This window comes from Pseudoalteromonas sp. SCSIO 43101 (assembly GCF_023650775.1).
GTDB classification, from domain to species: Bacteria; Pseudomonadota; Gammaproteobacteria; order Enterobacterales; family Alteromonadaceae; genus Pseudoalteromonas; species Pseudoalteromonas apostichopi.
The window spans coordinates 370,343-426,625 of sequence record NZ_CP072673.1; the positions used below are offsets into that span (position 1 = coordinate 370,343).

Here is a 56,283-nt window from a genome sequence, read left to right on the forward strand (position 1 = left end):
CTTATGATAGCCGCCGCTGCTATGCAGAAATAACTGAAAAAGGCGCGATACCTGTTATCCCGCCGAGAGAGAATGCACGGCTGTGGACTGATAAGCATCCACGCAATGAGGCTGTCATGTTGTGCAATAAGTTAGGAATCGCACAATGGAAAAAGCTCAGTGGATATCATGTGCGCTCATTAGCAGAAACAGCGATGTACCGTTTTAAACAGTTGATGGGGGCTAAGCTAAATGCGCGTGATTACAATCGCCAACTGGTTGAAGCGATGATCAAAGTGAAGGCGCTAAATAAGATCAACACCCTTGGTCTGCCTAAATATCAGTAAGTTAAGTGAGTTTATTAGAGAGCTGCATTTGATCAACAAGGCCATTTATCATTCGACTTTTCGACTTGAGCCGATGATTTATATTCATCACATATTGCTACTCCATTGTTTGATATTTCGTTTGCTAAATACCAAGAGGACTTTGTTACTTCATGCGCTGACTTTGAAATGACTACAGCCAGTATTGAAACGATACCTGTAATAAATATCGCATTAAAATGATCATTAAGTTTTAAAGTCACCCACCTGTTAGCTGCTATATGCTGTTGTGACTCTGCTTGTAGTAAGCCGAATACAATCAAGCCACCAACTAAAACACCAATAACTAGGTGGCTGATTAATCTACCTATTGAATTTGCATCCTCAAAAGATTTAGCCCCAATGTTTACCAAGTAAATGATTGCAGTAAGAGTAAATATTACGCCTAACACAATTTTTAAAGTCTTTGACATTTTCTTTATTCCTTCTATTGCAACATTAACCAATTAACTATTCCGTATGCACCAAGGCAAAAAGCGGCAATAGTAAATAATCTGGATAAAATATTTGGCTCTCCTGCATAACCACACTTAGGGCATCGTGTTGCTCTGGAAGAAATTTCAGCATTACATTCGGGGCAATAACCTAAACTCATTACATATCCTTTGATTGTATTTTTAATTAAGCTTCCCTTCACCCAAGTGAAAAGGAAACAACAATAAAGGTAAGTAAATTCAATCAATTGGAGGTGAACGAATCCGACAGATAGGTGAACATAGCCGACTTTTTTACAATATCAGCTATGTATTTTACTTAGGTGACTGAGTTATAAACTCTTTTGGCGACTGCCCGAAAGCCGTCTTAAAACTTCGGCTAAAATAACTGGAAGAATTAAAGCCCACTAAATCGGAAGTCAGTGAAATAGATTTACCTTCAATTAACAATTCCTTTGCTTTTAGCAATCGGTAATTTCGAATGTACTCGGCTGGCGTTTGGTTGAATAGTGCCTTTAGCTTTCGTTGTAACTGCCTTTCACTCATGGCAATTGAGTCAACTAGCTTTTCGACACTGAACTCATTGTCCGCATAGTTCTTCTCGACTAGTTGATTTAAACGCTCAATGAATTTTTGATCGCGTTCACTAACAATGCTTTCAATGGGGTCGCCTGGATTTTGCTGAGTTTTAAATCTTAGCTTTTGGCGCTCCAGTGTATTTTTAACTTTTAGGAGCAATTGCCGAGCTTCAAAAGGTTTTGCTATGTAGTCCACCGCCCCCAATTCGAGCCCTTTTAATTCGCTTTCTTCATCCGCTTTGGCTGTTAATATAATGGCAGGAATATGACTGGTATTATCATGCTCAGTAAGGGCTTTAACTAACGAGAAACCATCCTTTTCTGGCATCATGACATCTGAGATTATCAAATCTGGAATGTGTTCAATGGCGAGCTCTAACCCTTTTGAACCATTGGCTGCGTTGAATGTTTTATAATCGCTTGATAGTAAATCGACCAAGAAACCTCGTAATTCATCATTGTCTTCTACAATCAGCAGTGATTGTTGTTCTTGATTGCTAGATGGTGCCTTACTAGCACCAAGCTCTATTATTTGCCTTTGAGCAGGAGACTCTTGGTTGCTTTCTATGCAAAAATCATTAATGATTAAACTAAAAGCAACTGAACCAGTTTTACTTAAGCAGTTTATATTCCAACCATTTTGGCTACATATATCTCGTACCAGCGATAAACCCAAACCAAACCCTTGTTCAGAATCGGATTGACCTAATCGTTCGAATCGATCGAATATTTTGTTTGCTTGCTCATTTGCTAATCCTGAGTGTTGATTCTCAACAATGAGCTGATATTTACCATCGACCAACGTTGAATCGAGTTTTACCCAACCTTCAGCACTTGTGTATTTCAATGCGTTGGAAAGTAGGTTTTCAAGTATCGAAACCAGATCTTCTTTATCTGCTTCTATGATTGCGTTGCTATTAAGATGTTGATGTAATTCAATCTCTTTTTGCTGCATCAAAGGCTCAAAGGCAATCACATAACGTATAAGTAAGTCATCAATATTAATAGGCTCAACTTGCTTTTCTTTTTGTTCAACTTTACTAAGGTGCAATATCCGCTCAACCAAGCCAAACAATCGCTTGCCATTATTCTTAGCCAAATGAATAAGCTTTTGCTGCTGCTCAGTTAAATTAGGTTGTTGAGCTAATTGTTCAATTGGTGCATTGATTAAAGTAATAGGAGTTCTAAGCTCATGAGATATATTGGCAAACAGCTGATTTTTTTGCTCCAACGTAGATGCTAGCTCAGCCGTTTTTTCATCTACTGTTTTCTGCAGTTGTGCTTTTTGCCTTAATAGAAAGCTTGTTCGATACAGGTAATAACCATAGCCCGTGAATATCAATAATAAGAAATATAAGGTTAGTGCGATATCTGATTGGTAATAAGGTGGGCTTACCAAGATGTTTACGTCACTTTGTGCATTATTCCATTCTATTCCATCGTGTGAATATTGGAGTTCAATGCGATACAAGCCTTTTGCTAAACCACTGAGTTGAATACTGCTAGCATTACCATTATTAATCCACTTACCTTCATTTAAACGATACCTAAATTGGCGTTGTTTGGGTTGAAAGAAATCATCAACGAAGTACTCAAGTGCAATCGTGTCTGTTGACGCCATGAACTCTAAACTAAGGGGAGCGCTAACTAATGTTTTGCTATCGGGTGTAATCCATCTCAAACTAGCAGCAGAATCACCTTGTATTAATCTCTCGGGAATAATTTTTGAAACACCATCAATACCTGAAAAATAAAGGCTTCCATCGACGCCAGTTGCAACACCTTTGGTATTAAACTCACTACTTTGCAAGCCATCATGTTTAAAGAATGCTTTTAGTTGATTCGTTGATTTATTCCAACGATACAGACCATTAAACGTCGATAACCAAAAGATGTTTTGCGACTCCTTTGTTATAGCCTGAATGTAGTGACTTTTTAGCGGTAACGGATAGTGCTTAAACGTATCTGATGATGATTGATATTGATAAACTCCGTTGCTGGTGCCAAGGTATAGCTCTGCACCATCGACATACAGATAGTACACAGTAACTTGGGGTTGGTTATCGCTTAATTGTAGTGGGTAGTGGTGAATTACATCACTTTCAATATCATAACGATTTACTCCGTCCATCGTACCAATCCAAAGTTGGTTACTCTGGTATTCTGCAAGTGTATAAATATTGGAGTTTGCTTTGATACCCCGTGCATTGCCACTAACACCCACTTGCTTAAAATCACCCTGATATTCATCCACCAGCGTTGTTAATCCACCACGCCAATTCGCTACAAAGATCTGGCCTTGTGTAGTTTCAACTACATCTAAAACTGCACCTTCCCCTGCAATATCAGGTATTAATTTGGAATGGTCATTGTGTGAGATCGTATTCAATGCGGCATCAAGGTGATACAAGCCATTGTTTGTCGCCAACCAAAAACTGCCGTCTTTAGATGGTTCTATTTTTAGGGTAAAGGTATCAAGCACTAACTCTGCTTTACCCAACCTACCATCATCTGAAATTGGGTAGCGATATAAGCCACCAACAGCGCCAGTCCAGAGATAACCATTGTTGAGCGTTAATGAATTTATATCGTCGGATTTAAGGCTATTTGGAGCCTGTTCTGAATACTGATAGGTTTGAATTGCAAAGCCATTAGCAGGAATGGCTATCACACCTCCTTGAAAACTGCCTAGCCAAATGGTGCCATCTCGACTTATAAATACTGAGCGGACATCGCGGGTGATATTTCCAAGCTCATAAGGTTTAAGCATTGGGTAATTGCTGAAATTTTGAGTTTCAAATGAAAATTGACTCAGACCATTATTAGTTGCAATCCACAACGAATCTGCGTCTTCAACCAAGTTAGGTACAGTCAACTGCTGGTACTCTGGATTTGGGTTAAATCGTTCAAAGCACTCACAATCTGCTTTAAATCGGCTTAAGCCACCAAGTACAGTGCCAATCCAAATTTCGTTCTCAGTCGTATTAAACAATGTATAGACTGTATCAGAACTCAGGCTGCGATCATCATTCGAATCATGATGGAAGTAATCAAAGCGTTTTAACGTAAGGTCATAGCGATTTAAACCGCCACCCCAAGTCGCAATCCAAATATAATTACCTTGTCTTGCCAATGAACGAATTGATTTATGATTGGTTCCATTACCATTATCACTGACAGGAAAAGTCGATACCTCTTGCGTAGTTATGTTAACTACATTTAACCCATTATCTGTGCCTAACCATAGCTCATTACCTACTTTCAGTACTGATTGAATATTGTTGTGAGACAGACCTTTTGAACTATCATAGCTGGTAAAACTATCTGACTCTTTATGGTATTGGCTGATCCCATTATGGGTCGCTATCCATAGAGAATTGTCAGGTGCCAGATAAACTTGATTAATACTATTTCCCACCAAGCTATTTGCATCTGTCGGATCATAGCGGTATACCTTGAAATTCTGGCCATCAAAACGGTTCAGTCCATCCTCAGTCCCAAACCACATATAACCATCACCATCTTGAGCAATGGTGTATACCATACTATTTGATAAACCATCTTCAATGGTATAGCTGGTGTAGTTAGGGTTCGGTAAAAATTGCGCGGCTGATGATGCCGAATAGATGAATATAAAAAGTAAAACCGTCCGTAGTAACGCCATAATCAAGTTAAGTTTTTAGAATTATTATAATGATAAGCAAATCATACTTTATTTCTTGCTCGGTCTCATACACTTAACCGACACGCTCATGTCGGCATCCGACAAAACACCAGAATATCGTTGTCTCAAGATCGAAACCACAGGAAGGTTATATGGTATCAATAAGGAGACATCATGCTAACGAACAATCAGATCAACCAGATAGCCGAAATGTTGATTGAATCAGGTAATCTTAACGATGATACTAGTGAGCATATTGGTCTTATTTTGGAAAACATTGCTGGTATTGAGCTATTGGATGACGACCAACTCAATTCGCTGCATTCAAAAATTGAGCAAGCAGTAAAAAACCTCAAAAGCTCATAGAAAGCCCACCTGCATAGCCTGAACCCGAATAATTTGGTGCAGAGTTTATTTCACCTGAAAGGATATCCAGATCCGTTGATTTTTTTAACAAGACACAGTAAGTACCTAGTGTTCATATCAAAGAATATCCGCGTACGGATCCCACGGTAGTGCCCAGTAAAGAGAAGCCTTGAACCAACTGGTTCAGGTTTAATACCAGATATACTCAAGTGTTCTTTAGTTTTTAAAATACGGCTAGAAACAATCAGGTTTTTATCAAAAATCTAAATTTGATGGAGTATATCTGGTATATCCCTACATTGTATTAACGGGTTATTTTCATGGTAAATACTGACTTCTGTCCGTAATAAAAGTTTACCTTCAAATAACTCATTGCAGGCAAAATCCATTGCCGTCTGAATTTTCTCTATTACCTGCGATTGCTCCGTAACAGTTGCATTAACATAAATTGCATCATGCTGTGTGCAGATAAAGTCAATGTCATGGTACTTAGCTAACTCTATGATAGCTAAGCGCATTAATGCTGCGCCATTCGATTGCATTGGAAAATTAAGAAGTTGCGTATCTTTTATCTTATCGTCAACAAAGTAAGTCCAACCATCCTGTGATTGCATAAATTTTTGCTCTCGGGCTCGGTTGATGCCAGCGTTTATCCATTGCCAGTAGGCTGAGAATGTTTCCTTATGCCAATCGTGAATTTGCTGTGCTTTGTTATAAGCTTGTGCCATCGATAGGTTGCTTGAATTAGCTTTAATATCTTTTGGGCGTTGTTTCCTAAAAGTTTGAACTATCTTGCCAGCCTGTGATCAGATCATCTATATCCTACTAGCCCGTGCAACAACAATGAGCAAAATCACAAACTGGTCTCACTATAATCAAGCCCTCGTTAACCGCGGTAATATTCGCTTCTGGTTTGACGAAAAAGCAACGCGTCATTGGTATAACGAATGTACTCACGGTGGGCGTGGCCGCTCTAATCATTTCTCTGATCTTGCTATTGAAACTTGCTTAACACTCAAAGCTGTCTTTGGCTTGTCGTTCAGGGCACTACAAGGGTTCACACAATCGGTATTATCTTTGATGAAGCTTCCGCTTGAAGCCCCAACCTACAGTTGTCTGTGTAAGCGCAGTGCTGAGTTGAATATTAAATTTCGCAGTAAAGTCCGCACCACTGGATTTGTAGATATTGTAGTTGATAGCACAGGACTTAAGGTGTTTGGCGAAGGTGAATGGCATGCACAGAAGCACCACGTAAAGGCAAGAAAAAAGTGGCGAAAACTGCACCTTGCGGTGGATGCCAACACGCATGATATTGTGGGGGCGCAAATGACGCTCAGTAACGTCACCGACGGCGAGACCCTCCAAGATTTGATAAGACCATTACGCCGGCGTATAGATAGAGTGAGCGCTGATGGTGCTTATGATAGCCGCCGCTGCTATGCAGAAATTACTGAAAAAGGCGCGATACCTGCTATCCCGCCGAGAGAGAATGCACGGCTGTGGACTGATAAGCATCCACGCAATGAGGCTGTCATGTTGTGCAATAAGTTAGGAATCGCACAATGGAAAAAGCTCAGTGGATATCATGTGCGCTCATTAGCAGAAACAGCGATGTACCGTTTTAAACAGTTGATGGGGGCTAAGCTAAATGCGCGTGATTACAATCGCCAGCTGGTTGAAGCGATGATCAAAGTGAAGGCGCTAAATAAGATCAACACCCTTGGTCTGCCTAAATATCAGTAAGTTAAGTGAGTTTGTTAGAGAGCTGTATTTGATCAACAAGGCCTATCTTTTGCTAATGACCAGACTGTTTTGCCATACCCTAATCCGATTTGTACAGTTTTAAATATTTGTCGTACTTCAGGGTGAGTATATTTTGTAGCACTAGGTGGAGCAAAACCCGCTTGCTTTGCTAAAGCAATATACACATCGCCATCTACTGTGTTGTATGCCTGCATCAATTTCTGATCACCCGATAACACCGCAGCAATACCAATTTCTTGCTGGCACCAGTCAATTGCAATAACGCAGTGTTCAGGTTTTGGAGTGATAAGAGAGCGTATCCAAGCCCCTGCATTTAACAAGTATCCTTCCGATGGTTTAGGGCTGTTACGACCTGTTTTCTGACTCATCAAAAACAAGCTTGGTTTGATATATCCATCGTTGCTTAGATGTCTTAAATCGCTTGAATTAATAGCGTTGATGAAAGTAATCGAGTGATAAAACATGGTTAAACCTGGGTGGTGATTTGCCAATTCTTTTAAGTAGCTCTTATCTAAGTTTAAATAACTGCCATTACCCCACGTTTTCCATGGTATATTGTTAATATTAGCTAATAACTTTAGCCTCTCATGGCTCAGTTTTCGGCCTTTTTTGTCAGAGGTCGTTACATAAATCTCACCATATACATCATTTACTTTCTGCTGAATTCTATCAATGGTATCCGCTTGGTTTACGAACCAGTCATTGAGTTTATCTTGATCTATTGGAAAGCCAGCCCCTTGTTTATCCAGTTTAACGATGGCCTTTATATACTCACCTCGAATGACCATTTGTTGAATAATGGCATTAGTTCTTATTGAATCCTGTAGCCTTGCATTTAACAGATCTAAAACTCGCTTAAAGAGGATTGTTTGTCTATGGCTATGGCTTGTCTCTAATTTCACATTAAAAACGTAATACGCGTTTTCTATACTGAGGTCTGCTGATTGATACTTTGGATGCGTTAGCATCAACATTTTGGCTTCAGCGGTTAAGTCAATCAAAGGCACTTGGGTCAATTGAAAGCCTGTTTCTAATGCAGTTTTGACTAAAGCAGTTAAATCAGAAGTTAACCATATAGCTGTAGGGTGCTGTTGCTGTAATTTTGTAAGTCTTATCTCTAACTCACTACCTGATCGGCAATAGACACTTACCTGATTTACCATTGGTGATATACCGCAGCAATATTCTAACTGGTAGCCATTGCTGCTTATATCGCTTCGGATAGAAACGGAGAGGATATCCATATCACGACTCCATTGTCATTACTTCATCGAGGCTAAGCCGCCTACCTTCGGCTGGCGCAATGCCTGCGTAGAAAATACGGCCATTCTCTTCAGAGCGTTTTTTCCACCTTGCTCCTTTTCGATTAACCAACCAATCAACAAACTGATCATACTGAGGCTTACTTTGTAGTCCTTCTACTTTCAATTTTTCTTTAATAATTGAAGCTGCAACTTCTGATTGTTCGTCTACTTGCCAGTGTTTACTGAAAATAATATCAAAGTGTTCAAAGTACTGCTCTGTCAGTGCTTTTACATCATTATCTGTATCAGTTTGTATGCGGTAGTTGTCAGGACAACGTTCTTCGTAACATTGCTCTGCATAAGCTAAAAAGCCTGATAACTCCGCCTTCAACCTTTCCTTCACTGTTGGGTCAGGTTTTTCGTCCACCATAGGCGAAATGCTTATATACAATAGACGACTGGTCATGAAATTATCACTAGTGACTTCTGGTGAGAAATTTGAGCATATCCACATTCTGGCATTTAAGTAAGCAGTGTAAGCCTGCTTGCCTTTACGCTCTATCAGTACAGGATCAGATCCTGCACTTGCCAGTGTTTTAAATTCTTCGCTAGACAAGCACTTGCGGTTGCTAGCATCGGGATAAATCACTAACGCTGCATGTTCAAAATGACTATTTAGAAACCGCTTTTCATTCGAGTTTATCGATGCGTTGGATATGGCGTTGTGAGCAGGCCCATAGAGTTCTTGCCCAATAATACGGGCAATTGCCGATTTTCCTTCTTCGCCATTTTCGCCATGCATCCATAACATTTGTCGCCCTTGATAGTTGCCAGTGTAGACACCGTACTGCCATGCGGCAAAAGCAATTGGGTCGCTCATTCTGTCAAGTATTCGCTGCCATGTGGGGAATTCCACGTTTGGGTCTGGAAAGTATTTGCTGCGATGCAGACACCAATTATCATCACCAGGCAACCCCATGATAACTGGCTCGGCAACTAACTCGGTATGATTGAGCCAATACTTAACCAATTCATTAGCTTTGCGTGGTGGTAGTGGAACACCTAACTCCTGTAACCAACGAGTCGATATTTCACGCGCAAGTATTTTATCAATTTCCTTTTCTAAGATAGGTTGCAAGGTCTTATCTTGCTCTGAAATAACTTCATAAGTAACTAGTTGCCCATTGACTTCGCTTTGTTTGAAGTTGGATAGAAAATAGCTCGCCGCATAGTGCATCGAGATAGGGTTGTCGCTATTTAACTCGGGAGATATAACACTGGACTCGAGTCCCGACTCAGCTATTGCTAGCTGAGCGGGAGATAACGAATCATAAATCGCTTTAGGTATGCAATCGAGCGCCTCGTCCCAAGGAATGCCTTTTCTGGCACACTCTCGTTTTGCAATTAACAAGCTATCAGTGTCATCACGCTTTAATGTGTGTAGACGTTCCTGAGTATGCTTCGTTATCTGAGCCATTACGCAACCTCGTCGTACGCATCAATATGACAGAAGCTAATCCATTGGCTGAATTCCCTGCCATCATTGCCCTTCACCTTTTTACTACGGACTATGTAGGTGTCTTCTTCATTGATACCAAACTCTACAAGGTAGTCATGTACCAACTTGCCTTGACCATCAAAAATGACACCTTTTTTATCTCGCCACTCGGACGATTTAGTATCAAGGTACATACTCTGCCAACGTATTTTTACGTAGGGGTTGTTGTTTTTCGAAAGAGCTTCGAAGTACTCAACGTTGCGAATTTTTACAGGTCGCTCAGCGTCGTTGAAGCTGGTCATACGGTCTTTAACTTCCTCTAAGGTTAGCGGCCTTTCGTCGCTAGTTATGTCGGCAGTAGCGGCTTCAACCTCAACTTGGTTCGCGTCTTGGTTGATACCTGCTTCGATGGCGGCTACTAGTTTTGCTTTATTAAAAGTCATGGTGATTACCCTCTTGTTGACTTTGTGCCTAATTAACGTAATTAAGCGGTTAAGTTTGCCTAAATCGGCGGTTTCTAGGCGCAGCTGTCCCTTACTCGATTTCAGAGCAGCTGCGCGGTTTTTATTACGGATTAAGTTTGTTAAACGGTACGCTGGAGCGTTATTCGTCTGGATTGCCAATTAACGCTAGGTAGTGGTCTAAATGTTCAATCGTAAAGTCACGCTTCACCATGTCGGTAAAAAGCTTTTCGATTAACAGCACATCATTGGTTTGCGTCATGTCTTTATGCCAGTAGACACTGATTTCCAGATCGTTAGCACCTTCTATGCGCTCACCGTCTTCGTCGAGCTGATAACATAGGACAATGCTGGTTAACTCAGTAGAATCTAAGTGGCTTAAGTCATACAACTTCTGACCTTGAAAGTAAGTATCGATGACTTGAAGCCCTTCAAACTCGCCATTTAGCTGAGGCTCTAGGATTAATGCTATCCACTCCCAGAATGTCATTTCTAACGAAATGGGCGCGGAAGTTAACTTTAACCTTAGCTTATTGGTGTCAGGGTTAGCGGTTAACCAATACGGTTCAAGTATTTGACGTAGCGGTTCGCCAACAATTGACACCATAGCTTCATAAGCGGCTTCTGATTGCTCAAAGAAATTGCTTACGGCGTTAATGTTGGTAGGGTCAGTGTTTAGTGTAGATTGTGTCGTCATTTTGTATCTCCTTAGATAACGTTGTTTGCTTTCGACAGGGACACATCTTAGAGATTTGAAAAATGACAAGTAGTGTGACTGCCCATTGTTAGGTGGGCAGCTCGGATACTTATTTTTATGAAGAGTTAATCTAGAGGTACTAAGTTTTCTTTAACAAGCAGCGGAACGAAATCGATAAAATGTAATCCTTCATATTGTTTATGAGTTCGTTTGTTACTGGGAGGGCCTTTCAATATTGCAGTTGACGGTGTTTCGGGTTGGTTTTTAAAATACTGTTTAAGTTTGCTGTCATCCATTTTTAAATAACCTTTGTTAGCTGCGTCACTATTTACATAAACTTGATTGTTAATTTCTTCAGCCAAAGCCCCCACTGGAACATATGCTTCTATACTCCAAACCTTAAGTGCTATTTCATAGACTTTGTCTGCATATTTTTCTCTCTTTGCTAAATCTTTCTGTTGTTTTGCTCGGGCTTTAACTCGGTTACTTAAGCTAATGTTATGTTCTTTTTTAAGGCGATCGCGGTGTATTTCCACATAATGATCGCCACATAAGTCTAGATAGGCAGTAGCGTAACGAGCAATTGTGAGAGCTTCTATTGCTTGTTTGTATAAATTAAGTATCAGCGCGTTGTCGGTAGCTGATAGGTTTAGCACTTCAATGCATTGGATTAATACGTAGATGGCTAAATGAGTGCTTTCTATAACAGGTTGGTTGGTGTCAATATAAGCCTTTAATCCGCAACTTAAGCCACCAAGTTCCATAGCTTTCGTTTGGTAGTATTCGTCATTCATTCGGTCATCATCAAAACCAAGGTTCTTAATCCCTTCTAATTGCTCAAACAACATTTCCAAGGTTTCAGAATCCGGTTCTTCATCACCAAAAATAATAGATAACGCATCGTCAATTAACGGAATAAAGTGATCCCGTTGATTAGTTAATAAAGCTTGCTTGATTTGCTCTAAGGTGGTGGTTTTATCGATGATGTGTTGCAGTGAATACAAGTTTCAGCTCCTATAACTGGTGGTGTTGGAAATGCTTAGTTGATTGATCCGATTGATTAAATCTGCTTGCATTTAATACGGGATGAATAGCAGCTGCATGATCTTAAATCCATATACTGTATATACTCCAGTATTTTGTTTTTTTATTAATTAATTTTTTAGTAGTGAGGTTTTTTAGTTAAAACTCGCTTTGTGTGGAGTATATGAAGTATGCCCCAGAGGTCGCGGTGATGGGAGTTGGAACAACTCACGTACACCTGTTGGTTGGATACAACCAACATATTCTTAATAATTCCTGTGGGCTTGTTTCTTCTTGATCTTTTGGTAATACGTTGACGCACCTGCTGGGGTTAAACCACAGGTGCTTATAAATGCAGCAATAATATCTTTCCGCTTGATACCATCCTGAAGCTTCATTTTTAAGTAAACTTGAGTGGCTTTATCCATCTTGGTTTCAGGTAAGTCTTTCTTTGTTTTGACCATAACTATCTTCAATAAATTTTTATTTCAGTATCTACAAGGCACAGGAAATCAGACAACAGTTGAAAATTAACCAAGTCTTGCTGATGATAAATTTATCAATTTGCGAGGTGGAACTGATGATAGAAAAGCAAATACGGCTACCAAGTGGTCAACTGATTGGGCGAATTACTGATGTTGGCAATCGTATTGAAGCAAGAAGAACGGACGGTGTATTACTTGGCTGGTACTGTAAAGCTTCAGGTAATACTCGTTTGGCAAATGGACATTTATATTGTTGGGGTAATGGGGTTCAAATGTTACTTTGAACCCTTAGCCTTTTTGTCAGCTTTCACTTTGGGTTTACGAGTTAAAGTTGTTTGAATCGGCGATTGATTTGAGGCTTTAACACGATATTCCAAGTAAATAACATGTTCTCCCGATTTCTGATCGAACAATTGTTTAACCCGCTTCAGTTTAGAATTACCGTCAGATTCAAAACCAAACAATTTATCAAGTATATACAGCGCTTTATTCCACCAGCCAACGGATGATTCATGTAAAACATCGTTAAGCAACATGGTTACCTCCAATTGGTTGTAATCGTTCCAAAATATCACGTGCTTTGGCTGTAATATCTTTTCGTTCTAGGTGGGCGTAGATTTGCGTTGTCTTGATATCTGTGTGACCTAGCACTTCTTTTACCTCATACAAATTTAGACCGGCTTGAACCAAGCGACTTGCACAGGTGTGACGCAAATCGTGAATTTTAAAATTTTCAATGCCAGCACGTTTGATCGCAGCTCTAATACCCTTGGCTTGATAACCTCTTGGTTGACCTTTTGAGTTCGTAAATACAAATTCTTCAGACAACCGATTTTCGAATCGACGTTTAAAAATTTCTTTAACTCGGTTTGTCATGTAGATAATAGATTCGTTCCTGACCTTTGGTCGCCATAAGTTCAATGTACTTTCTTTAATATTTATTGAATCCCACTTAATAGCAGCAATTTCTGAGTATCGCGCTCCAGTATCAAGAAGGCAGACAACCAAATCGTAATTATCTTGATATCGACGGTTTTCTTCCGCAGTTCTGTACTCATAATCGGGGCGAAACGGGCGTTTACGCTTAGGATCTAATTCGGTAAGCAACCTTGCTTCTTCTTCGTGGGATAAGTAACGTAAGCGATGCTTAGGTAACTTAATTTTAGGGAACGATACTTCTTTCACACTGTAACCATGCTCTTTAGCCCAATTTACAGCACTTCTAATGGCCTGAAAATTATGTTTAATAGTTTGTGGTGCTATACCTTCCTTTTCACGCGACACCTTAAATTTAGTTAAATCTGAGTCACGAATCTGGTCTACATAAACATCAACATTAACTCGCTCGGTTACTGTTTTGACGTTGGTAAATGCATAGTTTTGGCTTCCAGTACCTTGTTTTTCATCAAGGTATCCATTCAGAGCTTCGCGCAATGTAATTCTTGGTCGCTCTCCTAATTCGTCAATCTTATGCAGTTCATCTCTCCATTCTCGCTCCATACGTTCCGCTGTTCGCTTATTTGAAGTTTTTGAACTTTTACAGTAGGTTTTTCCGTTAAAGTTAAACTGGATGTAGTAGTTACCAACACCGTTTCTTTTAAATACACTCATAATCATAAATCCTATTAAATTGACTCGTACCAAGTCATACAGCTTCATAGCTATTTATGTTTGAGTTCAACAGGCTTACCAGATCTCGGCGAAACTTTTATCCTTGTTCAGTGCCAAGTTAGGTTGTTAATTGTTATTGAGAATTTCAGCTGCTTGATTTGCTACAGCATTTTGCTCCAAGTGAGAATAGCGCTGTGACATTGAAATATTTGAGTGCCCTAAAAGTTTAGAAACTGCAAATAAACTCATGCCATTTTTTACTAATTTAGAAGCCGTTGTATGACGAATGGAGTGAGTGCAAAATCCATCCAAACGAAGTTCTTTATATACGTTTTGAATAGATTTAGGTGTAGTTCTGCGTAAGCCACCTATTTTTGATGGGAATACGAGTTCTTTTTGGGAGCTTGATTCATATCGGCGTTTTAAAATATTTAATGAGCGTTCTGTAAGTTTCAGAACAGATGCCGTATTTGTCTTAGTTCGCCACAAGTGAAGTTCAGCTGCTTCTAAATCAACAGATTCCCAGTGTAATTGTTGGATTTCATTTAATCTAGCCGCAGTATCCAGCAATAAAACGACCAGATCATAGTCATCTGGATTTTTGTTCAGTTTCAATCGTTCGAGTAGCTGAACTTCTTCCTGATTAGACAAGGTTCTAGTTCGTTGATTATTAACACGTAGTTTAGGTATTACGAGATTTTCTGGTTGCAAGTAACCGGCTGATTTTGACCAATTAACAACCCCTTTTAAAGTGGTAAGCATTAACCTGATAGTGCCTTCTGTAACCCCATCTTTGCGTCTAAGCGATACTAACCTCGTTAAGTGACCACCATTTAAGCCATGTAAATCAGCTTGGAGTGAATACACACGCGATAGTTGAGCATTCAGCGCTCTAATCTGTGTATCAAGGTTTTGTTTATTGACCGAGCCACTCTTGCTAGTTGCGTATTCCAGTATTGCTTCAGCTAAAGTGATAATCGGTCTATCACCTAATACGTGCTGCCTATACAGCGTTTCTCGTAGTTGACTCTCAAAGCGCAATGCTAGTGACTTTTTAGTAGTTTTAGTACTGCGAATTACCGTCTTGCCGTTGATATTGATTTCACAGTAGTAGAACCTTGAATTCTTACGTTTATAGATGGACATGCATTACACCCTGTTTAAACAATTATGTATACCGTCCAGCCTTTGAGGGTCGTTTACAACATCTACAACCATCTAATAATTGAAGGCTACTCAATAGGTTAAGCAGCAAATTTTTTAGTTGGCATCCTTTTGTTAGTTATAAATTTAGTTTTATTTGCGATCGCGAGATATAATGTCTCGGACGTGAAGGAGGAGAAGAAATGAGTTCAGTAGTACATTCGAAAATAGCAAACATAGCAGCATCTCTAGGCTTAGAAATGCAGCTTGACTTGGATTTTGACTCAATAATAAAGAATCTCAATGATCTAGATCTAAAAGCAGATTGCACTCTGTTTTGCGGTGACAATATAGACGTCTTGGCATCGCTGTATGAATCACAGCAAAATAACGTTGATTTTTGCTATATAGATCCCCCCTATAACACGACTAATTCATTCATCTACAATGATACTAGGGTGAGTCAGCAGAGCGGCTTATTTGGCTCTCATTCTTCATGGATGTCATTTATGTTGCCAAGGCTTGTTTGGGCGCGTGAACTTTTAAAAGACACAGGGATCATCACTGTTAGTATTGATGATTATGAACAGCCTTATCTAAGAATTCTTCTTGATACTATTTTTGGAGAAGATAATTTTATCGGTAATATAGTTGTTTGCAGAAGCGTGAATGGAAAAGGTAGTAAAAAAAATATAGCGGTGAACCATGAATATGTCCTTGTATACGGTAAATCTAGCAAAAGCAAAATACTTGGAATGGCTGATGACACTTCAAAATATGATAAAGAAGATGAATATGGGCGCTATAAAGTGGATGGTTTATTTAGGAAAAAAGGTGACGCTAGTAGACGAGAAGACCGGCCCAACATGTTTTACCCACTATATTACAATGATGAAGGAAAAGTATTTACAGAAAATACTACGGGCAATCTAAAAGAAGTATATCCTCTTGATAGCAAAGGGATAGAGCGTCGCTGGCTCTGGGGTAAAGATAAAGCGAAAAATGAGGCTTGGAAGCTATACGCTAGTCCAAATGGTGTCATATATGTTAAAAACTATAGTACAGCAGAAAAGAGAACCAAAATAAGAAGCTTGTGGAGTGATAACCGATATTTAACAGAAAGAGCCACCAAGCAAATAAAAGACATTTATGGAGATAAGGTCTTTGAAACCCCGAAGCCCATTGAGTTAATCGAAGACCTTCTGTTTTCACACACTTCTGATAGTTCGTTAATATTGGATTTTTTTGCTGGAACAGGCACCACAGCTCATGCAGCACATAATTTGAACTGTATCGACGGTGGTAAACGCAAAGTCATTTTAGTTGAGAAAGACGAATCTATAGCGCCATCCCATATCGCAGCAAAAATGGGATTTAATCTTATATCAGACATCACAGAAAAAAGGCTAAAACACATTTCTAATATTGATACAAATTACAAATTTTCTGTACATACTATTTTATAGATAAAGCCCTCCTTTCTCTGGCAAATCAAGCTCTGACATTTCAGAGCTTTTAAATTAGAACAAACCCCACTAAAAAGTAGCTCTTTACGCATCAATTGCAACGCGATAACATCCTGATATATTTTACTTTATCAAGGAATGAAATTTTGCAGTATAGCCGGTTAAACAGAGTTAATAAAAAATATACACAAGGTAGTATTAGAAAGCGTATTGAGCAGTTCTTCTTAGATAATTTGGGAGTAATTGTAACTAGAGAGCAAATTCAACAAGTAGCCACCAACCCAGATACAGGTCTTGTTCCTGAGAATTGGCACCAGCGACTTTCTGAATTGAGAACAGACTTAGGTTACACAGTATTGTCATGGAGAGATACAAAGGATCTAACTGTTAGTGAATATGTCATGCCAAACGCTGAAAAACGCGAAACGGCTAAAAGCAGAAAAGCAATCAATAAAAAAATAAAAGCAGATCTACTTAAGCTTAACCCCATTTGTTCTCATCCTGATTGCAACCTGAAAGAAGGTGATATAGACCCAATAGGCGGTGGTACTGTTAAACTACAAGTTGATCATAAGACTGCGCATGCTGATAATGATCAGGGTGAACACACATTAGAAAACTTTCAATTACTTTGTGGTAGACATAATGTAATTAAAAAGAACTTTTGGGATGATCAAACAGGTAAAATTAACACTATAGCTATTTTACAAGCTATTCCAGAAAAAGATAAAATGCTCGCCTTAACTTGGTTAAAGGGATACTTCAAAGAATAATATTTTCTAACTCAGTAAAATATTTTAGGAATCGCGATGGTTTATAAGTCCGAACAAAATACAATTGAAGATGCATTAGAGCAGGCTGAATTTGAAGAACGTGCAGATTATTTAGAGTTCGAAAAGCTTAACGATTGGACTGTAACTAGTAAGCACTTCGACAATATTCAAAAGAAGTTAATCCAAGTTGGTGCAAAATTAATTACAGGTCCAAGGGGAACTGGCAAAACACATCAAATGCGCTTTGCTCATTACTCTTGTGTAAATGACAAATCCAAACCTTTGTCAATTTACGTTACTTTCAACCACTATTTGCGACTAGAAACCTACCTTCATGAAAGCTCGAACGCTATAAGCATATTTCACTCATGGGTGCTGGCAAAAATAGTCATAGCTTGCTTCGAAGAATACAAAATATTACCCCACAATATAGAGTTCACCGAGTCGGATTTAAGAAGCTTTATTATTGATATTGAAAAGCAGAATTACTCTGAAGAATATAAAGAATTAGTTTCTTTTTTAAATGTCAGAACCGTTCAGGATTATATAGAAAGCGTTCTGTCTCACACAAATCGAAAACGAGCTATTTTATTATTAGATGACGCGGCACTTACTTTAACCAACGACTATTTAGTTGAGTTTTTTGATATTTTTAGAAGCTTAAAAAGTACAAAAATTTCACCAAAAGCAAGTGTTTACCCCGGTTCAACTAAATATGGCCCAAGATTTCACTTGGGGCAGGATGCTGAAAGAGTTCCGTTATGGCTAAATGTTTCTGACCCTGAATATATTGATTTCATGAAGGCCGTTATTACTGCAAGGTTTAGTGATAATCTAACAATAGAAGATGACATGAAACAACTTTTAATGTTCTGCTCTTTTGGAATACCAAGAGCTTACATTATGTTTATTAGGTCATTCATTGAATCTGATCGGAAAACTGCACAATCAAAGTTTAATTCAATACTTGAAGAAAAATGTAAAAATATCATTGAGGAATATAAATCTATATCCCAAAAGCTGAGTCAGTTTACTGGAATTATTAACGTTGGAGAGACGTTTATAAACTCAATTCTCAGTGAAGTAAAAGCTTTTAACTATGAGAAGACTCAGTCAGTGGAAAAGGTCATATCGATAGGTATATCGGATATCGATAACAAGGCCGAAAGAATGATTAAGTTTCTTATTGAAGCAGGGTTACTTTATGAGCAAGATGAAGTTTCCCATGGGCCTGGAAGAAAGCTTCGAAGGTTCATTCCACATATATCGTTGTTAGTTAATACAAAATCACTAATTAAGAGTCGGGGCTTTAAAGCTTCTGACATATTAGATGTTTTAAACAACAAAAAGCCACCGCAACCCGTAAGACGTAAGTTTAATAAATTACTTTCAAATGATGACATTTCCTCATTAGTTTTAAATTTACCTCCATGTCCTTCATGTCAATCGCAAAGAATTGCTGAAGGACAGAAATTCTGTCATATCTGTGGCAGTGAATTGGTTGATGGTTCTATTTTTAAAAAGTGTATGAGTCAAAAATTATTGGAAATTCCACTTACGCCTTTTCAAAAGAGAGTTATTACAGAAACTCCGTATGAAACTATCGAAGACGTAATATCTTCAAGTGATACTGCAGCCGAGCTTAGACGCATAAAGGGAGTTGGGAAGGTTCATTCAGAGAGAATCGTTAACAAAATAGTTTCATGGACCAATGAGTTTTTATATTAATGGCGAAAACAAAACAAACATTCAACCCATCAATATCTGGCACACGAAAGTCTTCAAGCATAAAGTCTATCAGTTTCTTCGATAATGAATATATTGAGGAAGATAAGTCTCCGATTGATCTGTTTAACGCTAAAAAGCAAAATAATTTAAGGTTATTAGGAGCTTCTCTATTAGACCCTACAACTGGTGCTTATACGTCACTAGCTGCAGAAAAAAGCGCTGAATGGCAACAACTTTCAAACTTACTAATTCTAGGTTTCGTATCCTCTGTAGAAAGTTATTTCCGCTGCGTAATTAGGCGCTTAATATCAATCGACGAACATAGCCGAAAGCTAAGCTATAAACACATGCTTCCTTATGGTGCAGCGATGTATCATCATACATCTTTATTGCCTGAAGCATTACTAGAAAGTACTTCATTTCATAACAGTAAAAATATTAAAGAAACTGTCAACAAATTTACCGGTATTAGCCTGAATGATAACAAGTATAAAGAACTCGCAGATATATTTGATGAATTCGATATTGTAGGACATCTCAGACATTGCGTTGTCCATCGTTCAGGACATTTAGGATCTACTAACGCTATGGCTCTCGGGTTGGATGAACATTACATATACCTAGAAAAACCAATACATGTAGATTTACCAGCTATACAAGAGATTGGGCTAGTTTGTGAAAACCTAATACGAGTTGTAAATGACGTGCTATTTGCTGAAGTTTTACTACGAAGTTCGAAGTATTTCGATTGGACTGGTGACCTTAGAAAAGACAAAAAGAATTTTGCATTATTTTTTAACTTATTTTCGCCAGAGTCTGCTGATAAAGATAAAAAGCTTAAGTCATGTTATATTGAGTTTATTAGCGTTACAAACGCGAAAGTAAAAACTCGATAGATATACTGATCACACCTTTACTTATAAAGTATAAGTATGCCTTGCTCAGAAAGCCCTGTAAATCCATATAGTTAGTTGGATTGAACTATGTGCTATTAGGGAATGTGTTAGCTGAAATTAGATTGATACTCTATATACTGGAGTATTTTGAACTATTTTTGAATTAACTTAAGATTTAAATAAATTAAAAAAACAAAAACGTTAGGTATGAAGTATCATCACTGCGTGTTTTGGATTGATGATATTTTATTAACTAAAACTAGCGTTATTACAGATAACTGTACGATATTATTTATGATAAACATCATCATTATCTTAAACGAAAGGTGCTGCCCTTGGCTTGTGAACGTTATTAAACTTGCTGCAAACGTTATAAAAAGACAAACAATTGATACTTTATAGAGGGAAAAAAACACTTCTGCATTTCCATCTTCAAGCCACCGTTTGAAGAACTTATACTTCTGTAATGAAAATAGAAAAGTAGCCATCGCCGCAAGGAAGCCAAGCATTGTGAAGCTAAAACCTGCAACAATAGTAGCCAATGTTCTTATGTCTGTGAAACCTAAGCTGATACTATATTTGGCTTTTATAAGAAAATAAATGAATCCAATAATCACACCAATTGCGGGAGAGAAATAAACCCACTTTTTAAGCTTTGTGATTTCCGTCTTTCTCATTGCCCCCCCCTAAGTCATCAAAAGTATTTTGATCATTAGCAGATACAAGGTTAGCATCAATATCTGTCTTTGCGTTCGTCAGGTTGCTTATAAAAGAGTTATATAAAGTCTGGAGTTGAGCATTTGAGTCAAACTTTTCACCTATCTGATCGGCAAGAGACTTACGTTTAGCGGAAGGCGACAATTTATCAGAAAGAGCGTTCTCATTATCCAGCCAATAGTCCATCAACTGACCTTTGAGTTCGCTGTGTTTCGCTTTAGCACCAATTCGAACGATCCCAGATTTATCTTTTTTATTTATAATTTTCTTTAAAGCTTCTTTGATATTTCCCTGCGTTGACTCTACAGTAATCTTAAACCCACCAATGCCAGAATTCGTATCTCCAAAGAGTTCAGAAAGTATAGCTTTACCAGAACCATTGTCAGCATCGACATCAACGAAGATGCTATTCACAACCTCCATTTCTAGTAAATCTTTTTTAGTCGCGTTGGAGGATAAAGCGGAGAATTCAATTTCGTAATCGTTTAACCCTAACTTCTTTATCAAGTGATTAAAGTAGTCTGCAAAAGTATCAATTCTTGGACAGCTAATCCCACTAGCGATTGCTAAGATAGAGCGATCAGATGAAAGGTGGATGTGGGAAGTAAAAGCAACTTTTTCGTTATTATGCAACTTGTCTTTGATGTCACCAACTGAAATACTGTTTTCATTTATCCGCTTTAACAAGTCATTATTATTGGTTTTCAAAAAATAATACGTATTTTTATAACCGTCTATTTTGGCTAGGTAAAGTTTTTCATCGCCATATTTAAAGCTACCTTTTAATGCATTATTGTTGGACTTACAATAAGCACTCAAAAGACCAGAGATGTTGTGAATTAGTTTCTCTTGCGTTGATATTTTCCTTATAAAATAAGAGAAGTAATACAGCTTCATTAGCAACATCCATATATAGTTTAATAGTGATTAAATCTGGTACGGAATAACTTACCATATCTCCAAAAAAATGTAAGCACCTGCTCTTTTGGAAGAAAAACTTTAAAAAGTACCGAACACATACAAACCTCGTTACGAATTCGGTACTACAAGTCTAAAGGCCACATCAAACTTCGCTATATCTGCACTGAGAGCATCTTGCCCGCTGGGCCTCATAATCGTTAGGTCCCCAGTTCAAGTCTGGGAGGGGCCACCATTTTCTTTATATTAAAACATGTAAATCAACGCTTTACACCAATCTTTAACAGTTTTGTTCCACCCATGTTTTTATCCTTAAAATTCAACCAAATAAAATTATTTTTAATTTTTTAAAAATATTTTGTCAGGTTTTTTGAGTTTGTCTCGTCTATAGCTGCAAATGACACGAAATTGTTCTATTCGGTGGTAGCGATAGGCAGTGTCTTATGTATCTATTTTTACAAAAAGGACAAGCTCATGACGACTACAACATCAACTGTGAATACGCTAAAACTTGATTCAACGAATGCACCATTTAGTGATGCTGCTCTTTGGTTAAAAGAAGGTTGGGGGCTATTTAAAAAGGCGCCGTTTAAACTTTTCTTACTAATGACACTGTTCGCTATTTTGCCTGGGCTAGTGCAACTATTGCCAGCACCTATAGGTTTAACAGTATCAAAGTGGTTAGCGCCTATGTTAATGGCAACCGTGTGGCCTTTATTGTTTAACCTAAATAGTAATCAAGGCTTTTCATTTCGACACAATACAACATGGGCGAAGTGGGGACGAGTTGCGGTTTGGTCAGTAGTGGGTATTTTACTCGCGCTGGTGCAACTTGCTTTAGGGAGTACTTTGATTGGAAGTGAGCAGTTATCGGCATTATTATCTGGTCAGTTTGTTGATGTTGAGCGTTGGCGCGTAGGAGTTATGTTTGTATCAATTGTTCCTATGAATATGCTGCTTATATTTGTGGTACCTCTGTTACTTTTAAGTAATTCTTCACTTAGTGCAGCTGTAAAAGAAAGCCTTGCAACAGCACTAAGAGTGATTAAACCGCTAAGCGTGCTTTGTTTGATTAATATGCTTGTTACCTTTGCTGCACCGTATAGCCTTTTACCTATGCTACTGATGGGGCCTGTATTAGCGTGTACTTTCTTTTGTGCCTATAATCGTCTGTTCAAATAATAATAAAAACATGGAAGTACAGTGAAAGCTGATGTTCAAATAAACACATTGCTGAATGAATACGCGCCGCTGTTGGCGCGTGTTGCTGCAACCTACGAGATCAATCAAGCGTTACAAGATGAGCTAATTCAAGAGATGTCATTGGCGCTTTGGCGCGCATTTGAAAGTAATGAATCATCACCAGATATTGCCTTTCGAGGCGATGCTAGCGTAAAAACCTATATCGCCCGAATAGCTCACAATAAAGCAGTTGATCATGTGATTAAAGAGCAAAACCGTAAAGAGGTTGCAAGCTCTGAGAGTGTTGATTACACCCAAGCTTTAAGTGCACACAAATCACAAGACGACAGTTTAGATTTAATGGCTGCCCTGCGTAAATTAACGCTGAAATATAGGCAGGTGCTTGCTCTACAGCTTGAAGGGTTTAATCAAAGTGAGATAGCCGAAACACTGGGTCTGTCTGAAGATGCTGTTGCGAAACGTGCAAGTAGAGCAAGGCAACAACTTGCAAGCCTAATGGAGTGAATGAAGTGGATAAATTCGAAGCAGATGATCAATTAGCTAAGTGGCAGCAGGCATTCGTGCAGGCAACGCCGAAAGTGGATAGCGCTGCATTAATTGCACAAACACAAAAGTCGCGAACTAAATTAAAGCTAAAAGGTTTAATAGACTCTTTATTAGGTGTTGTGGTAACCGTGTTTTGTATTTACGCCATGTTGTTTGAGGCAAAACATACTTATGAAACCTTCATGTTTGCACTATTAGTGCCTATTCCACTAGGTTTTGGCGTTTGGTCTTACCGTTTAAGACGAAAGCTTTGGCGGGCTGAAACGCTAGACGTAAACGCGATGCTCAACTTTAAAGAAAGCCAGCTGAAACACCAAGTTCATTACTGGTATGTGAGCTTTATTGGCTGTGTTGCTCTTTGGTCCGCTCTGCTAATTGTTGCCTTGTTTAACATGGTTATGTTTAAAACATACAGCCTATGGCTTATCCAGCTTGGTATCAATGGCATTATAGTGTTCGCTGTTTATATACGTCATAAAAAACTAAAATCACAGCTTGCTGCAGCGCTAGAGAGTATTCAAGCGATGCGCTGATATTGCTACTTGACGGGCTGTTCCTAAAACTTATATAACTTGTTATTCAAATAATAATAAAGGATATAAAGATGGAAGTTTTATACAGTATTTTGTTTTGGGGATCGCCAGTCGGCTTAGGGTTGTTCTTTTTCTTATCCTGCACTGGGGCTGGGGTACTTTTCTGGGGGATTGCGCAGCTTAAGAAAGCCTCATCAAATTAAAAAGCCGATGTGTGAACATCAGCTTTTTAATTTTAGACTTTAACTATTTGTAACCGTTAGGGTTATTACTTTGCCAGCGCCACGTATCTTGCATCATTTCATCGATGCCTCGTTCAGCTTGCCAGCCAAGCTCTTTTAACGCTTTTTCTGGTGCTGCATAGCAAGCTGCAATGTCGCCTGCTCTACGCGGTGAAATTTGATATGGGACAGCTTGACCGCTGGCTTTTTCAAAAGCGGTAACCATTTGCAGTACTGAGTAACCATTACCTGTGCCAAGGTTAAATACGTGTGCACCTGTATCAGTTGCAATACGGTTAAGTGCTTTTAAGTGACCTAATGCTAAATCGACGACATGGATATAATCACGAACACCTGTACCATCTACAGTATCGTAGTCATCCCCAAATACACCTAGCTTTGCTAGCTTACCCACTGCGACTTGCGAAATATAAGGTAATAAGTTGTTAGGTATACCATTCGGATCTTCACCAATCAGGCCGGATTCATGCGCGCCGACAGGGTTAAAGTAACGTAAGATAACAAAGGCAAAGCGTTCATCTGATTTTGCGATATCTTGTAGCATCATCTCAACCATAAGCTTTGATGTGCCATATGGGTTGGTCGTACCGCCAACCGGGAAGTCTTCACGAATTGGCAAACTTGCAGGGTCACCGTATACAGTTGCTGATGAGCTAAATACCAACTTAAATACGCCAGCGTCACGCATGGCATCAACCAAAGTCAGTGTACCTTGTACGTTGTTTTGGTAATACTCAATAGGCTTTACAACCGATTCACCAACCGCTTTTAAACCAGCAAAGTGAATAACACTATCAATTGCGTGTTCACGGAATATTTTGTCTAGGCAGGCTCTATCTAAAATATCACCTTGATAAAACGTGACGTCTTTGCCAGTGATTTGTTTTACGCGAGCCAATGACTCATTCGATGAATTACTTAAATTATCAAGAACAACAACGTCAGTGCCTTGTTGTAATAATTCTAAAACGGTGTGAGAACCGATGTATCCGGCTCCGCCGGTGACTAAAATGGTCATAAAATATCCATGAACTATACCTGGTTGAATTAGCCTTATTTCAGCACATTTTGCGTCAAATTACATAAATAAATTGTGATTCATAACAATAAAGCAAAAATATGAATCGCTTGTTTTTGATTACATTTTGCACCATATTGGTTACACCTAAGTGTTTAGATATTAAGCTATAGTTAATTGTCAGCAGCTAAAATTTAATCATTAGCTATACCTGATAAGTGGAGAAACAGATGAATACAGTAAAAAAAATTGCCTTAGCAATGGTCATTGCACTACCTGCTTTTGCTCATGCAGGAGAGGCAAAAGTTAAATGGCATGACTTTAACGATTACCGTGATGTAGAACCTGGCAACAATTCACCAAAAGGTTCATTTCATAAAAATGTGGCGAAAAATTTTGAAAAACACTTCAACAAGCTTGCCGAAAAGTTACCTGAAGGCTACACCTTTAACGTTGAAGTGACAGAGCTTGACCTAGCCGGTGATGTGCGTTTTGGTACCATGAATGAGTTACGTATCATCAAGCCAATTTACTTCCCACGTATCGACCTAAATTATTCGATTACCGATAAAAACGGTAAAGTGATAAGCGAAGCAAATGATATCAAGCTTAAAGATATGGGATTTATGGATCGCATGAAAATGGGGCGCGATGAAGCCTACTATTACGATAAGCGTTTAATCACTGATTGGTTTGAAGATGAGTTATTGCCGTCGTTAAATCTGGGTGAATGATAGCTGTCAGCTGTCAGCTGTCAGTTTAAAGTTGAGCTGTGTTGTTTGTGGGTCTTGTAAAAGACCTACAACTTGGGAGGCGTTTATCGCCGAAAGCTGCTCCCACATGTAGGCGTGAAATTTATTTCGCACGAAAATATTTGCACCAAGATAAGTGAATGAGGAAGTGATGATAATACTTTTTTGTTTCCCTCTAAAGCGCAGCGCCTCTTAGCCTCTTTGTGAATTAAAGATCTTTTTCCAACCACAGAGGACACAGAGAGCACAGAGGAAAAGAAGAGAGATTCAAATAGTGTTTATGTTCAGCGAAGCGTCTCTTACCTCTCTTTGTGAGATTAAATGTCGTTGGTGTAGGCGTGAAATTTATTTCGCGCGTAAGCCTCTATAAAAATAGAGGCTTCTACGTTACTTAAACGTCGCTAACAGTTGTAGTAACTGTTGCAGTTTAATAACGGTTTTTTTCAGTTTTTCTTCGTCCATACCGTCGTTGCTTAAGCTTTCTACATCAGCAGCAACATCGAGAACGTAAGGTTTAAAGCGTTTTGCTTCAAAATCAAAGCCAGCATCTTTTGCAAATAAGGCTTTGAATTTACCATGGCCTTGCTGCTGTAAGTCATCTAATTTTTTATCAGCATCAAGTGCCTGACGATAAACGATTTTTAGGTTAGCATTGAGTTGTTCAATAATTGAATCCATTTTTTTCCTAAAGCTTTAGACTGCAATGCCGATATAGTACGTGGATTGTCATAAAAAGTCAGGTAATGAACTATGAATATATCAGGATCAAGCCTACCAGCGATGAGTGGCGGTGGCGAAAGTGCAGAAGTTTACAGCGCATCGCTTGCTAAAAAACAGCAAAAGGCTGATGGTGCTGCGGCACTTGCACTTATCGAAGGCGCAGCAACATCGAGTGCTGCAGCGCAAACACCTGCTAAGTCGGTAACTGCGACACTAGGTAACAACGTAAACGTATACGTTTAGTTGTTAAATTAGATAGGGCGTGTTGACCCTTTATGATTGATTTTGCAGCAGTGTGTTTGGTATTTAGGCAAGGCAGAGCCTATGTAGTGTGGTTGTTCCACATAAATAGGCGATAACGCAGCATTAATGCCAAACACGCGCTGCCCTTCGGGTTCTTCCTAGGGGCGATTAACTCTTTGTTACTCGATTTTTACTTAGCCCACTAGGTTACAAATCTCGCGCCGCGATTAAATCGCCCCTAGAGTGAACAAATTTCAATCAATAAAGGTCAACACGCCCTTAGATCGATAGGCGTTTTACTTTTTTCGCCACCGATCTCGCGCACCAGCTTAGGAACCAAGAATCCCGGCAATGCTGCCAGCATAGCCGTCACGATTTCCCGTGCCTGACTCTCAGCTATATCAAAATGGCTGGCACCCTCAACTTTATCTAGTAGATGTAAGTAGTAAGGAAGTATATCTGCCTCAAATAGTGCTTCACTTAGTGCAACTTGTGAATCAACAGAATCATTCACATCTTTCAGTAATACCGCTTGATTTAATAACGTAACCCCCGCGACTTTTAATTTTTGCATAGCCGCTTTAAAGTCATCATCAATTTCGTTGGCGTGATTGATATGGTTTATAAACACCACTTTTAAAGGCGATGCAGCAAAGCGCGAACATAGCTCATCGGTAATTCTTGCTGGGATCACCACAGGCAAGCGGCTATGAATACGCATGCGTTTAATTTGCGGTAGCTGTTCGAGCTCATCCATAAACCAACTAACAGCATCGTCCTTGGCCATCAATGGATCACCACCACTCAAAATGACTTCGTTGATGTTGGCGTCGGCTTTTATATATGCCAGTGCCTCAATTAAACTGCGTTTGTTTAATTGGTTTTCTTGATAAGGAAAATGACGTCTAAAACAATAGCGGCAATTTACAGCACAACCGGTTTTAAACATTACTAAAACGCGAGAGCGATACTTGTGTAATAAGCCCGGTTGATTATTATCTTGTTCTTTTAGAGGGTCTTTATCGTAACCTGTTTTTGCTAAAAACTCTTGGTGTTTTGGCATCACTTGCAGCAAAAGAGGGTCGTTTATGTCGCCATAACGCATTTTTTTGATAAAAGGCAGTGGCACACGGACAGGAAAAAGACTGCGTGCTTTGAGGTCTTTTTCGTCTACTTTGCTTGATAATCCTAGCATTTCTAGCAAGCGTTCAGGACAAGTGACAACATTTGCCAATTCTTTTTGCCAGTTTTTATGCAAATTTACTTCATTTCTTTGTATCATTGACACGTAGATTACTCGAAATTATTTAGACAGAGGAAACGATGGCGAATTATAGCACCAATGAGTTCAAGGGCGGCCTAAAAATTATGTTAGACGGCGAACCTTGCAGCATCTTAGAAAATGAAATGGTAAAACCAGGTAAAGGCCAGGCGTTTAACCGTGTTCGTATTCGTAAACTTATCACAGGTAAAGTACTAGAAAAAACATTCAAGTCAGGTGAATCAGTTGAAGGTGCAGACGTAATGGATACAGATTTAGCGTATCTATACACTGACGGTGAGTTCTGGCACTTCATGAACAACGAAACATTTGAGCAAATCGCTGCTGACGAAAAAGCGCTTGGCGACAATGCAAAATGGTTAGTTGAAAATGACGTTTGTACAATCACGCTTTGGAACGGTAGCCCAATCGCTGTGACTCCACCAAACTTCGTTGAATTAGAAATCACTGAAACAGATCCAGGTCTAAAAGGTGATACAGCGGGTACTGGCGGTAAACCAGCAACATTAAGCACAGGTGCTGTTGTTCGTGTTCCTCTATTCGTACAAATCGGCGAAGTGATCAAAGTTGATACACGTAGCGGTGAATACGTGAGCCGTGTTAAGTAACAGGCTTTGTTAATACCAATTCGCAATAATACTTAATCATTTTGAGGGATTAAACCTGTCGCTAGCAAGGTTTTATTGCCTCAAAATAGACCACTTAATTAAGCGAGTTGGTATGAATTATTATAAAATCCCAGCTTCTGCTGGGATTTTTTTTGGGAAACACTATGTCTAATGTCCTTTGGCAACCAAGCGCCGATATTGAAACTTTACGCCACCGTGCCGCTATCATCCGCCGTATTCGCGAGTTCTTTTATGCACGTGATGTTATGGAGGTTGAAACGCCAAGCTTAAGTGCGGCCAGTGTAACCGATGTGCATTTAGCGACATTTAGTACCGAGTTTGTTGGTCCTGGTCATGCTGGTGGCTTACCACTTTATTTGCAAACGTCACCTGAGTTTGCCATGAAGCGTTTACTTGCTGCAGGCTCTGGGGCTATTTTCCAGCTATGCAAAGCCTTTCGTAATGAAGAGGCGGGTAGTCATCATAATCCTGAATTTACAATGCTTGAGTGGTATCGTCCGGGTTTTGATGAATTTGCCCTTATGGATGAAATGGATGAGCTTATGCAATTAGTGCTTGGCGTAGAAAGCGCAGAGCGACTAACTTATCAACAAGCTTTTATGAACGCCTTAGGTGTTGACCCTTTAACCGCTAATATCAGCACTTTGCAGCAACTAGCAACGGAGCAGGGCTTTGCCGATATTGCTGCGCATGAAACGCACCGAGATACCTTGTTGCAGCTATTATTTTGTATGAAGGTAGAGCCAACGATTGGCCAAAAAAAGCCTTGTTTTGTTTATCATTTTCCAGCTTCGCAAGCGGCTCTTGCCCAAATTTGCCAACATGATGAGCGAGTCGCAGGGCGCTTTGAGTTATATTTCAAGAATATGGAGCTGGCAAACGGCTTTAATGAACTAACAGATGGCAAAGAGCAAGCAGCTCGCTTTAGTGAAGACAATCAATACCGTGAAGCGAATGGTTTAAAGCAAGTGCCAATGGATGAGCGCTTAATCGCAGCGCTAGAGCATGGCTTACCACAATGTGCGGGTGTAGCGCTGGGTATTGATCGACTCATTATGCTGGCAACGAATAAGCAAAAGATTAAAGACGTACTCGCCTTTGATGTTGAAAGGGCTTAATTTATTAGGTTCTAGGAATTTGGGTGCTAAGTAAAAACTTAGCACCGAATTGCTTATAGCTCGTAAATAAATGTCACACCGGCAACCATTGGTTCGCCAAGCTGCGTGTAAGTGTGAGTGGTGTATCCATCTAATGGGTCGTTACCAAACTCAAAACCACGGGTTGGTACGTCTTCGTCAAATAAGTTACGTGCCCATGCATTAATGCTCCAATTATCACCTTCATAACCAAATGAAGCATTCACTAAATTCGTGCTTGGTGCTTTTGAGTTATGGCTATCAGAGAAGTAATAATCGTCTTTACCCTCTAAACCAATCGATGCATAAAGTGCAGGCGTAAAGTTATAACGCGCAGTGAATGCATATTGGTACTTAGGTGCTTGTGCTTGGTCGCGACCATCTTGATCAAGACCTGATTGAGCCACAAAGTCATTGATTTCTGTATGTAGATAACCTGCACTACCTGTTAGTAGTAAATTGTCAGTTGCTTGGAAGCTACCTTCAATTTCTAAACCGTAGTTTTCGCCAGAGCTGGCGTTATCGATATAGCCTGTGAACTTTTGACCTTCAACTTGCCACGATTTTAGCTGCATATCTTCTCGATACATATAAAAGGCGGCTAGACGTAACACAAATTTATCGTCTAGAGAGCTGCCTTTAACACCAAACTCACCGCTCCATAAGTACTCAGGGGCAAATGATGTGTGATTAGCAAAAAAGTCAGCATCGAGGTTTAAGCCTTCGTCTTTTGCTTTTGCTAAAGCTTCAGAGTTAATACCGCCAGCTTTATAGCCACGGGTGATGCTGGTGTAGATCATGGTGCGATCAATGACTTGATATTCAAGCGCAAGCTTACCACCGACCATGACATCATCAGTTTCTTCAATAAAACCGTTATTGTCGGTGTAGTCGCCTTGGTACTGTTCAACGCGCAGACCTGTAATTAAGGTTGTTTTTGGGCCAATAGGTGTAGCTAACTGCCCGTATGCAGCAATATTGCTGGTTTCATAATTTGATGCAAAAGGTTGTGCCAGCCAAGTGTATTGGCGCTCTAAATCGACTTCGCGGCCTTGGTAATAAATACCTGCCACCCAATCGCCCGCTTTGCCATTAAATTGTAGCTCGGCTGCTTGATCTTTTCGGTCGCGTAAATAGGTATCTGTTGAGCTATAACCCCACTCATGTAGGCCTGCAGCACATAGTTCAGGCTGAGCTTCATCGTTACATACCCAATCTTCGTCGAAGCTGTATAGCAGCTCGCTGTCGATCCCTGAAACATTTAGGCTTACATCAAACCAATCGAAGCCGGTGTAAATGTTTGCAAGGCCAACGGCGATACTTTCTTGATTATCCTCACCAGGCTCATCAGCAACGCTATTACGGCTATTATCGAGCGTGAAAGCATCATAACCGTTATTAATATCAATATAATGAACGTTAAGTTCTGTGCGTAAGTGGCTAGTTAATTGGCTGTGCAATTTAAAGCGAGAAACGAGCTCGTCTTGTTGTTGGGTATCTTCACCTAAATAACGGTTTTCTACATAACCATCAGACTCGCGTTGATAAACACTGGCACGTACTGCAGTATCATCAGTAATACCAGTACCTGCTGCAATACCTGCTTCGTAGCTATTGTAGTTGCCCGCACCCAGTTGCACTTTAACGCTTGGATCAAAGGTTGGCGCAGCTGATTCCATTTGAATCATGCCAGCTAAAGCATCAGCACCAAAGCGAGTTCCTTGTGGACCGCGATAGATTTCAACTTGGTCGATATCAAATAATAGCGAACTGCCACCTAAACCAGAGTAGTTAATGCCGTCAATAACTAAGCCAACCGACGGGTTAATAGGATCAACAAATTGCGAGCGTAATCCAACACCACGAATTTGCACGAAACGACCACGAGATGCGCCTGAGGTAAAGTTTACGTTGGCAGCGCTAGCTAGCATCTCATCTAAAAACTTTGCACCACGTTGATTGATTTCATGGTCTGAAAACAAGCTTGCACTGGCACTTAAAGTTTGAATGTTCTCTTTTTGGAAATCACCGGTAACTACAATTGTTTCCAGCTCACCGTCTTCAGCGTAAGCAATCGAAGATGCTGCGAATAAAGGCAGGATGGCAGCAGATAATAATGATAAACGTCGTTTCATGCGGGTTCTTAACTCCATTTTAGGGACTGCTATTCTAGCAACCTAGCTAGCCAAATGGCTATAAATACCAATTCGCAATAATACTTAAGCATTTTTGACGGGTTATATCTAGCATTACCTGCGAGGCTTGCTTGCCCAAAAATAGAACGCTCAATTAAGCGAAATGGTATAAATCAATTTTTATGGTATAAACGCAGGCAATTATACGTAAATTGATTAGGAATACGACTATGACCTTTAGAGTAGACTTTAAAGTGCGTGATTATGAGTGTGATTTACAAGGAATTGTAAATAACAGTGTTTATTTTAATTACTTAGAGCATGCTCGTCATGAGTTTTTACATGCCCAAGGTGTCGACTTTGCAAAGCTAGCAAGAGAAAAAGTAAACCTTGTGGTGCTTCGCAGCGAAATGGATTACAAGGCATCACTTGTGCCTGGTGATGAATTTTATGTTGCTGTTGAGCCTGAGCGAATTAGCCGCTTAAAGTTTGCGTTTAGACAAACGGTATACCGTAAACATGACGATAAAGTAATGCTTCAAGCTTTGGTCATTGGCACATCAGTTAACGAAAAAGGTCGTCCTTTTTTACCAGAAGAAGTCGATAACTTATTCAAATAGTCTGCGTTGTTCTTCGAAAAGCTAACTTAGAACAATTTTTTACAGATAAAACATGTTTTTTTAACGATCAATTGCGTTAAATGTTGTTATTATTACTACATTGAAATTTGAGTTGTAAAAAAATATGAAGTTAGTAGCCTTGCCTCTTCTTTTAGTACTATTTTGCATGGGTTGCTCATCGACCGGTACTGTATCGAGTGAGCAATTAAAATATACACAGTGGCAATTATCAAAAGTGAATGGTTTAGCAATTCCTGTATCCCAAACTGCCTCTATACGGTTTATTGAAGCGATGCAGGTTAATGGCTTCGCTGGTTGTAATAAATTTTTTGGTGAGGGTGCGCTAAACGAAGATATGCTAACAGTCAATAAGTTAGGTATGACACGTAAATCGTGTGGCGAGCAAATTGATGATCTTGAGCAGCAATTACTTTCAACGTTGAAGGAAGGTGCAGCCATTAATTTAAATGGTGAGCAACTAACCTTGCAAGGCGAGCATCACTTTACCTTCATTGCAAAAAACTAAAGTTGCTGAGCTTGCAGCAATTTTTTAACTGACGTACACTCAGGGCGTTTTATAAGAAACGAATTTATACTTGTCGGAGTGCCTTTAACAAGGCTGAGATCGCGAAAGCGGGATCCGTGAACCTGATCAGGCTAACACCTGCGTAGGGAACAAGCTGCCTCAATGGGCGCTTGTGCGCCAAATTTCTGGGGCATAAGCGGCGCAGGCTGCACTAGTAAGCATTAGCTTATTAACAACGATCCAATGGCGTTAGCCACTCTCTATTGCTTTTGCAATATCTGACAAGACAACCCTTAAAGTAATGAGGTAAGTCATGTCAAATACAACAACTAAACCATCTCGCCGCGAAGTGCGTGCGGCAGCATCTGATTATATTTATAACTTAACTGGGCAACCCTTTCCTAATTCTCATAAAGTGTATGTGGAAGGCACACAAGATAATGTGCGAGTAGGGATGCGCGAAATCACCCTTAGCGATACCTTTATCGGTGGCACTGAAGAGAACCCAGTGTTTGAACCTAATGCCCCAATTCGCGTTTACGATACATCAGGCCCTTACACTGACCCTGATTTTAAACTTGATGTGCGCAAGGGACTTGAGAAATATCGAGAAAAGTGGATTGAGAGTCGCGGCGACACTGAAGTCTTAGACTCAGTCACTTCACATTTTTCTCAGCAACGTATGGCGGATGAAGGCTTAGATCATATTCGCTTTGAGCACTTGCCAAAAATCCGCCGTGCTAAAGCGGGTAAAAATGTGACGCAAATGCATTATGCGCGACAAGGCATTGTGACTCCAGAAATGGAGTATGTGGCAATTCGCGAAAACATGGGACGCGCTAAAATTCGTGAAGAGTTACTTGCAGCGCAGCATAAAGGCGAATCGTTTGGGGCCAGCATTCCTGATTTCATTACCCCTGAATTTGTGCGTGATGAAATTGCACGTGGCCGTGCGGTGTTACCGAATAATATCAACCACCCGGAAACCGAGCCAATGATCATTGGCCGAAACTTTTTAGTTAAAGTGAACGCGAATATTGGTAACTCATCAGTCACCTCATCAATCGAAGAAGAAGTTGAGAAGATGGTGTGGTCAACGCGTTGGGGCGCCGATACGGTAATGGATTTATCAACAGGCCGCTATATTCATGAAACCCGTGAATGGGTGGTACGTAATTCACCAGTACCAATTGGTACTGTACCTATTTATCAAGCGCTTGAAAAAGTAAACGGTGTTGCCGAAGACCTTACGTGGGAGATTTTCCGCGATACCTTGATTGAACAAGCTGAACAAGGTGTTGATTACTTTACCATTCACGCTGGAGTATTACTTCGTTATGTACCTATGACGGCAAAACGTGTTACCGGTATTGTGTCGCGCGGCGGTTCAATCATGGCCAAATGGTGTTTAGCACACCATAAAGAAAACTTTTTATACACTCACTTTGAAGAGATCTGTGAAATTTTAAAACAGTACGATGTGTGTTTTTCACTGGGTGATGGCTTGCGTCCAGGTTCTATTGCAGATGCCAATGATGAAGCCCAGTTCAGTGAGTTACGTACTTTAGGTGAGCTGACAAAACTTGCTTGGAAACATGACGTACAAGTATTCATTGAAGGCCCTGGCCATGTGCCGATGCATATGATCAAAGAGAACATGGAAGAGCAGCTAAAACACTGTGAAGAAGCACCGTTTTACACCCTCGGCCCACTGACAACGGATATTGCACCGGGGTACGATCATTTCACATCGGGTATTGGGGCCGCGCAAATTGCCTGGTATGGCTGTGCCATGCTTTGTTATGTAACACCTAAAGAGCATTTAGGTTTACCAAATAAAGAAGACGTTAAAGAAGGCCTTATTACTTATAAAATTGCCGCCCATGCCGCTGATTTAGCAAAAGGCCACCCTGGGGCGCAAGAACGCGATAACGCATTATCAAAAGCACGCTTTGAGTTCCGTTGGCACGACCAATTTAATCTAGGTTTAGACCCTGAACGCGCTCGTGAGTATCACGACGAAACACTGCCACAAGAATCAGGAAAAATTGCACATTTTTGCTCTATGTGTGGCCCTAAATTTTGCTCGATGAAGATTACTCAAGAAGTACGTGATTATGCAAAAGATCTTGAGGCTAGAGGCATTGATCCGAATAACGTGGGCGATGCTATCGAAATCAAAATGGTCGATGTTGAAGCCGAAATGAAAGCAAAGTCAGACGAGTTCAAAAAAACAGGCTCTGAGATTTACCACAAAGCAGTTTAATTGATGGAGCTAGGCATAGCGATAGGTTCTGGGTTTTTACCTAGAGCCTAGCGCCTAGAAAGTTTATGTCTTTAAAGATAGCGATACTTGGTTTTGGCTTAACGGGTCGTTTGACTGCACTAGCACTTGCCAAAGAGCATCAGCTAAGTGTGTTTGAGCAGGATGATCAACATGCTAGCAATAGTGCTGGCAGTGTTGCCGCAGCGATGTTGGCACCACTCGCTGAATCAGTACTGTGCGAACAGGATCTAGCATTACAAGGGCTTAATAGTATTTCACGTTGGCAGCAAATCTTAAGCGAACTTGATGAGCCTGTATATTTTCAACAAGCAGGCAGCTTAGTGGTTGCTCACCAGCAAGATAAGGGCGATTTACAAAGTTTTGTGAGCCGTTTACAGCCCCTTGGTAGTAATCAAGCGAAATCTTTGTCGAGTATTCAAATAGCCGAACTTGAGCCTGAGCTTGCGGGGCGTTTCCATCAGGGGGTGTATTTACCCTGTGAAGGGCAGCTAGATAATCAGGCATTTTATAGCGCCAGTTTTAAAAAGCTTACATCGCAAGGAGTTCAATTTAAATTTGCTTGCAAAGTTGAGCTGAATGGTCATCAAGTGAATGGTCAAAGCTTTAATTATGTATTTGATTGCCGAGGCTTAGGTGCTAAACAGAATGAGCCTTTACTTCGCGGAGTACGAGGTGAGGTGGCGCGTTTATATGCACCAGAGGTGAATCTTACTCGACCTATACGACTGATGCATCCGCGCTACCCAATTTACATTGCACCAAAACCAAACCACCAATTTGTGATTGGTGCTACGGAGATTGAATCGCAAGACACAGGCAAAGTCACAGTGCGCTCTGCACTTGAGTTATTGTCTGCTGCTTATACGGTGCATAGCGGTTTTGCTGAAGGGCGTATCGAGAGCTTGCAATCGGGGCTTCGTCCTGCGTTTGCAGACAACCGCCCTAAAGTCAGTATACAAGATCGAGTTATCAGTATTAATGGCTTATACCGGCACGGTTATTTACTTGCGCCTCAGGTGGTTGATGAAGCTGTTAGCTTAATTGCTTAAGGATAAAAATGAATATTTTAATTAATGGTCAGTCAGTTACAGTGAGCGACGATACATCTCTCACTCAGGCCTTGAATCAATTTGGCGCTAGACCCCCATTTGCGGTTGCTGTTAATGGTGACTTTGTACCTCGCAGTCAGTGCGATGCTAAAATCCTCAACGAAGGCGACAGCATTGAGTTATTGTCGCCGATTCAAGGAGGTTAAGATGGATAGTTTTTCGGTTTATGGTGAGCAATTTAGCAGTCGTTTACTGATTGGCTCTGCACTCTATCCTTCGCCAAGTGTTATGCAGGATTCGATAGTGGCCTCACAGGCTGACATTGTCACCGTTTCATTGCGTCGTCAGCAAAGCGTTGCAGCGGGTGATGATTTCTGGCAATTGATAAAAAACACTGGCTTAAAGGTGCTGCCAAATACTGCGGGTTGCCACAGTGTGAAAGAAGCGGTGATGTTGGCGCAAATGTGCCGCGAAGTGTTTGCTACTGATTGGATCAAATTAGAACTAATAGGTGATGAATATAATTTACAGCCTGATCCAATTGCACTGCTCGAAGCCACTAAAATTTTATTGGCTGATGGCTTTAAAGTTTTACCTTATTGCACCGATGATTTAGTGCTGTGTCAGCGTCTAGCTGATTTAGGTTGTGAAGTATTAATGCCTTGGGGCGCACCGATTGGAACAGGTAAGGGTTTGCTGAATCCTTACAACTTAAAAATGATCCGTGAACGTTTACCTAACCATACTTTAATCGTTGATGCGGGTTTAGGTTTACCATCTCATGCCTGCCAAGCGCTTGAATTAGGGTATGATGCCGTATTATTAAATTCGGCAATTGCAGGTGCTGGTTGCCCTGTAACTATGAGTAAAGCGTTTAGGAATGCTGTTGAGGCGGGGCGATGTAGCTATTTGGCTAAAGCGATGCCTGAAAAAGACGTAGCAAGCCCGTCAACGCCAACTCTCGGTATGCCGTTTTGGCATCAAGAATAAAATGTGAGGAATAACATGAATCAGGTTGTATGGACCATAGCAGGCTCAGATTCGGGCGGCGGCGCAGGCATTCAGGCCGATATCAAGGCAATGCAAAGTTTTAATGTACATGGCTGTACGGTTATTACTGCTTTAACGGCACAAAACAGTTTAGGTGTAGAAGCACTAAACCCGATTTCAACAGCGGTTATTGAATCACAATTACTCGCGTTAGCCAGTGATATGCCTGCCAGCGTTATTAAGATTGGCATGCTTGCAAATGTGCAGCAGATACAGCTTATTAGTGAACATTTAAAACATTACAAAGCAACTTGGGCAGTGCCGCCTTTGGTTGTTTATGATCCGGTTGCTATTGCTTCAAGTGGTGATTTATTAACAGAAGAAGATACTGTTAGTGCCATCAAAGAGTGTTTATTGCCATTAGTCGATGTAGTAACACCGAACACGCACGAAACGCAGTTATTAACCGGTGTTTATTTGATTGGCCCAAGCGCAGTGAAAGAAGCCGCTGAAAAGTTAACAAGCTATGGTGCAAAAGCGGTGATCATTAAAGGTGGTCATTGGGATTACCCAAGTGGCTATTGCATTGATTACTGCGTGCAAGGCGAACAAGCATATTGGCTTGGCAACGAAAAAATTCAAACTCCGCATAGTCATGGCACTGGATGTAGTATGGCGTCGGTAGTTGCTGCTTGCTTAGCAAAACAGTACCCACTTAAAGATGCCTTCATTTTAGCAAAAGCCTATATAAACCAAGGTTTAAAAGCGGCTGTTCGCTATGGTGAAGGTATTGGTCCTGTTGCACATACTCGCTTTCCAACAACGCTGGCGGATTACCCACAAGTAATCGAAGCGGGGAGTTGGTTAGGTGATGAGCTCGACTTTGATTGCCCGGTTAATTTTACCATGGCAGCAGGCTTTGCAGAATGTGACTCGAAACAGCTTGGTTTATATGCCGTTGTAGATACCGTTGATTGGTTGGAGAAGTGTTTAGCCGAAGGGATTAAAACTGTTCAATTAAGAATGAAAAATGCAGACGATGCTGCACTCGAAGATGCGATTGCAAGTGCAGTTATGTTAGGGCAGAAATACGGTGCGCAGGTGTATATCAATGATTATTGGCAATTGGCGATTAAACATGGTGCTTATGGTGTGCATTTAGGGCAAGAAGATTTACAAACCGCTAATTTAATTGCCATAAAAGAGGCTGGGTTACGTTTAGGTGTTTCGACCCATGGTTTTTATGAGATGCTACGCGCGCATAATTACAGACCAAGTTATATGGCGTTTGGCGCTATTTACCCAACCACCACCAAAGACATGACAGGGCAAATTCAAGGCTTAGAAAAGCTCGAAAAATTTGTACCTTTAATGGCTGATTACCCAACAGTCGCAATTGGTGGGATTGATTTATCACGTGCAGAGCAAGTGGCGAGCACGGGTGTTGGTAGTGTTGCCGTAGTACGTGCGATTACTGAAGCCGAAGACTACCAAGCAGCCATTGCCAAGTTAAAACACGTGGTCGAAGGTCAGCCTTAATATGAGCGCGTTAAGCGACAAAGAGCAAATTCGTTATAGTCGCCATTTACTAATAAAAGAGGTGGGGCTTGCGGGTCAGAAAAAGTTAAAGTCTACACATATTGTGGTCGTCGGCGCTGGTGGGCTTGGCTCACCGGCATTGTTTTATTTAGCGGCTGCAGGTATCGGAACGCTCACTTTGATAGACGATGATAAGGTTGAGCTTTCAAACCTACAGCGACAAATACTGTATAAAGTAAACCACATGGGGCAGGCAAAAGCGCAGGCGGCTGCTAAGGTGATAAGCAGTTTAAATAATCAAATAAAGGTTAATCCATTATGCCAAAAACTTGATGAAACTAACTGTTCCGAGCTTCTTAAGGGTGCTGACATCATCCTAGATTGCAGTGATAACTTTACTACCCGCTATTTGGTTAATCGCTATTGTTTAGCTAGGTCTATTCCACTTGTTTCAGCTGCAGCTATCGCAACACAAGGGCAGGTGATGAGCTTTGATTTTCGTGATGAAAATAGCCCTTGTTATGGTTGTGTATTCCCGCAAACGGATGAGCAAACTGCACTTAATTGTGATAATGCTGGGGTATTGAGCCCGTTACTCGGGGTTATGGGGAGCATGCAAAGTTTATTGGCTATCAATATATTGCTTGGCCATAAAGCGGGCAGTGAGTTTATTCAATTCGATGGGCTAACACTACAACAGCAGCGCTTCAGTATACAAAAAGATAGCGAATGCTCAGAATGTAATAACAGTGTGTGGACACGTTGTTAGCAAACCACTTTTTAGCTAAAGTGGTTTGCTTGGGTATATTAGTCGTTAATTTTCGCAAATGGTGTGCCCATGCGCGTCACTGTTTCAGGGTGTTGATCTGATAAGAACTCAGCTTGATTTGCACCCCAAGCTAATATAACAGTAGAGCCTAATTTAAAGCGGCCCATTTCTTCACCCTTCTTAAGGGTAATTGCATTGTCACCTTCAGTTGGGTAATTCCAACTAAATACATCTTTACCCGCTGGTGGCGTTACTGTGCCTGCCCAGATAGTCTCAATGCTAGCAACAATTGTCGCACCAACAAGTACCATAGCTAGCGGACCAATTTCGGTCTCGAATATAGCCACGACACGCTCGTTACGAGCAAATAGGTTAGGAACATTTTGTGCTGTTAACGGGTTAACCGAAAATAAATCACCCGGTACGTAGATCATTTTGCTCAGCGTACCATCAACAGGCATATGAATACGGTGGTAATCTTTAGGTGCTAAGTAAATAGTCGCAAACTTACCGCCTAAAAACGGCGCAGTGTCTTCTTCATTGCCGCCAAGTAACGCTTGTAAGCTGTAGTCATGACCTTTGGCTTGAATGATTTGACCGTCTACTACATCGCCTAATTGGCTTATTGCACCATCAACTGGGTGAGCAACAATGTGGCTTTCCTCAGCAAGTGGACGAATACCTTCTTTTAATGGGCGAGTGAAAAACTCATTAAAAGTTTTGTAATGAGCTGGATCTGGGTATTTAGCCTCACTCATATCAATTTTGTATTGTTTGATAAACAATTTAATCAAGGCCGTTGTTAAGCCACCCGCTTTTGCTGCTGCTAACTTGCCAACCATGCGCGAAATGAAATGTTTTGGCATGGCATATTGCATAGCAATTTTGAATTTATCTAAACTCACTTGTTATTTCCTAAATAGTTATACGCGAGGAGCGCGTGCACCAGCACGGCCGTCGGCCATAGTTTCTAAAATTCGGTGGTAACTGTCAAAACGAAGTTCTGAAATTTCACCATCATCAACAGCTTGGCGAATTATACAGCCAGGATCGTTTAAGTGCTTACAATCACGAAAACGACAGCCACCAATAAAATCACGGAACTCTTTAAAGCACCAAGTAACGCGCTCAACATCTAAATGCCATAAGCCAAACTCACGAATTCCTGGTGAGTCGATAAGGTTACCGCCACTAGGTAAATGGTGTAATCGCGATACGGTGGTTGTATGCTGGCCAAGGCCGCTGTTTTCAGAGACTTCTTGAGTTAAAATTTCAGCGTCGGGTAGCACTGTATTGACTAAGGTTGATTTACCCACACCGCTTTGACCAACAAAAATACTGTTTTTATCTACCAGCTTTTGTTTTAGCTCATCTATGCCATGACCTGTTTTATTACTGACTAACAGTACTTGGTAACCAAGGTCGCGATAGATATCGAGAATTTCATCAATAAAAGCAAGGCCTTCATCGTCTATTAAATCTATTTTGTTAAGTACCAAAATAGGCTCAATACCCATGTCTTCACAGGCAACTAAATAACGGTCAATAATGTTTGGCGTAAACTCAGGAAGCACAGCTGAGACCATTAAAATTTGGTCGATATTGGCAGCGACGACTTTTACCCCGTCATAAAAATCAGGGCGCGTTAATTGTGAGCGACGTTCATGGGTTGCTTCAATAACGCCAGCTAAGTCGCCCTCGCTAACTTTTGCTCGGCGAAAAATAACTTCATCACCACATACAAGGCTCGATACGGTTCGCCGTATATTACAACGTAATACTTCACCTGACTCGGTTTCGATGTCGGCATGTTGACCAAATCTACTTATTACAACTGCATTTTCGGCAGGGCCTAAATTATCATTTTGCCATTGCACTGCAGCCCCTTTCTGTTGCTTTTTATCTGCATTAGAGAGGCGTTTTTGGTGATTGGCCTTAATTCGACGTGATTGGCCTTTACTTAATTTCTTTTGTTTTGCCACTTTTGGCCCATAACTTGATTAAATGTCGGGCTTTTTGAAAAAAAAGCTTTAGGTCGACTGATGATACTAATATGATATATCTAAATGCGTTGGATCTAAAGGAAAGCACCGCTAAGGTAACTATGTCTTTTCATAAATCAAATCTTATCTGGCTCGACCTGGAAATGACTGGCCTCGAACCAGCAACAGATAAAATACTCGAAATTGCCACTGTTGTCACCGACAGTGATTTAAACATCTTGGCTGAAGGCCCTGTTATTGCTATTCATCAAAGTGATGAACTGCTTGATGGCATGGACGAGTGGTGTACAACTCAGCACGGTCAATCTGGTTTAACAGCTCGCTGTAAAGCAAGTACTTTCACTGAACAAGATGCTATTGATCAAACATTGGCATTTTTAAAGCAATGGGTGCCAGCGGGTACATCGCCTATGTGTGGTAATTCTATCGGCCAAGACCGCCGCTTTATGAATAAGTACATGCCTGAATTGGAAAACTACTTCCACTACCGTAACCTTGATGTGAGCACAGTTAAAGAACTTGCGCGTCGCTGGAAACCTGACGTGTTAGCACAAGTGAACAAAAAAGGTTCACATCTAGCCCTCGACGATATCAAAGATTCGATCATGGAATTAAAGGTTTACCAAGAAAAATTCTTTAATTTGTAAAAAACATTTGCAAACACATCGGATTATTGTAGAATCCTGCCCCGCTTAAGACGTTAACCCCCGCGGGGTTGGTATGTCTTTAAGTAATTGAATGCGGCACTAGCTCAGTTGCCAGAACGTTTCACCGCAACCTTCAGGTTGTGCGACAACGGACAAATTACTGACTACTTAAAAGCGGCACTAGCTCAGTTGGTAGAGCGCAACCTTGCCAAGGTTGAGGTCACGAGTTCGAGCCTCGTGTGCCGCTCCAATTTCTCACCAAAAGAAATTGGCTTAAGTTTCAAGGGGAAAGTAACTAACTTGAAGCTTGTAACTTAAAACTAGTAACTTATTGTGCGGCACTAGCTCAGTTGCCAGAACGTTTCACCGCAACCTTCAGGTTGTGCGCCAACGGACAAATTACTGACTACTTTAAAGCGGCACTAGCTCAGTTGGTAGAGCGCAACCTTGCCAAGGTTGAGGTCACGAGTTCGAGCCTCGTGTGCCGCTCCAATTTCTCACCAAAAGAAATTGATATAAGTTTCGAGGGGAAAGTTGAAAGCACCAAGCTATTCCAACTTTTAACTTGAGTCTTATAACTAGTAACTTATTGTGCGGCACTAGCTCAGTTGGTAGAGCGCAACCTTGCCAAGGTTGAGGTCACGAGTTCGAGCCTCGTGTGCCGCTCCAATTTCTCACCAAAAGAAATTGATATAAGTTTCAAGGGGAAAGTTGAAAGCATTAGCTTGAAACTAGAAACTTGCAGCTTACAACTTATTTATGCGGCACTAGCTCAGTTGCCAGAACGTTTCACCGCAACCTTCAGGTTGTGCGACAACGGACAAATCACTGACTACTTAAAAGCGGCACTAGCTCAGTTGGTAGAGCGCAACCTTGCCAAGGTTGAGGTCACGAGTTCGAGCCTCGTGTGCCGCTCCAATCTCTAATAAATCCCCAAACACTTTTTAAAAAAATTAGAAGTTAAGATATGCTTGCAGCTTACAGCTAGTTTTAGATCTGACCTTGAATCGTGGCGACAATGCGTCTAGTACCACCATGGTCTCGGTGTTCACCTAAATAGATACCTTGCCAAGTGCCTAGCATTAAACGGCCTTGGTTAATTGGAATAGTGAGTTCTGCACCTAATGTGCTGCTTTTTATGTGGGCAGGCATATCATCATCACCTTCATAATCATGGCGATAATAACTTTGTCGTTCTGGCACAAAATGATTGAAGTGACTTTCCATATCCATTCGTACAGTAGGATCTGCATTTTCGTTAATAGTTAAGCTTGCAGAAGTATGCTGAATGAAAAGGTGTAATAAGCCTACTTTGTATTGCGTTATTTCAGGAAGTTGACGAAGTAGCTCGTCATCAATGATGTGAAAGCCTCGCGAACGAGGCTTCAATTGAATGATTTTTTGCTGCCAGCTCATAGTTTATCAAAGCTAACTTCAATATTGGCGTTACCATCAGCAGAAGTGAATGGAATTAACACCTTGGCACCTTCACATTTATGAGCGATTGTATGTCCTTTACCAGACACGACAACTGGCGTAGCCATATCAAACTCATAGCCTTTTTCGCCGAGTAAGTTTTTAGCGCCACCTGTCACCATGTTAGTAATTTCACCTACCATGTCGGTTACTTCTTCGTTCACCGTATCAGGGCGTTCACCTAGCATTCTTTCCATAATGGTTAGTGCCAGATTTTCATCAAAGGTGATTGAAAGCGAACCTTTAGTTTGTGGGCCAACCATACCAATCAAACCTGATACATCGCCACGGGCTAATTCATCTTTTTTTAAACTAGGTTTGCCCGGCTTTAATTCTGTTTGAGCCATGGTGCTCAATACATTTAATAATGATGATAAAAAAGGGTTGATGAACTCCACATTCATTATTTAATTTCCCTTAGGTTTCGAAATGCCATTAATCATACTTTAAGTGTAGTGGTTGTTTCAAACACCGCACTTATTCTTTGCACTTTTCGCACTTGCCATGTGCTTCGATAGTTTGTCCTGAGACAATAAATCCACTTTCTGCAGCTAAGTTATTAAGCTCATGAGATATTACTGTTGAATGTAATTCTTTTACATAACCACAGCTGTCACAAATTAATAATTGTACAGGGTGAATGTGATCAAAATGATGGCACAACATAAATGAGTTGGTGCTTTCAATTTTATGAATAAAGCCAAGTTCCGATAAGAAATCGAGCGCTCGATAAATAGTGGCTGGTTTTGCGCCTGACTCAGTTAATTTGAGTTGTTCTAATAAGTCATAAGCACCGACACCACCCTGCGCACTAGCTAATAGGCGGAATACTTTTTCACGGATAGGTGTGAAACGTGCACCACGATTATCGCATACTTGTTTTGCTTTACTGACGAGTGATTCTATATTCATCTTCTCTTATCCTTACGCTACCGTGATATACTAACATACTGTATTGTAGTTGCAGTGTTTTTATTCGCTAACACGTTTCAAGGGAGTTTTCTTAATGAATGAATTGTTAGCTGCGTTCATTTTCTTTTTTGCCGTTATTGATCCGATTGGCACTGTGCCCGTTTTTATTGCAGTTACACGTTGGGATGATGCTAAATTTAAGCGCAAAGTTGCGTTAAAAGCTGTTGGTGTTTCGGCACTGGTTTTATTGTTTTTCGTTGTGGCTGGTGAGTTACTTTTAGACGCGATAAATATTCCGCTTTCGGCGTTTCAGATTGCCGGAGGTATTGTTTTATTACTTTTTGCTTTATTGATGATATTCGGTGAAAGTAAACCAGAAACAGAGATCAAAAGCGTTCGAGATAGCACTGAAACCGCTATTTTCCCATTGGCGATACCTTCAATTGCCAGCCCAGGTGCCATGCTAGGTGCGGTATTGATGACCCGAAATACCGAATACACTTGGTATGAGCAACTTATAACCTCATCGATCATGCTTTCTGTATTAGTAATCGTGCTGGTTTTATTACTGCTTGCTACACATGTTCATAAGTTAATTGGTGATAGTGGCGCGAGTATCATTAGCCGGGTGATGGGCTTAATTTTATCGTCAGTGGCGGTTACTAATATTTTAGGCGGTATTGCTCACTACTTTGGTTTAAGTGTTGTCGGCTAGTTTTAATTTAAAGTGCATTTTCAGTGATTTAAACTTTGAATAATTGCCTTCTTTTATCTAACTTTAAAGAAGGCAATATAAAATTTAAGGAACAAAGAATGCTAATCAAAAATGTCGTCTTATCTGTTTTTCTGATTTTTAGTTTAGGTGCTTGCATGGAGCCGACCTATGATAGTGGTAAGCTAAAAGTCATCGAAGTAACAGATCATGATTTTAAAATTAATGGTGAAAGCGCAGTAACCGTGATTGTTGGTCATGCCAATGTGGCGGAATACAGCTTCTCACTTCGTAAAAGTGATTTAAAGAAAGGCACGCTTCTGCAGTCTGTGTCTGACAGTAATCCAAATGTACGTGCTGATGGTACCTTCTTTAGTGAATATTATGTGCAATCAAAAGATCATGATACGCGCGCATCAATTGAAATTGTAGAAATGGATCCTGTTGAGAAAGTAGCGCGAATTGCAGTGGGTGCTAAGCTCGTTAACCTGAAAAACGAAGACTACAAAGAGCTTGAAATCACGGTATTGGAGCTTACAGGACAAAACCTTGAGCATCTTCTAAATGAAGTGAAGATGTAACTTTTCCATTTTTGCTTATTCATCAAAGAAGTGAGTTTGCAGTACACTTCTTCACCTCTTTTCATCATCTGATCTTTGATTAAGCCATGCCGTGAGCTTGCTTCGGTGGTATAATGGCTGCAATTTTTCATTTCGGTGCATACCAATGGGGTATGTGTCATCGCTATTTTTAGCGTTCATCGTATTAGGTAATTTAAGTTGCAAGTAAATGCATTGATCTTAAAAGGGGCCATGTTATGAGCACAACGACATTAAACCGCCGTTTTTCCGTGGCACCCATGTTAGATTGGACTGATCGTCACTGTCGAACCTTTCACCGTAAAATGACTAAGCACGCTGTGCTTTACACTGAGATGGTGACAACAGGCGCTATTTTATTTGGTAAAGGCGATTACTTACACTTTAATGAGCATGAAGGGCCAGTCGCATTGCAACTTGGTGGATCAGATCCTGAAGCTTTGGCTAAGTGTGCAAAATTAGCGGCAGAGCGCGGCTATCATGAAGTTAATTTAAATGTGGGCTGTCCGTCTGATCGCGTGCAAAATGGTCGTTTTGGTGCTTGTTTAATGGCTGAGCCTAAACTGGTTGCTGACTGCGTTGCTGCAATGAAGGCCGAAGTGACTATTCCTGTTACGGTTAAAACTCGTATTGGTATTGATGAGCAAGATTCGTATGAGTTTTTATGTGCCTTAATAGAAGCAAGTCATGATGTTGGTTGTGATGACTTTATTATTCATGCGCGTAAAGCGTGGTTAAATGGCTTAAGCCCAAAAGAAAATCGTGAGATCCCACCTCTTGATTATCCTCGCGTTTATCAGCTGAAAAAAGATTACCCGCAACTACACCTAAGCTTGAATGGTGGCGTGAAAACGATTGCTGATAGTGTGGCGCACCTTGAGTATGTTGATGGCATCATGATTGGCCGTGAGGCGTATAGTAATCCGTTTATTTTGTCTGAAGTAGACGAAAATATTTATGGTGATGAAGCCTTTACACTGAGTCGCCATCAGGTTGTGCGTGCAATGTATGACTACATTGAAGATGAAATGAGTAAAGGCGCTAACTTTTGGCATATTGCTCGCCACATGTTGGGGATTTTCCAAGGCCAACCTGGGGCGCGTGGTTTTAGACGCCACCTTTCAGAAAAGGGTCATGGTAAAGCGGCTGATTTATCTGTTATGGATAAAGCCTTGAGTTTTGTCCCAGAAGCCTAATCACAAAGCCTATTAAAAAAGCCTATTAAAAAGCCACATTTCGTGGCTTTTTTTGATCCTAAAATTTAGTGAAAAAGTTAATTTTTTAGTCAAATTAGTTATTTTTCATTCAGTCACTAGTCAGCCAAAATCTCAATAAATCCACTTCAACTGATTGTATTTAAATAATAAATTTTGTTTATTCGTTAGTTGGCACAAGAATTGGAATCTCCTAGCTGTATTAACCCAATAATCAACAGGAGAGTCACATGGGTGTATTAAATCGCGTAAATGACATTATTCAGGCAAACCTTTCTGCAGCATTAGATAAAGCTGAAGATCCTGAAAAGTTACTTAATCTACTCGTGCAAGAAATGCAGGATGCACTGACTGAATGCCGTGCAACCGCTGCGACATTTTTAACGCAAGAAAAGCAAATGAAGCGCGAAATCGCAGCTAAACAAGCAAAAGTAGCTGACTGGCAAGCTAAAGCAGAAAAAGCACTAAGTAAAGATCGTGATGATCTTGCCAAAGCTGCGTTAGTTGAAAAGCAGCGTTTAACGACAGAAATCGAAGCGCAACAAGCTGAAATGGATAAAGTTGCTGAGTCACTCGCAAAATTGACAGAAGACTGCCAGCGTTTACAAAACAAGCTTGCGGATGCAAAAGCCAAACAGCTGACTTACATGCAAAAAGAACGCGTTGTTACAGCACGTTTAAAGGTTAAAGAGCAGCTGCATAGCAGTAAAGTTGAAGATGCATTAGCACGTTTTGACTACTTAGAGCAGCGCGTTGAAAACATTGAGTCACAAGTTGAAGCGTATGAACTTACGCAAAGTGATGCCGCAAATTCAACAGCAGCGCAAATTGCTGCCCTTGAGAAAGATGAAGCAATCGATAAACAGCTTGCTGATTTAAAAGCAACGATGAAGCAGTCGGCTTAGGAGGTTTATGATGAATACTTATCACACATCGACACGTTGGTACCGTGATCTGAGTAACAAAAAGATCTCGGGTGTGTGTAGCGGACTCGCTGCACGCTTAGGCTTCCCTGTGTGGTCAACCCGTTTGGTAATGATCATACTACTTATTCAAATGCCGCTGTTAATTGGCGTGGGTTACTTAGTGGCTCATTGCACTTTACCAGTAAAAGGCTACTAGGAGTCGATCATGAAAACGTTAGCTATCATCGTTCTAGCAATGTTACTACTATGCACTGATGTAGTTTCATTTGTATCGTTTGACTCATGGCAGTTGCCCTTATCAATTGCTGATATGAGTTGGGCTGGCCTTGAGGTCATCGGAGCAATTGTAGCTGTGATTGCTGTCGTTGCTGGTGTTGCGCTATTCACTATTGGTCTACTTGGCGCAGGTGTTGTTGCTCTGATTGGTGTTGTGCTTGCGTTTTTATTTGGCTCAGTAATGATTGCATGGCCTCTTTTATTGATCGCAGCATTGTGTTGGTTGATCGCCGATAACAAAAAATCACCAGCTTAAGGTACTATTAAACTGCCTTAATACATAAAATATGCTAAATTTAGCGGGTAAGTTAATGTCTTAACAAGGATTAAAACATAATGAAACTATGGCCCGCACTCTCTTTTCTTACCGCAAGTTTAATCACGAGTACCTTTTCATTTGCCCATAGTGGCCATGACCATAATGATGTTGCTGAAGTAACCGTAAGCAACGCGCAGGTACGTGAGTTTTTACCAGCCAGTAAAGCAAGTGTTGCTTATTTAACTATTACCAACCCAAGTGAGCATGCAACAGTACTAACTAAAGCGGAACTGGATGGTTTAGGACGTGTTGAAATCCATCAGCATACCCATGTTGATGGCATGATGAAAATGGAGCAGGTTTTATCATTAAAGATCGATGGTCATAGCAGTGTTGAGTTTAAACCAGGTGGTTATCACTTAATGGTGTTTGAACCTGAAGATCAACTAAAAGCAGGGCAAGAGCGTAAACTCACGCTATATTTTAATGATGGCAATCGAGTTTTCACCCAAGCCAAAGTTGTGTCTTTACAAGAAATGTCTGAACAGGCAGCACAAAAAAGTAAAGAGCACTCACATCACTAGGAGGTATTATGTCTGAGCATAAAGGAAAAATAGCCAGTGCATTACTTATTGTATTAATTATTTTTTACGCGATTGCTGTTTACTGGAGTAGTGAGCCGGATCGCATGGATGTTGTTAGCAAGGCAAAACAAGAAGCGCAACTGCGTGGCGAAAAGTTTGTCACTGGCTACACAACAACGTCAACACTGATTGATGTTGCAAGTACATTGTTAAATAAGCCTGGTGGTTATTTATCAAATGATATGATGCCACCTAGTGTGATGATGGATAATATGCCTGCCTGGGAATACGGCGCACTTGAGATGACCCGTGATTTAGTGTTGTCTATGCGTAAAGACTTCAGCCGTTCACAATCGCAATCTACTGAGCATGAAGCTCTAAAAAAAGCCCAGCCACAGTTTAACATTAGCTCTGTTGCATGGGCATGGCCGAGTGCTGAAACAGAGTATCAAAAGGGCATTGATTTATTGGTAGTGTACCGTACTCAAATAGCGGATCAGAACGATCGTGATAGCCAGTTTTATGCCCGTGCTGATAATTTACGCAGCTGGTTAAAAGAAGCTGAAAAGCGACTTGGCAGCTTAAGTCAGCGATTAAGCGCGAGTGTTGGTCAAGACCGTTTGAATACAGATTTAGCTGGCGACACTGCAGCTCATCAAGCAACTTATACACCTTTGCAAAACCAAGTGAAAACATCTTGGTGGCAAATTGATGATGTGTTTTATGAATCTCGTGGTGCAACGTGGGCATTACTGCACTTTTTACAAGCGGTTGAATATGATTTTGCTGATGTATTAGAAAAGAAAAATGCTCGTGTTAGTCTGCAACAAATTATTCGTGAATTAGAGGCCACACAAGAAACAGTGTGGAGCCCAATGATTTTAAATGGCAGTGGCTTTGGTTTTGTAGCTAACCACTCATTGGTCATGGCGAATTATATTTCTCGAGCCAATGCGGCTCTAATTGAACTTAGCGAACTTTTAGCGCAAGGATAAAATGATGAAAAAGTACTGTTTAGCAGCAGCCCTTTCAATGGCTTGTTTAGCCCCAACAGCGCAAGCTGATACATTATTAGGTTTATACTTAGGTGTTGATGGCTGGCAATCAGATAACAGCGGTAGCTTTGCTCAAGACGGAAACTTACAAAGCTTTAAATTTGATGATGAAACGTTTACGAGCTACTACGCAGCGCTTGAGCACCCAGTGCCGTTAGTACCAAACATTAAACTAAAATACACTGAGCTTGAGTTAAATGGTGATACCACCCTAGATGAAACCTTTAGCTTTGGTGGTTCAGATTACGTTGTAGGTACGCAAGTAGGCACTGTCAGCGATTTATCACACATCGACTATATTCTCTATTACGAAATCTTTGATAATGATTTAGTTTCTATTGATTTAGGTGTGAATGCGAAACAATTCGACGGTGAAATTACGGTAACGGGTACATCGCAAGATGGTGGCCAAAACACGACTGAGCGAGTTGATTTCTCTGGTTTCGTACCTTTAGTTTATGGCCGTGCTGAAGTTGGCTTACCATTAACGGGTTTAAGCGTATTCTTTGAAGGTAGTTTACTAGCTATTGACGATAGCAAAATTCAAGACTATCAGGCGGGCATTGCATACGCTTTACTTGATAACTTAGCAATTGATATGGATATTAAAGCGGGCTACCGCTCAATGACATTAGAGCTTGATGATATTGATGATATCTACACTGACTTAGATGCATCAGGCCCATTTGCGGGTATTCAAATCCACTTCTAATCGAGCCATTCGATTTATACTAAGCTGGCTGCTTTATTTTAAAGCTTGCCAGCTTACTTCAAATTCATCTTCTAATGCTGTTGATAATATTTGCTTATAAGCTTTGTTTATTGGCGATGCAATTAGCTTTCGTAACTCATCACCCGTTTGAGTAAACTTATAATAACTGAGTACCAAGTCATTACTTTTCGCTATTAGAACCAAGCGTTGATTCATAAAGCTCAGTACTAGTTCTTGGCCTGCTTTTAAAACGGCTGATTCGATTTCTTTTCGGTATAGTAAGTTAATATCCATTAAGGTAAGAATATCAGGAAAGCTAACGGGAGTTTTTCCTAAGTTAAATGACACTTTGTTACCCTTTCTGAGCAAATCAAACAGCGATGGTTTTTTATAAAAGCCGAGTAAAATTAAGTGGCTGTTGTCTTTTTCATTAAAGCCACACAGTGATGTACAGCGTTGAAGGGCATCAGCTTCTCGCTGAGTCATGTGTTTAAGTGTTTGCAGGCTTTTAATTGAAAAGGTACCCGGTGAGACTGTTTCACCAGCTAGTATTTTCGCCCACAGTTTCTGCATTGATGAGTTCGCTGTGTCTTCACATAAACTAATAAAACGCTCTATCCAATCAAAATCGGGCTGTTGTTGACCAGTAACATCCGGGCAAAAAGCCATGGCCATCGACATAATGGTTTCGATATTTTCTTGGCGCTTTATAAATTGAATTTCTTGGCGAGTTTGGGCGCGCTCTAAAAGGCTGGCTTGAGCTCTTATTTGATAGGCTAGCTGTTGCTGACCTTGTGCTGAGTAGCTGTCATTATCAGCATGGTTAATCCTAGCAGATGAGGCTTTATGAATTGGATAGCCGAGCTGATTTTCTATGATATTAGCAAGATTAACTCTCGCTTGAGCTGCTTTCACTGTCATCGGTAGCAATCGCCTTCTCTTTTGTTGCTAACTGCGCATGGGTTTTGATGTTATTGAGCGCCAGCTTTACTGTGTTATTGAGAATATACTGGCTTAATAAAGCAAGGTAGCCACCAATAATTGGGGTATTAACCTCACCATTTAGTGAACACTCAATATTAACGTTATCGCCTTCAGGTAAATAGCGGATAGTGCCTTGGGTAATGTGTTCTTTATTAAATAATATATTAAATGAAAGCTGAGTATTGTCGAGTTGGGTGATGGTCATTTCACCTTCGCCAAAGCGACTTTGCCAAAATTGATGTGCACCAACGCCCTGACTTGGCTCAGCAATGATAAATTTAATGCTCGGGTCCACTGCCTGCCATGGTTGCCACTTTGGCCATTGACTAAAGTCGCCAACAAGACTCGCAATCTCGGCGCCGCTTGCGTTCACTTTAATTGACTTGTGAACTGTATATTGCGGTGAAAGCATCAGTCCAATGACAAGTGAGATCAGAATGCCGATAAAAATCGCTTTTAGGGTAAAAATGAGTATTTTAATAGTCTCACCTCAGGCAATTGTTTTATAACTTTCATAACATTATACGTAACATAGACTATAATCTGTTTGATACTATATAAGCTATCACTAATGTATCATAGTTAAATAAGTGATAGAATTTTGAGCGTCGCTGTAAAATGGAGTGGAACCATGGTTACAGTATTATGGGCATCACTCTAAGGAATTATTAATGGCATCAGAGAGTAACGACTTTTTGTTTAGTGACCAAGATGACGAACAGTTAGTGGATGAAACTGTCTCTGATTTTTGGGACGTATTAATTGTCGATGATGATCCAGAAATACATTCAGTGACTAAGCTTGCTCTTTCAGGGGTTGAGTTCTGGGACAAAGGCTTGCGGTTCCACCATGCCTATTCAGGTGCAGAAGCACTCGAATTACTTAAAAATGATCATTCGATTTCGGTGATTTTACTTGATGTAGTCATGGAGTCAGATGATGCTGGCTTAAAAGTTGTAAAGCAAGTTAGAGAATGCCTCAAAAATCACAACGTGCGAATTATTTTACGAACCGGACAACCAGGTTATGCACCTGAAGAAAAGGTTATCCGCGAATACGATATAAACGACTATAAAACCAAAACAGAACTAACACGTAGTAAGCTTATTACTGCACTTGTTACTGCTATTCGCTCATATGAGCAAGTTTGTCAGCTAGAATTTCAAAGCCGCGCTTTAAATAATATTTTGTATGCATCAAAAGCCATTCTTGGTTTTACCGATATCAAAGCTTTTTCGATGGCGGTTATCAAACAGCTTTCAATTATTTTGGATTGTGAACCGCAAGGCTTACTGTGTGGTTCAATCGAAGATGATAATCAGGTTTATGTTTTAGGCGGTTGCGCTCAATACAATGAGTTTATAGGTCAAGGTGTTGAGCAACTTGATGATGGTCGTATCATCATGCAAGTGAATAATTGCTTGGCGCAAGGTGAACATCAACATACGGATATTGACAGTACATACTTACTCAAAAGTAAAAATCGCCAAGCAGCTATTTACTTAGAAACCGAGCACACGCCAAGTCCTTCGCAATTACAATTTGCCGAGATATTCCTGACTAATGTCAGTGTTGGCCTTGATAATGTTAGATTGTTCAACCGTTTACGCGATGCTGCATATAAAGATATTTTAACTGGCTTATCGAATCGTAATGATTTCATGAATAAAGTTGAGCGTTACTATCAACCGGGTAAAAGTGATTTTGTATTTTTATTAATTGATGTTGCGCAATTCTCTGATATTAATAACGGCTTAGGTCAAGAGATCGGTAACTTATTACTGAACGCAATTGTCGATAGGTTACAACAAGAGTACCCTAATGCTGAGTTGCTCTCACGTATTGGTGCAGATGTGTTCGGTCTATTGTTACCAGTTAATGAGTGTGATGTTGAGCTACTTCGCGAGCATTTAAGTTTGCCTTTTAATGCGGGCGAACACATTTTGCCAATCAATTTTAACATCGGTTTATGTTATCAAGGTGACTTTCAAAAAGCGGGAATTGAGACATTAAAACTGGGATACATTGCTCTTAACCAAGCTAAAAAACAATCTTCTGAAATGGTGGTGACTTATACCCCAGATATGGAAGAGAAAATGGCGTGGCGTTTAGGTATCATCAGACAACTTCGCCAAGATTTCGAACAACGTAAATTAGAGGTTTGGTTTCAGCCGCAACTTGATTTAAATACCCTTGAGATTATTGGCTGCGAAGCGCTGCTTCGTTGGCCTTCGGGTAATGGTCAGTATATTTCACCGGCGATTTTTGTTCCTATGGCTGAAGATGCAGGCTTAATTGTTGATATAGGCCAGTGGGTGCTAGAGCAAGCATGTTTGCAGCAAAAACGCTTAGAAGCATTAGGCTTTTCAATAAGTATTGCTGTGAATGTGTCGGTGCCACAATTTAAAGTTAAAGGCTATGCACAGCAAGTTAAAGACACTTTAACAAAATACAATGTAGAGCCGCAGTTTATCGAACTTGAAGTAACCGAAAGTGTGGTTATGGATGAACTAGCTAATGTGATCACGACATTAAAAGAGCTTAAAGAGTTTGGCATTGAGATTGCGATTGATGACTTTGGTACAGGGTTCTCGTCGTTGAGTTATTTGCAAAAATTGCCGCTTGATAGACTTAAAATTGATCGTGCTTTTATTAAAGATTTACCAGGTCAAGATTGTCAGGCGATTGCAGCGTTAATTATTTCTCTTGGTGCAAGGTTAGGCTTAAAAACTATTGCAGAAGGGGTCGAAACACAAGCGCAAGCAGATTATTTAGCCCAGCTTGGCTGTGATGAAGTGCAAGGCTTCATGTACGCTAAGCCTATGCCAGAAAAAGAGTTAATTACCTACCTGCAAGCTAGGCAATAGCCAGTTCCAGTAAGTGCATACTAATTAAACAGCGCCCTCCTATGTGAAGGGCGTTTTGTTTTCTATAATAATCCATAAGAGTGAGGTATAATTCGCCCCTTTTGTTAGCAGAGTACACTTTATGAGCGCATTAAAAGCCGAGCGAGGCCTGTTTTCTTACCCTAAGTATTGGGCTGAATGCTATGGCACGGCGCCATTCTTACCGACCACTCGTGCAGAAATGGACGCGTTAGGCTGGGATAGCTGTGACGTGATCATTGTCAGTGGTGATGCATATGTTGATCACCCAAGTTTCGGTATGGCTGTGATTGGCCGCATGCTTGAATCGCAGGGTTTTCGCGTTGGTATTATTGCGCAGCCTGACTGGAACTCGAAAGATGCCTTTATGGCGTTAGGCAAGCCTAACTTATTCTTTGGTGTTACGGCGGGTAATATGGACTCGATGATCAACCGTTATACCGCTGAAAAGCGTATGCGTCATGATGATGCATACACGCCAGGTAACATAGGTGGTAAACGCCCTGACCGTGCGGTGGTTGTATATAGCCAACGTTGTCGCGAAGCTTATAAAGATGTGCCGCTGATCATCGGTGGTATTGAGGCGAGTTTACGTCGTATTGCTCATTATGATTACTGGCAAGAAAAAGTACGCCGAAGTGTTCTGTTTGATGCCAAAGCCGACATTTTAATTTACGGTAATGCTGAGCGTCCACTTGTTGAAGTGGCTCACCGTATTGCCGCAGGTGAGTCGGTCGAGACAATTCAAGATATACGTGGTACCGCGGTAATTCGTAAGGAACCATTGCCGGGTTGGCGTGGTAGTGACTCTACAGCTATCGATAAAATCGGTAAGATTGATCCAATTCCAAACCCGTATGGCGCAGATGATGTGGGTTGTAGTAAATCTGAGTTTAAAAAAGCGGGTATTGATCTAAGTGCTGAAGCAGCCAAACCAATAACTGTTCAGCCTGCACGTCCTAAACCATGGGAAAAGACCTACGTTAAAC

61 protein-coding genes, 4 tRNA genes and 1 riboswitch (2 of these 66 only partly in view) are annotated in these 56,283 nt (G+C 40.5%); of the genes, 39 read left to right on the forward strand and 26 right to left on the reverse strand.

The features are described 5' to 3' along the window. A protein-coding gene (locus J8Z25_RS01750) for an IS5 family transposase (RefSeq protein WP_055022332.1) crosses the window boundary here: on the forward strand, positions 1–326 show its end. The gene continues 574 nt to the left of window position 1, outside the view; 326 of the gene's 900 nt are visible here — the last part of the coding sequence; its start codon lies off the left edge, out of view; the stop codon is at positions 324–326. A 32-nt stretch (positions 327–358) separates the two neighbouring features. Here the strand turns inward: J8Z25_RS01750 and J8Z25_RS01755 are convergent, their stop codons facing one another. The 3 genes from J8Z25_RS01755 to J8Z25_RS01760 form a co-directional block, all read right to left on the reverse strand. Next, entirely contained in the window at positions 359–778 is a 420-nt protein-coding gene (locus tag J8Z25_RS01755; RefSeq protein ID WP_250661572.1) for a hypothetical protein, read from the reverse strand. 14 nt (positions 779–792) lie between these two features. Then, positions 793–960 (reverse strand): zinc-ribbon domain-containing protein, encoded by a 168-nt coding sequence (locus J8Z25_RS20825; protein WP_350338350.1) that lies wholly within the window; start codon positions 958–960, stop codon positions 793–795. A gap of 154 nt (positions 961–1,114) precedes the next feature. After that, on the reverse strand, positions 1,115–5,041 hold the full coding sequence (locus J8Z25_RS01760; protein WP_250661573.1) for a hybrid sensor histidine kinase/response regulator transcription factor: 3,927 nt from the start codon (positions 5,039–5,041) through the stop codon (positions 1,115–1,117). Positions 5,042–5,215: 174 nt separating this feature from the next. On the opposite strand from J8Z25_RS01760, the gene J8Z25_RS01765 reads away from it, so the two are divergent. Beyond that, positions 5,216–5,407, forward strand: a complete 192-nt coding sequence (locus J8Z25_RS01765; RefSeq protein ID WP_250661574.1) for a hypothetical protein — start codon at positions 5,216–5,218, stop codon at positions 5,405–5,407. A 263-nt stretch (positions 5,408–5,670) separates the two neighbouring features. On the opposite strand, the gene J8Z25_RS01770 is transcribed toward J8Z25_RS01765, so the two are convergent. Beyond that, complete coding sequence (locus tag J8Z25_RS01770) at positions 5,671–6,135, reverse strand: hypothetical protein (RefSeq protein ID WP_250661575.1); 465 nt, start codon at positions 6,133–6,135, stop codon at positions 5,671–5,673. A 115-nt stretch (positions 6,136–6,250) separates the two neighbouring features. Between J8Z25_RS01770 and J8Z25_RS01775 the strand changes: the two genes are divergently transcribed. Next, complete coding sequence (locus J8Z25_RS01775; RefSeq protein ID WP_250661049.1) at positions 6,251–7,150, forward strand: IS5 family transposase; 900 nt, start codon at positions 6,251–6,253, stop codon at positions 7,148–7,150. Positions 7,151–7,182: 32 nt separating this feature from the next. On the opposite strand, the gene J8Z25_RS01780 is transcribed toward J8Z25_RS01775, so the two are convergent. The 6 genes from J8Z25_RS01780 to J8Z25_RS01805 form a co-directional block, all read right to left on the reverse strand. After that, positions 7,183–8,415 (reverse strand): DNA polymerase, encoded by a 1,233-nt coding sequence (locus tag J8Z25_RS01780; protein WP_250661576.1) that lies wholly within the window; start codon positions 8,413–8,415, stop codon positions 7,183–7,185. A gap of 1 nt (position 8,416) precedes the next feature. Further along, positions 8,417–9,892 carry a DUF5906 domain-containing protein gene (locus J8Z25_RS01785; RefSeq protein ID WP_250661577.1) on the reverse strand — a complete coding sequence of 492 codons (1,476 nt, stop codon included), beginning with the start codon at positions 9,890–9,892 and terminating at the stop codon, positions 8,417–8,419. Next, positions 9,892–10,356 carry a hypothetical protein gene (locus J8Z25_RS01790; protein WP_250661578.1) on the reverse strand — a complete coding sequence of 155 codons (465 nt, stop codon included), beginning with the start codon at positions 10,354–10,356 and terminating at the stop codon, positions 9,892–9,894. The genes J8Z25_RS01785 and J8Z25_RS01790 overlap by 1 nt, the downstream gene beginning before the upstream one ends. A 160-nt stretch (positions 10,357–10,516) precedes the next feature. After that, a complete protein-coding gene (locus J8Z25_RS01795) occupies positions 10,517–11,071 on the reverse strand; it encodes a hypothetical protein (RefSeq protein ID WP_250661579.1) in 555 nt (184 codons plus the stop codon). A 125-nt stretch (positions 11,072–11,196) separates the two neighbouring features. Then, entirely contained in the window at positions 11,197–12,075 is an 879-nt protein-coding gene (locus J8Z25_RS01800; RefSeq protein ID WP_250661580.1) for a hypothetical protein, read from the reverse strand. Between the two features lie 285 nt (positions 12,076–12,360). Beyond that, complete coding sequence (locus J8Z25_RS01805; protein ID WP_250661581.1) at positions 12,361–12,558, reverse strand: hypothetical protein; 198 nt, start codon at positions 12,556–12,558, stop codon at positions 12,361–12,363. A gap of 116 nt (positions 12,559–12,674) precedes the next feature. On the opposite strand from J8Z25_RS01805, the gene J8Z25_RS01810 reads away from it, so the two are divergent. Then, positions 12,675–12,863: a hypothetical protein gene (locus J8Z25_RS01810; protein WP_250661582.1), complete on the forward strand. Its 189-nt coding sequence runs from the start codon at positions 12,675–12,677 to the stop codon at positions 12,861–12,863. Here J8Z25_RS01810 and J8Z25_RS01815 read toward each other — a convergent pair. From J8Z25_RS01815 to J8Z25_RS01825, 3 genes are all read right to left on the reverse strand, one after another. Continuing rightward, positions 12,855–13,115: a hypothetical protein gene (locus J8Z25_RS01815; RefSeq protein WP_250661583.1), complete on the reverse strand. Its 261-nt coding sequence runs from the start codon at positions 13,113–13,115 to the stop codon at positions 12,855–12,857. The genes J8Z25_RS01810 and J8Z25_RS01815 overlap by 9 nt on opposite strands. Beyond that, on the reverse strand, positions 13,105–14,190 hold the full coding sequence (locus J8Z25_RS01820; RefSeq protein ID WP_250661584.1) for a tyrosine-type recombinase/integrase: 1,086 nt from the start codon (positions 14,188–14,190) through the stop codon (positions 13,105–13,107). Before J8Z25_RS01820 ends, J8Z25_RS01815 begins: the two co-directional genes overlap by 11 nt. Positions 14,191–14,316: 126 nt before the next feature. Further along, on the reverse strand, positions 14,317–15,336 hold the full coding sequence (locus J8Z25_RS01825; RefSeq protein WP_250661585.1) for a tyrosine-type recombinase/integrase: 1,020 nt from the start codon (positions 15,334–15,336) through the stop codon (positions 14,317–14,319). Positions 15,337–15,536: 200 nt separating this feature from the next. Between J8Z25_RS01825 and J8Z25_RS01830 the strand changes: the two genes are divergently transcribed. The 4 genes from J8Z25_RS01830 to J8Z25_RS01845 all read left to right on the forward strand — a co-directional run bounded on the left by J8Z25_RS01830 (position 15,537) and on the right by J8Z25_RS01845 (position 20,196). Then, positions 15,537–16,799 (forward strand): site-specific DNA-methyltransferase, encoded by a 1,263-nt coding sequence (locus tag J8Z25_RS01830; protein ID WP_250661586.1) that lies wholly within the window; start codon positions 15,537–15,539, stop codon positions 16,797–16,799. Between the two features lie 146 nt (positions 16,800–16,945). After that, the gene (locus J8Z25_RS01835) at positions 16,946–17,572 is read left to right on the forward strand and encodes a KpnI family restriction enzyme N-terminal domain-containing protein (protein ID WP_250661587.1); all 627 of its coding nucleotides are present in this window, start codon (positions 16,946–16,948) and stop codon (positions 17,570–17,572) included. Between the two features lie 36 nt (positions 17,573–17,608). Continuing rightward, a complete protein-coding gene (locus J8Z25_RS01840; RefSeq protein ID WP_250661588.1) occupies positions 17,609–19,300 on the forward strand; it encodes an ORC-CDC6 family AAA ATPase in 1,692 nt (563 codons plus the stop codon). Beyond that, positions 19,300–20,196 (forward strand): hypothetical protein, encoded by an 897-nt coding sequence (locus tag J8Z25_RS01845; protein WP_250661589.1) that lies wholly within the window; start codon positions 19,300–19,302, stop codon positions 20,194–20,196. Before J8Z25_RS01840 ends, J8Z25_RS01845 begins: the two co-directional genes overlap by 1 nt. Positions 20,197–20,414: 218 nt before the next feature. Here J8Z25_RS01845 and J8Z25_RS01850 read toward each other — a convergent pair whose 3' ends face one another. Further along, positions 20,415–20,873: a hypothetical protein gene (locus tag J8Z25_RS01850; RefSeq protein ID WP_250661590.1), complete on the reverse strand. Its 459-nt coding sequence runs from the start codon at positions 20,871–20,873 to the stop codon at positions 20,415–20,417. Further along, positions 20,845–21,810 (reverse strand): RexA family antiphage protein, encoded by a 966-nt coding sequence (locus J8Z25_RS01855; RefSeq protein WP_250661591.1) that lies wholly within the window; start codon positions 21,808–21,810, stop codon positions 20,845–20,847. Before J8Z25_RS01855 ends, J8Z25_RS01850 begins: the two co-directional genes overlap by 29 nt. 495 nt (positions 21,811–22,305) lie before the next feature. On the opposite strand from J8Z25_RS01855, the gene J8Z25_RS01860 reads away from it, so the two are divergent. Genes J8Z25_RS01860 through J8Z25_RS01870 form a run of 3 tightly spaced genes read left to right on the forward strand, consistent with a single transcriptional unit; the run spans position 22,306 to position 24,113 of the window. After that, on the forward strand, positions 22,306–23,013 hold the full coding sequence (locus J8Z25_RS01860) for a hypothetical protein (RefSeq protein ID WP_250661592.1): 708 nt from the start codon (positions 22,306–22,308) through the stop codon (positions 23,011–23,013). 21 nt (positions 23,014–23,034) lie between these two features. Next, positions 23,035–23,538, forward strand: a complete 504-nt coding sequence (locus J8Z25_RS01865) for an RNA polymerase sigma factor (RefSeq protein ID WP_178926535.1) — start codon at positions 23,035–23,037, stop codon at positions 23,536–23,538. Positions 23,539–23,543: 5 nt separating this feature from the next. Beyond that, entirely contained in the window at positions 23,544–24,113 is a 570-nt protein-coding gene (locus J8Z25_RS01870; protein ID WP_167659008.1) for a hypothetical protein, read from the forward strand. A 246-nt stretch (positions 24,114–24,359) separates the two neighbouring features. Here J8Z25_RS01870 and galE read toward each other — a convergent pair whose 3' ends face one another. Further along, entirely contained in the window at positions 24,360–25,373 is a 1,014-nt protein-coding gene (gene galE, locus J8Z25_RS01875) for a UDP-glucose 4-epimerase GalE (RefSeq protein WP_130049864.1), read from the reverse strand. A 230-nt stretch (positions 25,374–25,603) separates the two neighbouring features. Here galE and J8Z25_RS01880 point away from each other — a divergent pair, with 230 nt between their 5' ends. Further along, positions 25,604–26,107 (forward strand): DUF3016 domain-containing protein, encoded by a 504-nt coding sequence (locus J8Z25_RS01880; RefSeq protein ID WP_130049863.1) that lies wholly within the window; start codon positions 25,604–25,606, stop codon positions 26,105–26,107. Between the two features lie 405 nt (positions 26,108–26,512). On the opposite strand, the gene J8Z25_RS01885 is transcribed toward J8Z25_RS01880, so the two are convergent. After that, positions 26,513–26,803, reverse strand: a complete 291-nt coding sequence (locus tag J8Z25_RS01885; protein ID WP_054554123.1) for a hypothetical protein — start codon at positions 26,801–26,803, stop codon at positions 26,513–26,515. A gap of 72 nt (positions 26,804–26,875) precedes the next feature. Here J8Z25_RS01885 and J8Z25_RS01890 point away from each other — a divergent pair, with 72 nt between their 5' ends. Further along, positions 26,876–27,088 (forward strand): hypothetical protein, encoded by a 213-nt coding sequence (locus tag J8Z25_RS01890; RefSeq protein ID WP_130049862.1) that lies wholly within the window; start codon positions 26,876–26,878, stop codon positions 27,086–27,088. A 268-nt stretch (positions 27,089–27,356) separates the two neighbouring features. On the opposite strand, the gene epmB is transcribed toward J8Z25_RS01890, so the two are convergent. After that, a complete protein-coding gene (gene epmB, locus J8Z25_RS01895; RefSeq protein WP_250661593.1) occupies positions 27,357–28,370 on the reverse strand; it encodes an EF-P beta-lysylation protein EpmB in 1,014 nt (337 codons plus the stop codon). A 41-nt stretch (positions 28,371–28,411) separates the two neighbouring features. Here epmB and efp point away from each other — a divergent pair, with 41 nt between their 5' ends. Together efp and epmA are read left to right on the forward strand one after the other, a co-directional pair. Next, positions 28,412–28,978 carry an elongation factor P gene (gene efp, locus J8Z25_RS01900; protein ID WP_054554126.1) on the forward strand — a complete coding sequence of 189 codons (567 nt, stop codon included), beginning with the start codon at positions 28,412–28,414 and terminating at the stop codon, positions 28,976–28,978. A 164-nt stretch (positions 28,979–29,142) separates the two neighbouring features. After that, positions 29,143–30,117, forward strand: coding sequence for an elongation factor P--(R)-beta-lysine ligase (epmA, locus tag J8Z25_RS01905; RefSeq protein ID WP_178926537.1), 975 nt, complete (start codon positions 29,143–29,145; stop codon positions 30,115–30,117). A 53-nt stretch (positions 30,118–30,170) separates the two neighbouring features. Here the strand turns inward: epmA and J8Z25_RS01910 are convergent, their stop codons facing one another. Further along, the gene (locus J8Z25_RS01910; protein WP_250661594.1) at positions 30,171–32,270 is read right to left on the reverse strand and encodes a TonB-dependent receptor; all 2,100 of its coding nucleotides are present in this window, start codon (positions 32,268–32,270) and stop codon (positions 30,171–30,173) included. Positions 32,271–32,500: 230 nt separating this feature from the next. On the opposite strand from J8Z25_RS01910, the gene J8Z25_RS01915 reads away from it, so the two are divergent. The 8 genes from J8Z25_RS01915 (at position 32,501) to J8Z25_RS01950 (ending at position 40,050) form a co-directional block, all read left to right on the forward strand. Beyond that, positions 32,501–32,890, forward strand: coding sequence for an acyl-CoA thioesterase (locus J8Z25_RS01915; protein WP_130049858.1), 390 nt, complete (start codon positions 32,501–32,503; stop codon positions 32,888–32,890). Between the two features lie 124 nt (positions 32,891–33,014). Next, entirely contained in the window at positions 33,015–33,416 is a 402-nt protein-coding gene (locus J8Z25_RS01920; RefSeq protein ID WP_130049857.1) for an META domain-containing protein, read from the forward strand. A gap of 64 nt (positions 33,417–33,480) precedes the next feature. Further along, positions 33,481–33,582: riboswitch (TPP riboswitch) on the forward strand. Between the two features lie 147 nt (positions 33,583–33,729). Continuing rightward, the gene (thiC, locus tag J8Z25_RS01925) at positions 33,730–35,682 is read left to right on the forward strand and encodes a phosphomethylpyrimidine synthase ThiC (protein WP_250661595.1); all 1,953 of its coding nucleotides are present in this window, start codon (positions 33,730–33,732) and stop codon (positions 35,680–35,682) included. Positions 35,683–35,747: 65 nt separating this feature from the next. Further along, a complete protein-coding gene (locus J8Z25_RS01930; protein ID WP_250661596.1) occupies positions 35,748–36,752 on the forward strand; it encodes an FAD-dependent oxidoreductase in 1,005 nt (334 codons plus the stop codon). An 8-nt stretch (positions 36,753–36,760) separates the two neighbouring features. Continuing rightward, positions 36,761–36,958: a sulfur carrier protein ThiS gene (gene thiS / locus J8Z25_RS01935; RefSeq protein ID WP_130049854.1), complete on the forward strand. Its 198-nt coding sequence runs from the start codon at positions 36,761–36,763 to the stop codon at positions 36,956–36,958. Between the two features lies 1 nt (position 36,959). Next, positions 36,960–37,742: a thiazole synthase gene (locus J8Z25_RS01940; RefSeq protein ID WP_250661597.1), complete on the forward strand. Its 783-nt coding sequence runs from the start codon at positions 36,960–36,962 to the stop codon at positions 37,740–37,742. Between the two features lie 15 nt (positions 37,743–37,757). Continuing rightward, entirely contained in the window at positions 37,758–39,281 is a 1,524-nt protein-coding gene (gene thiE, locus J8Z25_RS01945; protein WP_239976588.1) for a thiamine phosphate synthase, read from the forward strand. Between the two features lies 1 nt (position 39,282). Next, on the forward strand, positions 39,283–40,050 hold the full coding sequence (locus J8Z25_RS01950) for a HesA/MoeB/ThiF family protein (RefSeq protein WP_130049851.1): 768 nt from the start codon (positions 39,283–39,285) through the stop codon (positions 40,048–40,050). Between the two features lie 38 nt (positions 40,051–40,088). On the opposite strand, the gene asd is transcribed toward J8Z25_RS01950, so the two are convergent. Continuing rightward, positions 40,089–40,955: an archaetidylserine decarboxylase gene (gene asd / locus J8Z25_RS01955; RefSeq protein WP_250661598.1), complete on the reverse strand. Its 867-nt coding sequence runs from the start codon at positions 40,953–40,955 to the stop codon at positions 40,089–40,091. 18 nt (positions 40,956–40,973) lie between these two features. Continuing rightward, positions 40,974–42,032, reverse strand: coding sequence for a small ribosomal subunit biogenesis GTPase RsgA (rsgA, locus tag J8Z25_RS01960; RefSeq protein ID WP_250661599.1), 1,059 nt, complete (start codon positions 42,030–42,032; stop codon positions 40,974–40,976). A gap of 122 nt (positions 42,033–42,154) precedes the next feature. On the opposite strand from rsgA, the gene orn reads away from it, so the two are divergent. The 5 genes from orn (at position 42,155) to J8Z25_RS01985 (ending at position 43,618) form a co-directional block, all read left to right on the forward strand. Then, positions 42,155–42,700 (forward strand): oligoribonuclease, encoded by a 546-nt coding sequence (gene orn / locus J8Z25_RS01965; RefSeq protein ID WP_063702754.1) that lies wholly within the window; start codon positions 42,155–42,157, stop codon positions 42,698–42,700. Between the two features lie 174 nt (positions 42,701–42,874). Further along, positions 42,875–42,950: transfer RNA gene (locus J8Z25_RS01970), tRNA-Gly, on the forward strand. A 166-nt stretch (positions 42,951–43,116) separates the two neighbouring features. After that, a tRNA-Gly gene (locus J8Z25_RS01975) sits at positions 43,117–43,192 on the forward strand. Positions 43,193–43,293: 101 nt separating this feature from the next. Continuing rightward, positions 43,294–43,369: transfer RNA gene (locus J8Z25_RS01980), tRNA-Gly, on the forward strand. A gap of 173 nt (positions 43,370–43,542) precedes the next feature. Continuing rightward, positions 43,543–43,618: transfer RNA gene (locus J8Z25_RS01985), tRNA-Gly, on the forward strand. Between the two features lie 72 nt (positions 43,619–43,690). On the opposite strand, the gene J8Z25_RS01990 is transcribed toward J8Z25_RS01985, so the two are convergent. From J8Z25_RS01990 to J8Z25_RS02000, 3 genes are all read right to left on the reverse strand, one after another. Beyond that, on the reverse strand, positions 43,691–44,116 hold the full coding sequence (locus J8Z25_RS01990) for a secondary thiamine-phosphate synthase enzyme YjbQ (protein ID WP_130049848.1): 426 nt from the start codon (positions 44,114–44,116) through the stop codon (positions 43,691–43,693). After that, a complete protein-coding gene (locus J8Z25_RS01995) occupies positions 44,113–44,580 on the reverse strand; it encodes a chemotaxis protein CheX (protein WP_054554140.1) in 468 nt (155 codons plus the stop codon). The genes J8Z25_RS01990 and J8Z25_RS01995 overlap by 4 nt, the downstream gene beginning before the upstream one ends. A gap of 73 nt (positions 44,581–44,653) precedes the next feature. Further along, the gene (locus J8Z25_RS02000) at positions 44,654–45,088 is read right to left on the reverse strand and encodes a transcriptional repressor (protein ID WP_054554141.1); all 435 of its coding nucleotides are present in this window, start codon (positions 45,086–45,088) and stop codon (positions 44,654–44,656) included. Between the two features lie 94 nt (positions 45,089–45,182). Between J8Z25_RS02000 and J8Z25_RS02005 the strand changes: the two genes are divergently transcribed. The 9 genes from J8Z25_RS02005 to J8Z25_RS02045 all read left to right on the forward strand — a co-directional run bounded on the left by J8Z25_RS02005 (position 45,183) and on the right by J8Z25_RS02045 (position 51,425). Further along, the gene (locus tag J8Z25_RS02005; protein ID WP_130049847.1) at positions 45,183–45,803 is read left to right on the forward strand and encodes a MarC family protein; all 621 of its coding nucleotides are present in this window, start codon (positions 45,183–45,185) and stop codon (positions 45,801–45,803) included. A gap of 98 nt (positions 45,804–45,901) precedes the next feature. Next, positions 45,902–46,381: a hypothetical protein gene (locus tag J8Z25_RS02010; protein WP_130049846.1), complete on the forward strand. Its 480-nt coding sequence runs from the start codon at positions 45,902–45,904 to the stop codon at positions 46,379–46,381. 236 nt (positions 46,382–46,617) lie between these two features. Further along, a complete protein-coding gene (dusA, locus tag J8Z25_RS02015; protein WP_130049845.1) occupies positions 46,618–47,595 on the forward strand; it encodes a tRNA dihydrouridine(20/20a) synthase DusA in 978 nt (325 codons plus the stop codon). A gap of 248 nt (positions 47,596–47,843) precedes the next feature. Continuing rightward, on the forward strand, positions 47,844–48,518 hold the full coding sequence (locus J8Z25_RS02020; RefSeq protein ID WP_167658741.1) for a PspA/IM30 family protein: 675 nt from the start codon (positions 47,844–47,846) through the stop codon (positions 48,516–48,518). Positions 48,519–48,528: 10 nt separating this feature from the next. Beyond that, positions 48,529–48,735, forward strand: coding sequence for a PspC domain-containing protein (locus J8Z25_RS02025; protein WP_054554145.1), 207 nt, complete (start codon positions 48,529–48,531; stop codon positions 48,733–48,735). Between the two features lie 9 nt (positions 48,736–48,744). Next, entirely contained in the window at positions 48,745–49,071 is a 327-nt protein-coding gene (locus J8Z25_RS02030) for a hypothetical protein (RefSeq protein WP_130049843.1), read from the forward strand. Between the two features lie 80 nt (positions 49,072–49,151). Then, the gene (locus J8Z25_RS02035; protein WP_130049842.1) at positions 49,152–49,658 is read left to right on the forward strand and encodes a copper chaperone PCu(A)C; all 507 of its coding nucleotides are present in this window, start codon (positions 49,152–49,154) and stop codon (positions 49,656–49,658) included. Positions 49,659–49,666: 8 nt separating this feature from the next. Next, the gene (locus J8Z25_RS02040; RefSeq protein ID WP_130049841.1) at positions 49,667–50,653 is read left to right on the forward strand and encodes a DUF2333 family protein; all 987 of its coding nucleotides are present in this window, start codon (positions 49,667–49,669) and stop codon (positions 50,651–50,653) included. 4 nt (positions 50,654–50,657) lie between these two features. Beyond that, complete coding sequence (locus J8Z25_RS02045; RefSeq protein ID WP_130052207.1) at positions 50,658–51,425, forward strand: TIGR04219 family outer membrane beta-barrel protein; 768 nt, start codon at positions 50,658–50,660, stop codon at positions 51,423–51,425. Positions 51,426–51,458: 33 nt separating this feature from the next. Here the strand turns inward: J8Z25_RS02045 and J8Z25_RS02050 are convergent, their stop codons facing one another. Further along, on the reverse strand, positions 51,459–52,346 hold the full coding sequence (locus J8Z25_RS02050) for a TIGR03899 family protein (protein WP_167658739.1): 888 nt from the start codon (positions 52,344–52,346) through the stop codon (positions 51,459–51,461). After that, positions 52,315–52,821, reverse strand: coding sequence for an SRPBCC family protein (locus J8Z25_RS02055; RefSeq protein WP_284693407.1), 507 nt, complete (start codon positions 52,819–52,821; stop codon positions 52,315–52,317). Before J8Z25_RS02055 ends, J8Z25_RS02050 begins: the two co-directional genes overlap by 32 nt. A gap of 259 nt (positions 52,822–53,080) precedes the next feature. Here J8Z25_RS02055 and J8Z25_RS02060 point away from each other — a divergent pair, with 259 nt between their 5' ends. Next, complete coding sequence (locus J8Z25_RS02060; protein WP_250661601.1) at positions 53,081–55,276, forward strand: bifunctional diguanylate cyclase/phosphodiesterase; 2,196 nt, start codon at positions 53,081–53,083, stop codon at positions 55,274–55,276. A gap of 121 nt (positions 55,277–55,397) precedes the next feature. Then, positions 55,398–56,283 carry the start of a YgiQ family radical SAM protein gene (locus J8Z25_RS02065; protein WP_167658736.1) on the forward strand. 1,295 nt of this gene lie beyond the right edge of the window, so the window shows 886 of its 2,181 coding nt (coding positions 1–886); the start codon lies at positions 55,398–55,400; its stop codon lies off the right edge, out of view.

What these genes read in the sequence shown, in the direction of transcription:
- J8Z25_RS01755 (WP_250661572.1), bottom strand. Translation starts at nt 778, where the DNA reads ATGTCAAAGACTTTAAAAATTGTGTTAGGCGTAATATTTACTCTTACT.
- J8Z25_RS20825 (WP_350338350.1), bottom strand. Translation starts at nt 960, where the DNA reads ATGAGTTTAGGTTATTGCCCCGAATGTAATGCTGAAATTTCTTCCAGA.
- J8Z25_RS01760 (WP_250661573.1), bottom strand. Translation starts at nt 5,041, where the DNA reads ATGGCGTTACTACGGACGGTTTTACTTTTTATATTCATCTATTCGGCA.
- J8Z25_RS01765 (WP_250661574.1), top strand. Translation starts at nt 5,216, where the DNA reads ATGCTAACGAACAATCAGATCAACCAGATAGCCGAAATGTTGATTGAA.
- J8Z25_RS01770 (WP_250661575.1), bottom strand. Translation starts at nt 6,135, where the DNA reads ATGGCACAAGCTTATAACAAAGCACAGCAAATTCACGATTGGCATAAG.
- J8Z25_RS01775 (WP_250661049.1), top strand. Translation starts at nt 6,251, where the DNA reads ATGAGCAAAATCACAAACTGGTCTCACTATAATCAAGCCCTCGTTAAC.
- J8Z25_RS01780 (WP_250661576.1), bottom strand. Translation starts at nt 8,415, where the DNA reads ATGGATATCCTCTCCGTTTCTATCCGAAGCGATATAAGCAGCAATGGC.
- J8Z25_RS01785 (WP_250661577.1), bottom strand. Translation starts at nt 9,892, where the DNA reads ATGGCTCAGATAACGAAGCATACTCAGGAACGTCTACACACATTAAAG.
- J8Z25_RS01790 (WP_250661578.1), bottom strand. Translation starts at nt 10,356, where the DNA reads ATGACTTTTAATAAAGCAAAACTAGTAGCCGCCATCGAAGCAGGTATC.
- J8Z25_RS01795 (WP_250661579.1), bottom strand. Translation starts at nt 11,071, where the DNA reads ATGACGACACAATCTACACTAAACACTGACCCTACCAACATTAACGCC.
- J8Z25_RS01805 (WP_250661581.1), bottom strand. Translation starts at nt 12,558, where the DNA reads ATGGTCAAAACAAAGAAAGACTTACCTGAAACCAAGATGGATAAAGCC.
- J8Z25_RS01810 (WP_250661582.1), top strand. Translation starts at nt 12,675, where the DNA reads ATGATAGAAAAGCAAATACGGCTACCAAGTGGTCAACTGATTGGGCGA.
- J8Z25_RS01815 (WP_250661583.1), bottom strand. Translation starts at nt 13,115, where the DNA reads ATGTTGCTTAACGATGTTTTACATGAATCATCCGTTGGCTGGTGGAAT.
- J8Z25_RS01820 (WP_250661584.1), bottom strand. Translation starts at nt 14,190, where the DNA reads ATGAGTGTATTTAAAAGAAACGGTGTTGGTAACTACTACATCCAGTTT.
- J8Z25_RS01825 (WP_250661585.1), bottom strand. Translation starts at nt 15,336, where the DNA reads ATGTCCATCTATAAACGTAAGAATTCAAGGTTCTACTACTGTGAAATC.
- J8Z25_RS01830 (WP_250661586.1), top strand. Translation starts at nt 15,537, where the DNA reads ATGAGTTCAGTAGTACATTCGAAAATAGCAAACATAGCAGCATCTCTA.
- J8Z25_RS01840 (WP_250661588.1), top strand. Translation starts at nt 17,609, where the DNA reads ATGGTTTATAAGTCCGAACAAAATACAATTGAAGATGCATTAGAGCAG.
- J8Z25_RS01845 (WP_250661589.1), top strand. Translation starts at nt 19,300, where the DNA reads ATGGCGAAAACAAAACAAACATTCAACCCATCAATATCTGGCACACGA.
- J8Z25_RS01850 (WP_250661590.1), bottom strand. Translation starts at nt 20,873, where the DNA reads ATGAGAAAGACGGAAATCACAAAGCTTAAAAAGTGGGTTTATTTCTCT.
- J8Z25_RS01855 (WP_250661591.1), bottom strand. Translation starts at nt 21,810, where the DNA reads ATGAAGCTGTATTACTTCTCTTATTTTATAAGGAAAATATCAACGCAA.
- J8Z25_RS01860 (WP_250661592.1), top strand. Translation starts at nt 22,306, where the DNA reads ATGACGACTACAACATCAACTGTGAATACGCTAAAACTTGATTCAACG.
- galE (WP_130049864.1), bottom strand. Translation starts at nt 25,373, where the DNA reads ATGACCATTTTAGTCACCGGCGGAGCCGGATACATCGGTTCTCACACC.
- J8Z25_RS01880 (WP_130049863.1), top strand. Translation starts at nt 25,604, where the DNA reads ATGAATACAGTAAAAAAAATTGCCTTAGCAATGGTCATTGCACTACCT.
- J8Z25_RS01885 (WP_054554123.1), bottom strand. Translation starts at nt 26,803, where the DNA reads ATGGATTCAATTATTGAACAACTCAATGCTAACCTAAAAATCGTTTAT.
- J8Z25_RS01890 (WP_130049862.1), top strand. Translation starts at nt 26,876, where the DNA reads ATGAATATATCAGGATCAAGCCTACCAGCGATGAGTGGCGGTGGCGAA.
- epmB (WP_250661593.1), bottom strand. Translation starts at nt 28,370, where the DNA reads ATGATACAAAGAAATGAAGTAAATTTGCATAAAAACTGGCAAAAAGAA.
- efp (WP_054554126.1), top strand. Translation starts at nt 28,412, where the DNA reads ATGGCGAATTATAGCACCAATGAGTTCAAGGGCGGCCTAAAAATTATG.
- epmA (WP_178926537.1), top strand. Translation starts at nt 29,143, where the DNA reads ATGTCTAATGTCCTTTGGCAACCAAGCGCCGATATTGAAACTTTACGC.
- J8Z25_RS01910 (WP_250661594.1), bottom strand. Translation starts at nt 32,270, where the DNA reads ATGAAACGACGTTTATCATTATTATCTGCTGCCATCCTGCCTTTATTC.
- J8Z25_RS01915 (WP_130049858.1), top strand. Translation starts at nt 32,501, where the DNA reads ATGACCTTTAGAGTAGACTTTAAAGTGCGTGATTATGAGTGTGATTTA.
- J8Z25_RS01920 (WP_130049857.1), top strand. Translation starts at nt 33,015, where the DNA reads ATGAAGTTAGTAGCCTTGCCTCTTCTTTTAGTACTATTTTGCATGGGT.
- thiC (WP_250661595.1), top strand. Translation starts at nt 33,730, where the DNA reads ATGTCAAATACAACAACTAAACCATCTCGCCGCGAAGTGCGTGCGGCA.
- J8Z25_RS01930 (WP_250661596.1), top strand. Translation starts at nt 35,748, where the DNA reads ATGTCTTTAAAGATAGCGATACTTGGTTTTGGCTTAACGGGTCGTTTG.
- thiS (WP_130049854.1), top strand. Translation starts at nt 36,761, where the DNA reads ATGAATATTTTAATTAATGGTCAGTCAGTTACAGTGAGCGACGATACA.
- J8Z25_RS01940 (WP_250661597.1), top strand. Translation starts at nt 36,960, where the DNA reads ATGGATAGTTTTTCGGTTTATGGTGAGCAATTTAGCAGTCGTTTACTG.
- thiE (WP_239976588.1), top strand. Translation starts at nt 37,758, where the DNA reads ATGAATCAGGTTGTATGGACCATAGCAGGCTCAGATTCGGGCGGCGGC.
- J8Z25_RS01950 (WP_130049851.1), top strand. Translation starts at nt 39,283, where the DNA reads ATGAGCGCGTTAAGCGACAAAGAGCAAATTCGTTATAGTCGCCATTTA.
- orn (WP_063702754.1), top strand. Translation starts at nt 42,155, where the DNA reads ATGTCTTTTCATAAATCAAATCTTATCTGGCTCGACCTGGAAATGACT.
- J8Z25_RS01990 (WP_130049848.1), bottom strand. Translation starts at nt 44,116, where the DNA reads ATGAGCTGGCAGCAAAAAATCATTCAATTGAAGCCTCGTTCGCGAGGC.
- J8Z25_RS01995 (WP_054554140.1), bottom strand. Translation starts at nt 44,580, where the DNA reads ATGAATGTGGAGTTCATCAACCCTTTTTTATCATCATTATTAAATGTA.
- J8Z25_RS02000 (WP_054554141.1), bottom strand. Translation starts at nt 45,088, where the DNA reads ATGAATATAGAATCACTCGTCAGTAAAGCAAAACAAGTATGCGATAAT.
- J8Z25_RS02005 (WP_130049847.1), top strand. Translation starts at nt 45,183, where the DNA reads ATGAATGAATTGTTAGCTGCGTTCATTTTCTTTTTTGCCGTTATTGAT.
- J8Z25_RS02010 (WP_130049846.1), top strand. Translation starts at nt 45,902, where the DNA reads ATGCTAATCAAAAATGTCGTCTTATCTGTTTTTCTGATTTTTAGTTTA.
- dusA (WP_130049845.1), top strand. Translation starts at nt 46,618, where the DNA reads ATGAGCACAACGACATTAAACCGCCGTTTTTCCGTGGCACCCATGTTA.
- J8Z25_RS02020 (WP_167658741.1), top strand. Translation starts at nt 47,844, where the DNA reads ATGGGTGTATTAAATCGCGTAAATGACATTATTCAGGCAAACCTTTCT.
- J8Z25_RS02025 (WP_054554145.1), top strand. Translation starts at nt 48,529, where the DNA reads ATGAATACTTATCACACATCGACACGTTGGTACCGTGATCTGAGTAAC.
- J8Z25_RS02030 (WP_130049843.1), top strand. Translation starts at nt 48,745, where the DNA reads ATGAAAACGTTAGCTATCATCGTTCTAGCAATGTTACTACTATGCACT.
- J8Z25_RS02035 (WP_130049842.1), top strand. Translation starts at nt 49,152, where the DNA reads ATGAAACTATGGCCCGCACTCTCTTTTCTTACCGCAAGTTTAATCACG.
- J8Z25_RS02040 (WP_130049841.1), top strand. Translation starts at nt 49,667, where the DNA reads ATGTCTGAGCATAAAGGAAAAATAGCCAGTGCATTACTTATTGTATTA.
- J8Z25_RS02045 (WP_130052207.1), top strand. Translation starts at nt 50,658, where the DNA reads ATGAAAAAGTACTGTTTAGCAGCAGCCCTTTCAATGGCTTGTTTAGCC.
- J8Z25_RS02050 (WP_167658739.1), bottom strand. Translation starts at nt 52,346, where the DNA reads ATGACAGTGAAAGCAGCTCAAGCGAGAGTTAATCTTGCTAATATCATA.
- J8Z25_RS02055 (WP_284693407.1), bottom strand. Translation starts at nt 52,821, where the DNA reads ATGCTTTCACCGCAATATACAGTTCACAAGTCAATTAAAGTGAACGCA.
- J8Z25_RS02060 (WP_250661601.1), top strand. Translation starts at nt 53,081, where the DNA reads ATGGCATCAGAGAGTAACGACTTTTTGTTTAGTGACCAAGATGACGAA.